41 protein-coding genes, 3 tRNA genes, 1 rRNA gene and 1 pseudogene are annotated in these 42,633 nt (G+C 68.4%); 23 read left to right on the top strand and 23 right to left on the bottom strand.

Annotated features, from left to right (window positions below; genetic code table 11):
- The first annotated feature begins 170 nt into the window (after positions 1–170).
- The 5 genes from VNO22_13185 (at position 171) to VNO22_13165 (ending at position 6,926) form a co-directional block, all read left to right on the top strand.
- Positions 171–1,355, top strand: coding sequence for a FecR family protein (locus VNO22_13185; GenBank protein ID HXG62325.1), 1,185 nt, complete (start codon positions 171–173; stop codon positions 1,353–1,355).
- A gap of 65 nt (positions 1,356–1,420) precedes the next feature.
- Positions 1,421–2,401 carry a hypothetical protein gene (locus VNO22_13180; GenBank protein HXG62324.1) on the top strand — a complete coding sequence of 327 codons (981 nt, stop codon included), beginning with the start codon at positions 1,421–1,423 and terminating at the stop codon, positions 2,399–2,401.
- A gap of 64 nt (positions 2,402–2,465) precedes the next feature.
- Complete coding sequence (locus VNO22_13175) at positions 2,466–3,689, top strand: carboxypeptidase regulatory-like domain-containing protein (protein HXG62323.1); 1,224 nt, start codon at positions 2,466–2,468, stop codon at positions 3,687–3,689.
- Positions 3,690–3,735: 46 nt separating this feature from the next.
- On the top strand, positions 3,736–4,980 hold the full coding sequence (locus tag VNO22_13170; GenBank protein HXG62322.1) for a carboxypeptidase-like regulatory domain-containing protein: 1,245 nt from the start codon (positions 3,736–3,738) through the stop codon (positions 4,978–4,980).
- Positions 4,981–5,403: 423 nt separating this feature from the next.
- A 16S ribosomal RNA gene (locus VNO22_13165) occupies positions 5,404–6,926 on the top strand.
- 214 nt (positions 6,927–7,140) lie between these two features.
- Here the strand turns inward: VNO22_13165 and VNO22_13160 are convergent.
- Complete coding sequence (locus tag VNO22_13160) at positions 7,141–8,394, bottom strand: M20/M25/M40 family metallo-hydrolase (protein ID HXG62321.1); 1,254 nt, start codon at positions 8,392–8,394, stop codon at positions 7,141–7,143.
- Positions 8,395–8,494: 100 nt separating this feature from the next.
- Between VNO22_13160 and VNO22_13155 the strand changes: the two genes are divergently transcribed.
- The 6 genes from VNO22_13155 to VNO22_13130 all read left to right on the top strand — a co-directional run bounded on the left by VNO22_13155 (position 8,495) and on the right by VNO22_13130 (position 12,032).
- Complete coding sequence (locus VNO22_13155) at positions 8,495–8,896, top strand: hypothetical protein (GenBank protein HXG62320.1); 402 nt, start codon at positions 8,495–8,497, stop codon at positions 8,894–8,896.
- A 171-nt stretch (positions 8,897–9,067) separates the two neighbouring features.
- Positions 9,068–9,142: transfer RNA gene (locus VNO22_13150), tRNA-Ala, on the top strand.
- A gap of 42 nt (positions 9,143–9,184) precedes the next feature.
- Positions 9,185–9,261 (top strand) — tRNA-Ile (locus VNO22_13145).
- Between the two features lie 22 nt (positions 9,262–9,283).
- Positions 9,284–9,880, top strand: a complete 597-nt coding sequence (locus VNO22_13140; GenBank protein HXG62319.1) for an ATP-dependent Clp protease proteolytic subunit — start codon at positions 9,284–9,286, stop codon at positions 9,878–9,880.
- A gap of 23 nt (positions 9,881–9,903) precedes the next feature.
- Positions 9,904–10,803: an ATP-binding cassette domain-containing protein gene (locus tag VNO22_13135; protein HXG62318.1), complete on the top strand. Its 900-nt coding sequence runs from the start codon at positions 9,904–9,906 to the stop codon at positions 10,801–10,803.
- Complete coding sequence (locus VNO22_13130; GenBank protein ID HXG62317.1) at positions 10,800–12,032, top strand: ABC transporter permease; 1,233 nt, start codon at positions 10,800–10,802, stop codon at positions 12,030–12,032. The genes VNO22_13135 and VNO22_13130 overlap by 4 nt, the downstream gene beginning before the upstream one ends.
- 7 nt (positions 12,033–12,039) lie before the next feature.
- On the opposite strand, the gene VNO22_13125 is transcribed toward VNO22_13130, so the two are convergent.
- A complete protein-coding gene (locus tag VNO22_13125; protein HXG62316.1) occupies positions 12,040–12,321 on the bottom strand; it encodes a hypothetical protein in 282 nt (93 codons plus the stop codon).
- Positions 12,322–12,401: 80 nt separating this feature from the next.
- Complete coding sequence (locus VNO22_13120; protein ID HXG62315.1) at positions 12,402–12,668, bottom strand: hypothetical protein; 267 nt, start codon at positions 12,666–12,668, stop codon at positions 12,402–12,404.
- A 247-nt stretch (positions 12,669–12,915) separates the two neighbouring features.
- Here VNO22_13120 and carB point away from each other — a divergent pair, with 247 nt between their 5' ends.
- From carB to VNO22_13105, 3 genes are read left to right on the top strand one after another with little or no spacing between them, the layout of a single operon-like run.
- Positions 12,916–16,152 (top strand): carbamoyl-phosphate synthase large subunit, encoded by a 3,237-nt coding sequence (carB, locus tag VNO22_13115; GenBank protein ID HXG62314.1) that lies wholly within the window; start codon positions 12,916–12,918, stop codon positions 16,150–16,152.
- A gap of 52 nt (positions 16,153–16,204) precedes the next feature.
- Positions 16,205–17,200: a GDP-mannose 4,6-dehydratase gene (locus tag VNO22_13110; protein HXG62313.1), complete on the top strand. Its 996-nt coding sequence runs from the start codon at positions 16,205–16,207 to the stop codon at positions 17,198–17,200.
- A gap of 49 nt (positions 17,201–17,249) precedes the next feature.
- Positions 17,250–17,714 (top strand): dTDP-4-dehydrorhamnose 3,5-epimerase family protein, encoded by a 465-nt coding sequence (locus VNO22_13105; protein HXG62312.1) that lies wholly within the window; start codon positions 17,250–17,252, stop codon positions 17,712–17,714.
- A 10-nt stretch (positions 17,715–17,724) separates the two neighbouring features.
- Here VNO22_13105 and VNO22_13100 read toward each other — a convergent pair whose 3' ends face one another.
- The 14 genes from VNO22_13100 to meaB all read right to left on the bottom strand — a co-directional run bounded on the left by VNO22_13100 (position 17,725) and on the right by meaB (position 30,908).
- A complete protein-coding gene (locus tag VNO22_13100) occupies positions 17,725–19,848 on the bottom strand; it encodes a HEAT repeat domain-containing protein (protein HXG62311.1) in 2,124 nt (707 codons plus the stop codon).
- Positions 19,849–19,958: 110 nt separating this feature from the next.
- Positions 19,959–20,034: transfer RNA gene (locus tag VNO22_13095), tRNA-Ala, on the bottom strand.
- A gap of 28 nt (positions 20,035–20,062) precedes the next feature.
- Positions 20,063–20,845, bottom strand: coding sequence for a hypothetical protein (locus VNO22_13090; GenBank protein HXG62310.1), 783 nt, complete (start codon positions 20,843–20,845; stop codon positions 20,063–20,065).
- The gene (locus VNO22_13085) at positions 20,820–21,689 is read right to left on the bottom strand and encodes a hypothetical protein (protein ID HXG62309.1); all 870 of its coding nucleotides are present in this window, start codon (positions 21,687–21,689) and stop codon (positions 20,820–20,822) included. Before VNO22_13085 ends, VNO22_13090 begins: the two co-directional genes overlap by 26 nt.
- 48 nt (positions 21,690–21,737) lie before the next feature.
- Positions 21,738–22,364 carry a hypothetical protein gene (locus VNO22_13080; protein HXG62308.1) on the bottom strand — a complete coding sequence of 209 codons (627 nt, stop codon included), beginning with the start codon at positions 22,362–22,364 and terminating at the stop codon, positions 21,738–21,740.
- Between the two features lie 89 nt (positions 22,365–22,453).
- Complete coding sequence (locus tag VNO22_13075; protein HXG62307.1) at positions 22,454–22,756, bottom strand: hypothetical protein; 303 nt, start codon at positions 22,754–22,756, stop codon at positions 22,454–22,456.
- A 58-nt stretch (positions 22,757–22,814) separates the two neighbouring features.
- Complete coding sequence (locus tag VNO22_13070; GenBank protein ID HXG62306.1) at positions 22,815–23,672, bottom strand: hydroxymethylglutaryl-CoA lyase; 858 nt, start codon at positions 23,670–23,672, stop codon at positions 22,815–22,817.
- Positions 23,669–24,049, bottom strand: a complete 381-nt coding sequence (locus VNO22_13065) for a biotin/lipoyl-containing protein (protein HXG62305.1) — start codon at positions 24,047–24,049, stop codon at positions 23,669–23,671. Before VNO22_13065 ends, VNO22_13070 begins: the two co-directional genes overlap by 4 nt.
- Positions 24,046–25,491 (bottom strand): biotin carboxylase N-terminal domain-containing protein, encoded by a 1,446-nt coding sequence (locus tag VNO22_13060; protein HXG62304.1) that lies wholly within the window; start codon positions 25,489–25,491, stop codon positions 24,046–24,048. The genes VNO22_13065 and VNO22_13060 overlap by 4 nt, the downstream gene beginning before the upstream one ends.
- Positions 25,488–26,255, bottom strand: a complete 768-nt coding sequence (locus VNO22_13055; protein ID HXG62303.1) for an enoyl-CoA hydratase-related protein — start codon at positions 26,253–26,255, stop codon at positions 25,488–25,490. The genes VNO22_13060 and VNO22_13055 overlap by 4 nt, the downstream gene beginning before the upstream one ends.
- Before the next feature lie 2 nt (positions 26,256–26,257).
- Positions 26,258–27,865: a carboxyl transferase domain-containing protein gene (locus tag VNO22_13050; protein HXG62302.1), complete on the bottom strand. Its 1,608-nt coding sequence runs from the start codon at positions 27,863–27,865 to the stop codon at positions 26,258–26,260.
- A gap of 62 nt (positions 27,866–27,927) precedes the next feature.
- On the bottom strand, positions 27,928–28,359 hold the full coding sequence (locus VNO22_13045; protein HXG62301.1) for a cobalamin B12-binding domain-containing protein: 432 nt from the start codon (positions 28,357–28,359) through the stop codon (positions 27,928–27,930).
- 9 nt (positions 28,360–28,368) lie between these two features.
- Positions 28,369–29,979 (bottom strand): methylmalonyl-CoA mutase family protein, encoded by a 1,611-nt coding sequence (locus tag VNO22_13040; protein ID HXG62300.1) that lies wholly within the window; start codon positions 29,977–29,979, stop codon positions 28,369–28,371.
- Positions 29,976–30,908: a methylmalonyl Co-A mutase-associated GTPase MeaB gene (gene meaB, locus VNO22_13035; protein ID HXG62299.1), complete on the bottom strand. Its 933-nt coding sequence runs from the start codon at positions 30,906–30,908 to the stop codon at positions 29,976–29,978. The genes VNO22_13040 and meaB overlap by 4 nt, the downstream gene beginning before the upstream one ends.
- A 143-nt stretch (positions 30,909–31,051) precedes the next feature.
- Here meaB and nadD point away from each other — a divergent pair, with 143 nt between their 5' ends.
- The 4 genes from nadD to VNO22_13015 are packed head-to-tail and all read left to right on the top strand — an operon-like array spanning position 31,052 to position 34,852.
- Positions 31,052–31,630: a nicotinate-nucleotide adenylyltransferase gene (gene nadD, locus VNO22_13030; protein HXG62298.1), complete on the top strand. Its 579-nt coding sequence runs from the start codon at positions 31,052–31,054 to the stop codon at positions 31,628–31,630.
- Positions 31,627–32,409, top strand: coding sequence for an ABC transporter permease (locus tag VNO22_13025; GenBank protein HXG62297.1), 783 nt, complete (start codon positions 31,627–31,629; stop codon positions 32,407–32,409). The genes nadD and VNO22_13025 overlap by 4 nt, the downstream gene beginning before the upstream one ends.
- Before the next feature lie 56 nt (positions 32,410–32,465).
- Positions 32,466–33,230: an ABC transporter ATP-binding protein gene (locus VNO22_13020; protein ID HXG62296.1), complete on the top strand. Its 765-nt coding sequence runs from the start codon at positions 32,466–32,468 to the stop codon at positions 33,228–33,230.
- Positions 33,227–34,852, top strand: coding sequence for an MlaD family protein (locus tag VNO22_13015; GenBank protein HXG62295.1), 1,626 nt, complete (start codon positions 33,227–33,229; stop codon positions 34,850–34,852). Before VNO22_13020 ends, VNO22_13015 begins: the two co-directional genes overlap by 4 nt.
- 15 nt (positions 34,853–34,867) lie before the next feature.
- On the opposite strand, the gene ruvB is transcribed toward VNO22_13015, so the two are convergent.
- The 4 genes and pseudogenes from ruvB to VNO22_12995 form a co-directional block, all read right to left on the bottom strand.
- On the bottom strand, positions 34,868–35,869 hold the full coding sequence (gene ruvB / locus VNO22_13010) for a Holliday junction branch migration DNA helicase RuvB (protein ID HXG62294.1): 1,002 nt from the start codon (positions 35,867–35,869) through the stop codon (positions 34,868–34,870).
- A 142-nt stretch (positions 35,870–36,011) separates the two neighbouring features.
- Positions 36,012–36,350, bottom strand: a pseudogene (gene rplS / locus VNO22_13005) (50S ribosomal protein L19).
- A gap of 14 nt (positions 36,351–36,364) precedes the next feature.
- Entirely contained in the window at positions 36,365–37,072 is a 708-nt protein-coding gene (gene trmD / locus VNO22_13000; protein HXG62293.1) for a tRNA (guanosine(37)-N1)-methyltransferase TrmD, read from the bottom strand.
- Between the two features lie 90 nt (positions 37,073–37,162).
- Positions 37,163–37,285 (bottom strand): hypothetical protein, encoded by a 123-nt coding sequence (locus VNO22_12995; protein ID HXG62292.1) that lies wholly within the window; start codon positions 37,283–37,285, stop codon positions 37,163–37,165.
- 270 nt (positions 37,286–37,555) lie between these two features.
- Between VNO22_12995 and VNO22_12990 the strand changes: the two genes are divergently transcribed.
- Both VNO22_12990 and VNO22_12985 read left to right on the top strand, forming a co-directional pair.
- Complete coding sequence (locus tag VNO22_12990) at positions 37,556–37,930, top strand: Hsp20/alpha crystallin family protein (protein HXG62291.1); 375 nt, start codon at positions 37,556–37,558, stop codon at positions 37,928–37,930.
- Between the two features lie 148 nt (positions 37,931–38,078).
- Positions 38,079–38,660 carry a riboflavin synthase gene (locus VNO22_12985; protein HXG62290.1) on the top strand — a complete coding sequence of 194 codons (582 nt, stop codon included), beginning with the start codon at positions 38,079–38,081 and terminating at the stop codon, positions 38,658–38,660.
- Between the two features lie 3 nt (positions 38,661–38,663).
- Here the strand turns inward: VNO22_12985 and VNO22_12980 are convergent, their stop codons facing one another.
- Both VNO22_12980 and VNO22_12975 read right to left on the bottom strand, forming a co-directional pair.
- Complete coding sequence (locus tag VNO22_12980) at positions 38,664–40,424, bottom strand: hypothetical protein (protein ID HXG62289.1); 1,761 nt, start codon at positions 40,422–40,424, stop codon at positions 38,664–38,666.
- Positions 40,421–40,930: a MogA/MoaB family molybdenum cofactor biosynthesis protein gene (locus VNO22_12975; protein HXG62288.1), complete on the bottom strand. Its 510-nt coding sequence runs from the start codon at positions 40,928–40,930 to the stop codon at positions 40,421–40,423. The genes VNO22_12980 and VNO22_12975 overlap by 4 nt, the downstream gene beginning before the upstream one ends.
- A gap of 121 nt (positions 40,931–41,051) precedes the next feature.
- Between VNO22_12975 and VNO22_12970 the strand changes: the two genes are divergently transcribed.
- From VNO22_12970 to VNO22_12960, 3 genes are all read left to right on the top strand, one after another.
- Complete coding sequence (locus VNO22_12970) at positions 41,052–41,588, top strand: sigma-70 family RNA polymerase sigma factor (protein ID HXG62287.1); 537 nt, start codon at positions 41,052–41,054, stop codon at positions 41,586–41,588.
- A gap of 75 nt (positions 41,589–41,663) precedes the next feature.
- Positions 41,664–42,083 (top strand): hypothetical protein, encoded by a 420-nt coding sequence (locus VNO22_12965; protein HXG62286.1) that lies wholly within the window; start codon positions 41,664–41,666, stop codon positions 42,081–42,083.
- 17 nt (positions 42,084–42,100) lie between these two features.
- Positions 42,101–42,631 (top strand): hypothetical protein, encoded by a 531-nt coding sequence (locus VNO22_12960; GenBank protein HXG62285.1) that lies wholly within the window; start codon positions 42,101–42,103, stop codon positions 42,629–42,631.
- The last annotated feature ends 2 nt before the right edge of the window (positions 42,632–42,633 follow it).

Genomic DNA, 42,633 nt, shown 5'->3' with positions numbered 1-42,633 from the left:
CCGTGCCGCCGCCCGCGACGCCCGCTCCGGCGGAGCCCCCCACCGTTCGAGAGCGACCGGCGACGCCTGCCGTTCCCGTCCGGCCGCCGGAGCCGCCCGCCGCCCCGGCGCCCGCGCCTTCCGCACCTTCCCGCGCCCCCGAGCGTCCCGCCGCTCCCTCCGAGAGACCTTTGACCCGCCCCGCCGTGGCCGCCCTCGCCCGGGTGGAGGGGGACGTCTTCTTCCTGGGTCCCGAAGGGCGCCGGCGGGCGTCCCAGGGCCAGGAAATTGTCGCAGGGACCGGCCTGGTCACGGCGGGGAACGGAAGCCAAGCCGTGGTCGAATACCCGGACGGCACCCGCCTCGCCCTGGGCGTGGAAACGCGGCTGGCGTTCCCCGCGAACGCCGCCCGCAAGATTGAAGTTCATGAGGGAACGCTGGCCGCCTACGTGACCCGGCAACCCGAGGGCGCCGAGGCGATCTTCGTGACGCCGCACGCGGAGGCCCGCGTGCTCGGAACGCGCCTGACGTTGCGGGTGACGCCGGCTTCGACCCGCCTGGATGTCAAGGAAGGCCGGGTCCGTCTATCCCGGCGCGAAGACGGAGCTTCAGTGGACGTGGGCGCCGGTCAGTACGCGATGGCCGGACGGGGCGCTCCTTTGGCGGTACGCACCCTGCCCGCGCCGCGGCCGGCTCTCAAGGAAGGGTTCGAGCGCCGCAACCTGGGCAACCTGTGGGCGGCCGGCTCCGAACCTTCCGCCGCCGGACTGAAGTTCTCCAACGACGGCGGAGTTCTCGCGCTGCGCGTGCCCCGCCGTCCCCCGGCCCCGATCAGCTCGCTTCCGCCGGCGGGACCGGAGTCCGGCCGCAAGCCCTCCGAGAATCCCCTCCGCCGGGTGGACGCCTCGGGCGCCTGGGCGCGGGCGGCCTGGATGGAGTCGCGCCCGTCCTTCGCTCTGAGCAATGAAGCGCCGCTGCGGATCCGTCTGCGGCTCTGGCGGTCGGGGGACGATCCGGGGCTGAGCGCCTGGATCGCGCTTAACCGCGGGGTGCTCGGTCGGGCCGTTCTCCTCGAGCGCCGCGGAAACCTGCTTCGCCTCTGGAAGGAAGGGCGGGCCGAGCCGATCTGGTCGGAGGAGGTCCCCGCGCGGCAGGAATGGGAAACATTCGAAATCTGGATCAGTCGCGAACGCCTGGTGATCCGCCGAAACGACCGGGCCGCCTATGCGGGAGATTTCCCGTCTCCCGTCCGGACGGTCCAGGTGGCCCTCGGGGGAGCCGCCCGCGCCGAGATCCCCCAGGATGAGGAGATCCGGTTCGACGACGTCGAAGCGGCCTGGGTGACCCCGGCCGACCTCGAGGAAGCGGCGAAATGACGGAAAAAGCTTTGGCGAAGCGTCCAGTTAGGCGTAGAGTACGGGAGCGCCGGAAGGAGCATGGGATGATGAGAAAGGCACTGCTGGGGCGACAGGCGGCCTGGGCCGTAGCGCTCGTCTTGCTGGGGATCGTCGGCTGCGGCAAGGACGAAAACGAAAGCGGCGCCACGAGCGGCGGCGGCGTGGGCGCCAACACCCCTCTCCTGTGGAACGACGTCTCCTCCACGGGCGGCGGTCCCGCCGGGGACACGCCGCTTCTCTGGAACGACCCCAACACGGCGACCTTCGTCATGGGGATCCTGGACCCGACGGATATCCGGACCTACACCTATCCGGACATCTACATCCTGGGCAACCGGCATCCCCTGATGACCGACGTCAACGCGCGCGAGTTCCCCGTCATCATCACGCTGGAAAACCAGGTCCGCGACTTTATTTTCGAGTGGCGCATCAGCGAGTACGAGCGACTCATCGGAATCCGCCGGACCCAGCCGGGATTCCCCCGGCAGGCTTTCGTGTCCGAATACGGCGACCTGCGCCGCAACGCCCGCGCCCATTGCAAACACTACGCCGTTCACTTCAACGCTCCGGGCCACAACGTGCCCGATCTGCCGCTCCAGAACGCCGAAGGAGACCGAATGCTGCTTCCGGGTGCGCCCTGCCCGCCCCCTCCCTGCACGCACACGGAAATCACGGCCGTCCCGCCCACTTCGCTGCCCAATCCTCCCGTGCCCAATAACACCGACAACGTGGCGGGCGCAAACATGGTGGATCCGGGCGGACGGCTCATTAAATCCTTTATCGACGTCAACTACCGGGCCGGCCAGCTTGTGGGTTCGGGAACCAACCTCGGCATCAGCAGCAACATCGTCCAGTATTGGACCAGCACGTTCCCGGAGTTCCTTCTTCAAACCTACTGGACGCATTTCGGGATCGGATACTGGGCCGGCGAGGGTTCGCCGGACATCCACTACTGGAACCTCGTGGCCGCCGAGAATCCCCGGGTGCTCCTGACGGGCCCCGAGGTGACGATCATTCTGTTCTAGGTTCCACGCTTTCGCCCCGGCGGCGCGGACCGCCGCCGGGGCGGCGGCACGACGCGGAAGTTCTGTGAAACGCCTCCTTTGGACGATCCCTTTTCTGGCGGCCCTCCTGCTGGGCCTGGCTGTTCTCCTCTCCGGGCGCCGCAACGCCCCCGATTCCCGACCCGCAGCTCCTGAACCCCCCAGGACCGCGCCCCGAACGGCGCCGCCGCCCGAAGCGACGCCCCCCCCGGCCAACGACGCCGCGAGGGTCCAGCAGGGACCCACGGGGCTCACCGTTTTCGTCCGCGCCCAGGGCGTAGGTCTCGAAGGAGTCACCGTGGAAGTGCTGAGGTTGGCGGTGTATGAGCACCGCCGCTTCAAGACGCCGCGCGGCGGCCGGCAGTCCCTGCTCGGCATGCCCCCGGGCGACTATCGCATCCACGTGGACCACTCCCCTTACCTCCGCGCCGCCGTCCCCGCGCGGGTGGAACCCGGCAAAGTCTCGGAAGTCGTGGTGGACCTGCGGGAATCCGGCCAGATTTTCGGCCATGTCGCGGATCTCGCGGGAACGATGCTCCCGGGAACGCAGGTGACCCTCCTCGACCCGAAAAGCGGCGGCCCCGGCGGCGAAACGGCCGGGACTCAAACGGATGCTTCCGGCCGCTACCGGCTCGTCCGCGTCGAACCGGGACGATACGTCGTTCATTTCCGCCACCCTCACTATCGGAGCTTCCGAGCCGAGGTGACGCTCCAGGCCGAGGGAGAGAAGCGCGAAGTGAACGCCGTCCTGGAGCCCGGACGGAGGATTTCGGGGCGGGTGCTCGACGAGTCCGGCGCCCCCGTGCCCGGCGCCGTCGTCACGGCGTCCAATGGAGAACGCGGAGCCGCCACCACGGACGATGAAGGTCGTTTCATGATCGGAGGCCTCACCGACCAGCCGATCTACTGCCTGGCGTCCGCGCCCGGGTACGCGACGGCGCTCCGCCGCGACGTCGCCCCGGGAACCACCGATCTCGAAATCCGGCTTTTCCGGGCGGGAAAGATCTCCGGGCGCCTCGAGGGGGCGCCGCTTCCGCGCCAGTTCACCCTGCGGCTCCTTCATCTCGACGAGGAGACGCGCGGTTATTATCCCAAGCGGACGGTGATGTTCGGCGACGACGGGGAATTCTCGCTCGAGAACCTGCCCCCCGGAACATACAAGCTCGAGGTGGAGGCTTCGGGCTACCGCGCGCTCGACGTTCCGGAACTGACGCTGGGCGCCGGACAAAAGCTCGAGGACGTGCGGATCCGCCTGGCCCGGGGCCGCTGAGGCCGTTTCTTCCGTCCCTTCCTCCCGGTAGAATCGAAGCGACATCATGAAGCGCTGGCCGCTGATCTTCGGGTTCGCGGGCCTGGTGTTGGGCGCCGGATTCTGGGCGCTGCGTCGAGGGGCGCCAGCGGATCGGCCGTGGCCTGCCGGAAGCGGGCCCGCCGCCGAGCCGCGCGCGGAGCTGCCGGCGCCCGCCGCGGGCGTCGAGAAGCCCCCCGCCGTCTCCTGGGACCTCGCGCCGTCAGCCTCGAGCGCGGCGGCGGGAACCCTCCGCATCGCCGTTCACGCGCGCGGAGCGCCTGTGGCGGGAGCGCGGATTTTCGTGACTCCCGCGGGAACGGCGGAGGGGCGCGGCTACGAGGCGCACGCCGACGGCACGCGCACCGTGACGGGTCTTCCGCCGGGGGAGTACGAGATCACGGCGCGTCACCCCCGTTACCTTCCCGGCGGGGCCCGTGTCCGCGTGGAGGCCGGTCGCGCGACGGAGGCGATCCTGGAGCTCCGCGAGGGGGGGCGGCTGTATGGGGTCGTGACGGACACGGCGGGGAACCCGTTGGCGGGAGCCACGGTGCAGCTTTTGGACGGGACGACGCAGCTTCCGGTGGTGCCCGAGCTTCGGGCGTGGACGGATCGGGCGGGGCGATACATGCTGGAAGCGGTGCCGGCGGGCGAGTTCGGCGCGCGGTTCCGGCACGAGCGGTTCCGGCCGCAGGACCGGATGGGGCTGGTCTGGGCGGGTCCGGGAGACGCCAAAGAAGTCAATGTGGCGCTGGAGGAGGGAACGTTTCTGGCGGGGCGGGTGGTGGATGAGGCGGGCGCGCCGGTGGCGGGGGCGCTGGTGATGGCGGCCAACGAGGGGGGCGGCATGGCGCGCACGGACGCCGAAGGGCGGTTCGCGCTTTACGGTCTGGGAAACGCGCCGATCAGCGGCTCGGCGGCCGCGCCGGGGTACGGGACGGTTTACTGGCGGGGCGTCGCGCCGAACACGGCGAACCTGGAAGTGCGTCTGCCCCGGGCGGGAAGCCTGACCGGGCGCGTGGAAGCGGAGCCGGCGCCCGCGTGGTTCGCGGTGTGTCTTTCGAAGTACGACGCGGAGCTGGGGCGCGAGGTGCGGGTGCAGACGAAGTCCTTCGCGGGGAGGAAAGAGTTCACGCTTCAGGACGTGGCGCCGGGGGCGTACGCGGTGGAAGTGCAGGCGGAAGGGTACGAAGCGCTGGACCGTCCTCAGGTGGTGGTGGAGCGGGGCCAGGCGGCGGGGGTCGGACCGATCCGGCTGCGAAAAAAGCCGTGAAACGGGCTCGGAAAATTTCTCGAAAAGCGCTTGACACGCCGGAGCGCGTCTCTATAATGACGAGCGTCGTAAGCAGCTCTCTCGAGTGCCGTACTCATTCCTTGAGGGGTGGGGGCGACAACCCGCACGCGCAAGGATGAGATGCTGTCGCTCCCCTGAAGGGAAGCGGCGGCGGCCGGGAGAGCGGATCTTTGAAAATCGGGTCAGAGCCAACTGACCCATCTCGATCTTGTCCGTATCAAGACGGCAAGAGGTGACCGTTCTCGGAAAGCGAAGGCAGGCTTGCCTGCGTGAGCTTTCGCGGAGGCGGGAGGAGATGGGGACCCTTGGGAGAGACCGAAAGGTCGATCCTTCTGGGTTTTAACCAGGCTCCGAATAACCTGGAGCTTCTTCACCAAGATCAAATCCCTTCGATCAGAAATCTGATTGAAGAGTTTGATCCTGGCTCAGAACGAACGTTGGCGGCGTGCCTAATACATGCAAGTCGCGCGAGAAACCGGGGGCAACTCCGGGAGTACAGCGGCGGAAGGGTGAGTAATACATGGACAACGTACCCTCGGGTGGGGGATAACCCACCGAAAGGTGGGCTAATACCGCATGATGGCGGGGAGCGGCATCGCTTTCCGCTCAAAGCCGAGAGGCGCCCAAGGAGCGGTCCATGGCCTATCAGCTAGTTGGCGGGGTAACGGCCCACCAAGGCGATGACGGGTAGCCGGACTGAGAGGTTGAACGGCCACACGGGAACTGAGACACGGTCCCGACACCTACGGGTGGCAGCAGTAGGGAATCTTGCGCAATGGGCGAAAGCCTGACGCAGCGACGCCGCGTGGGGGATGAAGGCCTTCGGGTTGTAAACCCCTTTCAGGAGGGAGGAACCCTGACTTAACCTCCGGAAGAAGCGCCGGCTAACTCCGTGCCAGCAGCTGCGGTAATACGGAGAGCGCGAACGTTGTTCGGATTCACTGGGCGTAAAGGGCACGTAGGCGGCCCGGCAAATCAGTCGTGGAATCCCGTCGCTTACCGGCGGAACGGCGGCTGAAAATACCGGGCTTGAGGGCGTGAGAGGTGACTGGAACTCCTGGTGAAGCGGTGAAATGCGTAGATATCAGGAGGAACGCCGGAGGCGAAAGCGAGTCACTGGTGCGCTCCTGACGCTGAGGTGCGAAAGCTAGGGGAGCAAACAGGATTAGATACCCTGGTAGTCCTAGCCGTAAACGATGGACACTGAGTGGAGGAGGGCTTGCCTTTCTCTGCTGCAGCTAACGCGTTAAGTGTCCCGCCTGGGGAGTACGGCCGCAAGGTTAAAACTCAAAGGAATTGACGGGGGCTCGCACAAGCGGTGGAGCATGTGGTTCAATTCGATGCAACGCGAAGAACCTTACCCGGGCTTGAAGTGGGGGTGGTAGGAGCCGGAAACGGTGACGACCCCGAAAGGGGAGCCCTCATCAGGTGTTGCATGGCTGTCGTCAGCTCGTGTCGTGAGATGTTGGGTTAAGTCCCGTAACGAGCGAAACCCCTGCCACTAGTTGCGACTCCGAAAGGAGGCACTCTAGTGGGACTGCCCGCGTCGAGTGGGAGGAAGGTGGGGATGACGTCAAGTCATCATGGCCCTTATGTCCGGGGCAACACACGTGCTACAATGGCCGGTATAAAGGGTCGCCAACCCGCGAGGGGGAGCCAATCCCAAAAAGCCGGCCTCAGTTCGGATCGGAGGCTGCAATTCGCCTCCGTGAAGCCGGAATCGCTAGTAATCGCGGATCAGCCACGCCGCGGTGAATATGTTCCCGAGCCTTGTACACACCGCCCGTCAAGCCACCCAAGCACGGGGTACCTAAAGTCCGTTGTCCAACCCGCAAGGGAGGACGCGGCCCAGGGTAAAACGTGTGAGGAGGGCTAAGTCGTAACAAGGTAGCCGTAGGGGAATCTGCGGCTGGATCACCTCCTTTCTAAGGACCCATCCCGAAAGGGATGATTCGACGAAGGGAGATTCCACCCAGGCTCTACGACACGTTTCATGGACGCCCATCCTTCGGGATGAAGCGATCCGTGGAACTGCGAAGAGAAAAGGGTCCCGATATCTCCGCCGGTGGAAGCGCCGTGCGCCCAACCACGCGCGCCGAAACCCCTCTTGCCGTCTTTTTTTATTCCCCGCGCCCTTCCCTACCGCGCGGGCCAGACGACCTTGAGCGTCTGCCGTTCCCCGCCCCGCACCACCTCGAGTTCCAGCTCCCGATCCGCCGGCGCCGCCTGAATCCGCCGCCAGAGTTCCGCCACCGGACGCGACGCCGGAAGCGGCTGGCCCCGAAACCCCACCACCAAGTCCCCCGGCCGAAGCCCCGCCCGACCCAGCGCGCTGTCCTCCGCCACCTCCGTCACCCGGCACGCTCCGGCCTGGCCCACCCGCGCGTCCTCCGCCCGGATCCGAAGCGGCCGCCCCCGCAGCGGCGTGTCCACGTTGATCCGCAAAGCCTCCGGAAGATTCGCCACGTCGTAGGCGACCCGAAAGGCCGCCCGCGCGATCTTGGCGAGATTCCCGTAGGCGATCTTGTCCGCATGATCGCCCACGCGATGATAGTCGGCATGCCAGGACGTGAAAAACATCGACGCCGGAATGCCCGCCCACAGGAAGGACGCTCCGTCCGAACGGAACATCGCCTCGTGGTAGTGGTCGTACTTCGTGAACGCCAGATCCTCCGCCCGGCACGCCTCGGTCAGGATCCGCTCCAGCGCGTCCCCCTCGGCGTTCTTCACCCCCTCAAGGTCCATCGGCCGCCCGGGGTTGCGCCCCACCATGTCGAGATTCAGGTAGTACACCACCTTTTCCAGAGGACGCGTCGGCTGCCGCACCCAGTGGCGCGACCCTTCCAGCCCCGATTCCTCGGCGTTCCACCAGCAGAAAAGCACCGACCGCTTCGGCCGCGCGCGCAGACGCGAGAAAGCCTTGGCCGCCGCAAGAACCGCCGACGTGCCGCTCGCGTTGTCGTCGGCGCCGTTCCAGATGTCGTCCCCCTCGCGGGTCTCGCCCACCTGCCCGCCCACCCCTTGCCCCTTGCGTCCCACATGGTCGAGGTGCGCGCCGATCGCCACATACTCGCCCCGCCGCTCGGGATCCGAGCCTTCCAGAAGCGCGATCACGTTCTTCGCCCGGCGCCCGGCCGCCGTCACGAATTCCTGCGTGAACCGCCCGTCCTCCCCCGCCGGAACCAGGCCGTACGAAGTCACCTCTTTGACCAGATACTCCACCGCCTTTTCGTTGCCGGGAAAGCCGGCGGCCCTCCCCTCCAGGGCGTCGTCCGCCAGAAAGCTCACATGGGAGCGAAGCCCCTCTTCCGTGATCTCCCGAAGCGCCTCGACCCGCGGGTCGGCCTGGAGAAGAAGGACAAAAGCGGCGAGGAATGAAAGAACTTTGGCCATGAAGACCTCCGACGTTTTCGTCCTTTATACGAAAATGCCTCCCCACCGGAGGCGGAAAAACGCTCCGTGGAAACGTCCTTAAGATATAATGGGCCGGCCCATGAGAACCTGGATCCTCGCGACCGCCCTGGCCGCCGGAACCGCCTGCAGCGGCGCGCCCGAAGAGTCCGAACGCCCGCCCCTCGCTTCCGCCTCGGCCCCTCAGGAAACCGCCCTGGCCGCCGAGCTGCGCCAGAAAGGGATCGCCGACAAGTCCCGCCCTTCGGCCGCCGCCACCACCGTCCCCCAAGGGGATCGGCGCTTCGACGTCGTGGACCTTTATATCGACCAGACCGATCCCACCGGGGCCCGCCGCCTGGCGCCCTACCTCTTCAACGAAGACTGGATCCTCACCAAGTGCGAGTACCTCTCGCCGACCCTGCGGCACTACCGCTTCCAGAGAATCGTCGTCGGCAACGGCGCCCGCCTGCCCGAAGTGGACCCCTTCAAGTCCCGTCGATAGCGCCGCGGCCCTGCGGAAAGAAAGCGTTGACCCTGCGACCGGGGCCGATTATATATAAGCGCGTCGCCCCGGCGCTCGAAGGCGGTCCATCCCCCGAGAGGGCGGGCGGCAGCCGTCGCGGCCCCCCCCGCGAGCGGCGCCGGAGGCCACCTTCCGCCGCCGATTCCAAGGGGGCCCGTAGTTCAATGGGAGAACGCCTGGTTTGCAACCAGGAGGCTGCCGGTTCGACTCCGGTCGGGTCCACCATCTCAGCCCCGGGCGCCCCGGCGCTCGCTCTTTGAAACAATCGGGCGTGTAGCTCAGTTGGTTAGAGCATTCGCTTGATAAGCGAAAGGTCGGCAGTTCGAGTCTGCCCACGCCCACCATCTCGACTCGAAGGAGAATCTCATGGATCTGGATCCCAGGCTCGCCGAAGACGACGACGGCAAAGAGCCCTCCGAGGGAAGCCTCCTCAAGAGGATGCTCAAGACCCGTTCCATCCTCGTTTCCGAGGTGGTCACCGACAAGCTGGCGCGCCGCGTCCAGAGCCAGCTCATCCTGATGCAGCAGGAGGACGAAAAGTCGCCGATCACCGTCTACATCAACTCCCCCGGCGGAAGCGCCGACAGCGGCTTCGCCATCTACGACGCGCTCCGGTTCTTCAAACCTCCCGTGCGCACCGTGGTCAACGGCCTGTGCGCCAGCGCCGCCGTCCTGATCTACCTGGCCGCCCCGCGCGAGCGGCGGTTCGCCACGCCGAATTCGCGCTTCCTCCTTCACCAGCCGTCCACCTACGTCCAGGGCTCCGCCAGCGATATCGAAATCAGCGCCGAGGAGATCATCAAGCTCCGCGAGCGGTACAATCAAATCGTCGCCGCCGAGACGGGCAAGTCCCTCGAGCAGGTGACGCGCGACTCGGACCGCGACTTCTGGCTGTCCGCCGAGGAGGCCCGCTCCTACGGTCTGGTCGGCCGCCTGGTCAAGAGCTGGGGCGAGATGGGCTAGGTTCCGTCCGAGAACGGCCCGCCATGCCGGTTCTGGAGGTCCGCGAGGTCGTCAAGGCCTACGACGGCAAGGTGGCCGTCGACCGCGTCTCGCTCGAAGTGGAACGCGGGGAAATCTTCGGTCTCCTGGGACCCAACGGCGCCGGGAAGTCCAGCCTCCTCCGAATGATCATGGACATCCTCCGGCCCGATTCCGGCGAGATCCTCGTCCTGGGCCGGCGGCTCGATCCCTCCCTCAAGGACCGCGTGGGCTACCTCCCCGAGGAGCGCGGACTCTATCCCCGCCAGCGGGTCTCCGAAGTCCTCGAGTATCTCGGCCGCCTGAAGGGACTTCCCCGCGCCGCCGCCGCCCGCCGCGCCGAGGCGGCGCTGGACCGCGTGGGCCTGCTGGACGTCCGCCGGCGCCGCCTGCGGGAACTGTCCAAAGGCATGCAGCAGAAGCTTCAGATCGCCGCCGTCTTCATGCCCGAACCCGATCTGGCCGTCCTGGACGAGCCCTTCGAAGGACTCGATCCCGTCAATCGCGTCCTCGTCACCGATCTCCTGCGGGAACACGCCGGTCGCGGGACGGCCATCGTGCTGTCCTCCCATCGCATGGACCAGGTCGAGGCGATGTGCCGGCACGTCTTCCTCATCCATCGCGGACGGGGCGTCCTGTCGGGCGCGGTCGAGCAGATCCGGGACCGCTTCGCGGACACCGCTTTGCTCGTGGAAGCGGATCCGCCCCCGAACGGACATCCGCTCGTCGAGCGCGCGCGGCCGGAAGGCCGCGGCTTTCGGCTCTGGCTTCGGGAAGGCGCCTCCCCCGAGCGGTTCCTGGCGGATCTTTTGGCCTCCGGGGCGCGCGTCGGCCGTTTCGAACGGGCCCGGCCCTCGCTCGACGAAATCTTCGTGCGGGTCGTGGGAGGAGAGGGTTCGCCGTGAGGAAGGCCGGCATCGTCGCCGCGCGCGAGTTCTCGGTGACCGTGCGCCGGGTGTGGTTCGTCGTGGCCACGTTCGTCCTGCCGCTCGTCTTCGCCGCGATCCTGGCGGGCATGAGCCTCGTCGGCAAGCATGCGATCGAAGAATCCACGCGCGCGATCCGGAACCTGCCCCTCGGCGTGGTGGACGCGTGGGGAGGGCTGACCACGGACCCCCCGTTCAGCGCCCGCCGCTTCCCCACCGAACAGGCCGCGCGCGCCGCCCTGGCCGCGGGGGAAGTGGGCGCCTACGTCCTGATCCCGAAGGATTATCTGGAGACCGGCACGGTCACCGTGGCGACGACCCGGCGGCCGACGCTTCTGACGGCCGCACAACCACCGCTTCCTCCCCGCCTGAAGGACTGGCTCCTCGAAAACGTCCTGGCGGGAACCGATCCGGACCGCGTCCGCCGCGCCAAGGATCCTCTCGAGGTGCGGACGGTCTACCTGGAGCCGACGTCGGGCCATCCCTCGGCCGAAAACGAAGCGGAGGCGCTGAAGCGCTCCGGCGTGGCGTACGTTTTCTTCTTCCTCCTCTTCACGGCCATCTTCAACTCCAGCCAATACCTGCTCCTCGGGATGGCCGAGGAAAAGGAGAACCGGGTCCTCGAGATGGTGCTCTCGTCGGTGACGCCGGGCGAACTCATGCTGGGAAAGCTCATCGGCCTCGGGGCCGCGGGGCTTCTGCAGCTTGCCGTCTGGGCGGGCCTGATTCTTCTGGGAAGCGTCGTGGGAGCGGTGGCGCTGGCGGTTCAGGTGTCGCTCGCGCCCGGCGCCTTCGTGGCCTGTCTGATCTACTTCCTCCTCGGCTACGCCCTCTACGGATCGCTCATGCTCGGGTTCGGGGCCCTGGGCACGAACCTCCGCGAGAGCCAGCAGATGGGAGCGGTCTGGACCCTGATCGGAACGAGCCCCGCGTTCATCCTTCTGGCGCTCATCGAGGCGCCGCAAGGGACCGTGGCGCGGATCTTCTCGCTGATCCCCTTCACGGCTCCGACCACGATGATGTTCCGCGTGACGATCGACCCGTCCGGGACGCCCTGGACGGACGTGGCGCTCTCGGCGGCGATTCTTCTCCTGGCCACGGCGGGGGCGCTGGCGGTCTCCGCCCGGCTTTTCCGCGCGGGACTCCTCCTCTACGGCAAGAAGCCCCGCTGGCGAGAGATCTGGAGATGGGTGGTCGCCGCGCGCTGACCGCCCTTCACTTCCGGCGCGGCAGCACCACCGGTTCGCGCTCGTAAATCGTCCCCTCCCCCCTCCAGGCGTCCCGGGTCCAGAAGTAGAAGGCGTTGATCGCCAGGTCGAGCGTCCAGGTGGCGGCAAAGACGACCTGCAGGCACGCCCAGGAGAGCGTGTTTCCGAGGAACCATGGGTTGTCCACGTAGGTCTGGTTGGCCCAGTCGTCCATGTTGCGGGTCATCTTCTGGGGCCCCATGCACCCGGCCAGAAGAAGCCCCGCCAGGAGCGCCGCCGCCGGTCTCATTCCGAGCTCCTTCCGGAAAAAGAAACCCCCGGCGAGCCGGGCCCGCCGGGGGCTTCGGGCATTCGAACGGGCGCGATCGCCTACTTCGCCTTGGGCACCACCGCCTTGTGCGTGAAGGCCGTTCCCGTGCCGGAGCCGAACGGCCAGGCGTCCACGGCCCAGAAGTAGTACAGATCGATGAAGCTGTCCACGAAATTCGTGACCCAGAACGCGATGCCGATCAGAGCGGTCGAAATCACGTTGCCCACGAGCCACGGCTGGTTGTGATACTCCTGATTGAGCCAGTCGTCGAAGCTGCGCGTGACTTTACGCGGACCGAAGCAGCCCGACACGGACACGACCAGCAACAGCGCGATCAGGACGACCGCAACCTTCTTCATGCGTGAACCCTCCCTAGAATCCAGAAAATACCGACCCTGACGAATCATATCACGGGACGCCCGGCTGTCAACGATACGGCGCCGTAAAAAAGCCGCCCGCGGAAGGCGATCGCGTCGCGACGGATTCATCTTCCTTGACGGGCTCTGCGCGCGTCGATAGCATACGCGTCCGATCCGATGACTCCTTGCCGACCGATCCACGAGGGGACACTCCATGCCTAAAAGGACCGATCTCAAGAAGATCATGCTCATCGGTTCCGGGCCCATCATCATCGGCCAGGCCTGCGAATTCGACTACTCCGGCACGCAGGCCTGCAAAGCCCTGCGCGAAGAAGGCTATACCGTGATCCTGGTCAACTCCAACCCCGCCACGATCATGACCGATCCGGAGATGGCCGATCGGATCTACATTGAACCCATCACGCCGGAGTTCGTCGAGCGCATCCTCGAAAAGGAGCGCCCGGACGCCCTTCTGCCCACCCTCGGCGGCCAGACCGCCCTCAATACCGCCGTCGCCGTCGCCGACCGGGGAGTGCTCGCCCGCTTCGGCGTCGAAATGATCGGAGCCACCGTCGAGGCCATCAAGAAGGCCGAGGACCGCAAGCTCTTCAAGAAGGCGATGGAGAAAATCGGCCTGGATCTCCCCCGTTCGGGCTACGCCTACTCCCTCGAGGACGCCCGCCGGATCCTCGCCGAGATCGGCCTGCCCCTCGTCATCCGCCCCAGCTTCACCCTCGGCGGCACCGGCGGCGGCATCGCCTACAACGTCGAGGAATTCGAGAGGATCGTCCAGTTCGGCCTGGAGCAGTCCATGATCGGAGAGGTCCTCGTCGAGGAATCGATCTACGGCTGGAAGGAATACGAGCTCGAGGTGATGCGGGACCGCAAGGACAACTGCGTCATCGTCTGTTCGATCGAGAACTTCGACCCCATGGGCGTGCATACCGGGGACTCGATCACGGTGGCCCCCGCGCAGACCCTCACCGACCGCGAGTATCAGGCCATGCGCGACGCCGCCTTCAAGATCATCCGCGAAATCGGCGTCGAATGCGGCGGATCCAACATCCAGTTCGCCGTGGATCCCAAGACCGGCCGTAGGGTCGTCATCGAGATGAATCCCCGGGTTTCCCGCAGCTCCGCCCTGGCCTCCAAGGCGACCGGCTTCCCGATCGCCAAGATCTCCGCCAAGCTGGCGGTGGGCTACACCCTCGACGAGATTCCCAACGACATCACCCGCAAGACCCCGGCGTGCTTCGAACCCACGATCGACTACGTGGTCGTCAAGACCCCCCGCTGGGCCTTCGAAAAATTCCCCGAGGCGGACCCCACGCTCACGATCCAGATGAAGTCCGTGGGCGAGACGATGTCCATCGGCCGCACCTTCAAGGAGGCGCTCCAGAAGTCCATCCGCTCGCTCGAGCAGGGACGCGCCGGACTGGGCTGGGACCGCAAGGACCGGCCCATGGCTCCGGAGCAGATCCGCGAGAAGCTCATCGTCCCCAACACGGAGCGGCTGTTCGCCGTCCGGCACGCCCTGCGTTCCGGAATGTCCGCCGCCGAGGTCGCGGAACTTTCCAAGATCGACCCCTGGTTCATCTCCCAGATCGAGGAAATCGTCCGCTTCGAGGACGTGGTCCGCCGCGATCCCTCGCCCGCAAACCTCCGCGAGGCCAAACGCATGGGGTTCTCCGACGCCCAGCTCGCCATGATGCTCGGAACGTCCGCCCGGGAGATCCGGGAGCGCCGCAAGAAACTCGGCATCGTCCCGGCCTACAAGCTCGTGGACACCTGCGCCGCCGAATTCGAAGCGCAGACCCCTTACTACTACTCGACCTACGAGAACGAGAGCGAACACCGCCTGAGCCCCCGGCGCAAGGTCATGATCCTGGGCGGCGGGCCCAACCGCATCGGCCAGGGCATCGAGTTCGACTACTGCTGCGTCCACGCCTCCTTCGCCCTGCGCGAACTCGGATACGAAGTCATCATGGTCAATTCCAACCCCGAGACGGTCTCCACGGACTACGACATCAGCGACCAGCTCTTTTTCGAGCCCCTTACGGAGGAGGACGTCCTCAACATCTGGGATCTCATGAAACCCGAAGGGGTCATCGTCCAGCTCGGCGGCCAGACCCCGCTCAACCTCGCGCGCCCTCTCGCCCAGGCCGGCGTCCGCATCCTGGGGACCTCCATGGATTCCATCGACCGCGCCGAGGACCGCAAACGGTTCGCCGAGGTCGTCGACAAGCTGGGCCTCACGCAGCCTCCCTCCGGAACCGCCTTCACCTTCGACGAGGCCAAGCGGATCGCCGCCCAGCTCGGCTATCCCGTCCTCGTGCGCCCGAGCTACGTCCTGGGCGGACGCGCCATGGCGATCTGTTACGACGAGGAGATGCTCGAAAAATTCATCAAGGAAGCCACCGACGTCAACCCCGACCACCCCGTCCTGGTCGACAAGTTCATCGAGGACGCCATCGAGGTGGACGTCGACGCCGTGGCCGACGGCGAGGAGGTCTTCATCGGCGGCATCATGGAGCATATCGAAATGGCCGGGGTCCATTCCGGTGACAGCGCCATGTCCATCCCCTCCTTCTCGCTTTCGGACGCCCAGCTCGACACGATCCGGCGCAACACCGTGGCGCTCGCCCGGGAACTCGAGGTCCGCGGCCTCATGAACGTCCAGTTCGCCGTCAAGGGCTCCACCGTCTACGTCCTCGAGGTCAACCCCCGCGCCTCCCGCACCGTGCCCTTCGTCTCCAAGGCCATCGGCGTCCCCCTGGCCAAGGTCGCCGCCCGCATCATGGTCGGCCAGCGCCTCCGGGATTTCGGACTGCGCCGGGAAATCGAACCCAAGCACTTCTCCGTCAAGGAATCCGTCTTTCCCTTCCGGAAGTTCCCCGGAGTCGACATCATTCTGGGCCCGGAAATGAAATCCACCGGAGAGGTCATGGGCATCGACGTCGACTTCGGCCGGGCCTACGCCAAGGCCGAAATCGCCGCCGGACACCACCTGCCCACCCGCGGCAACATCTTCGTCTCCGTCAAGGATTCCGACAAGCGCGACGTCGTCTACATCGCCAAGCGGCTCGAGGACCTCGGATTCAACCTGATCGCCACGGGCGGAACCGCCAAGGTCCTCGAGCGAAACGGCATCCGCGTGCGCCCCATCCATAAGATCGCCGAAGGGCGTCCCAACGCCATCGACCTCATCATCAACAAGGAGATCGACCTCATCATCAACACGCCTTCCGGCAAGGGCGCCAAGACCGACGAAGGCCGCATCCGGGCGTTCGCCGTCTCCCACGGCATCCACGTGGTGACCTCCATCGCGGGCGCCCAGGCGGCCGTCCAGGGCATCGAGGCCGTCCTCCGGCGCAAACTGGAGGTCCGCGCCATCCAGGACTACCACCCGAACTACTCCGGCCTCGGCGCCCGCAAGCCGGTGCCGGTCTAGCCCTCCGGCCGGCCGGAAACGGGGTATAATCCCCCCGGGACCGCCCTCAACCATGCACTACTTCATCACGGGAGGCGCCGGATTCATCGGCTCCCACCTCGCCGAGGCCCTCCTCGAACAGGGCCACCACGTCCTGGTTCTCGACGATCTTTCCACCGGCTCCGTCGAAAACTTGGCCGGCTTCCGCTCCCATCCCCGCTTCCACCTGGCCGTCGACACGATCTTCAACGCGCCTCTCGTGGCCGAACTCATCGACCGGGCGGACGTCGTCGTCCACCTGGCCGCCTCGGTCGGCGTCTTCCAGATCGTCGAAAGCCCCGTCCGAACGGTCGAAACGAACATCCGCGGCACCGAAATCGTCCTGTCGAACGCCGCCAAAAAGCGGAAGCCCGTCCTTCTGGCCTCGACGAGCGAAGTCTACGGCAAGTCCTCCAAGGTCCCCTTCTCGGAAGACGACGACTGCGTCCTGGGCCCGAGCTCCAAAGGTCGATGGGCCTACGCCGCCTCCAAGCTCGTGGACGAATTCCTGGCGCTGTCCTATTTCAAGGAGCGCCGCCTCCCCACGATCGTCGTGCGCCTCTTCAACACCGTGGGACCCCGCCAGACCGGCCGCTACGGCATGGTCCTGCCCCGATTCGTCCAGCAGGCGCTCTCCGGAGGCCCCCTCACCGTCTTCGGAGACGGCCGCCAGAGCCGCTGCTTCTGCTGGGTCGGAGACGTGGTCCGCGCCGTCCTGGCCCTTCTGGCCGAACCCCGCGCGTACGGACAGGTCTTCAACGTGGGCAGCGACCGGGAAATCACGATCGAGGAGCTGGCCCGCCTCGTCCGCGACCGCGCCAACCCCGCCGCCGCGATCGAATACGTCCCCTACGACCGCGCCTATGAGGCCGGCTTCGAAGACATGCGCCGCCGCGTCCCCGACCTCTCCCGCATCCGAACGCTCGTCGGCTACCGTCCCACCCTGGGCATCGAGGAAATCGTCGAGCGCGTCGTGGCCCACGAGCGCACCCGCCGCGAAGCGATCGAACCGCGGGCGGTCCGGCCGTAACCGGCGCGAAGAGACTTGCTTCCCGCCGGGGAAGGCTTATCATCCCGTCATGCCGAAGACCATTCACGGCGTCGCCGTCCGCGAATTCGAGATGCTCCCCGACGAACGGGGATTCTGGGCCCCGATTCTCCGCTCCGGCGACGTCGCCCCGCGAAGGATCGAACATCTCTCGGTCGTGACCGTCTACCCCGGCGCGGTCCGGGCGTGGCGGCGGCACCCCACGCGGTGGGAATATTTCGCCGGCGTCCGCGGCCTGGCCAAGCTCGTCCTCTACGACGACCGCGAAGGATCCCCGACCCGCGGCGCGATCAACGAGCTCTTCCTGGGCCCCCGCCAGCCGCGGGTCGTCGCGGTGCCTCCCGACGTGCTCCACGGTCTCAAAGGCGCCGGAGACGAGGAATGCCTCCTTCTCCACGCGGCGTCCGAGGCGTTCGACCCGTCGGCCCCCGGCGGCTCAACGCTCTCCTGGAACGATCCCTCCGTCCCCTACGACTGGTCCCGCAAGGACGGGTGAGCCGTCCGCGTCAGTTGCGGTCCTCGACGCGGAAGAGCGCCTCGTCGGCCAGAAGCGCGCGGTAACGCTCCTCGTCCCGGATGGGATCGAGATCCCGGTCCATCCGGATCCATTGGCGATCCTTGAACCCCGCGCGGACGGCTTTTTCGAGCCACTCGACCGCCTCCCTCTTGCGCCCCGCCTGCGCCTCCAGACAGGCCAGGTTGTAGGCCGCCGTGGGAAGAACCCCCGCGTCCGCGATCCCATGCTCGTCCACCGCCTTCACGATCGCCCGGTACGCCTCGCGCGCCTCGTCCTTCCGCCCGACGCGGTTGAGCACCAGCCCTACCGAGAAAAGAAGCGTGCACCCCTGCTCCTTGGCGTCGCCGCGGAGGGCTTCCTGCGCTTCCCGGCGCGTCCGCTCCACGAATTCCTCCAGCGGCTCCTTCTCCCCCAGCCGATGAAGCGCCACCAGCAGCTCCTCCCGGAATCCTCCCTCCGTCCCGGCCGGTCCCGCCTCCCGCAGCGCCTCCTTGAGGACTCCGACCGACTCGCGATCTCCCAGCGCTCCCAGGGCCAGGATCGCCAGCTCGCGCATCCGAAGCTCGTACGCGTAATTCCGCGGGCGCCGGTCCGCCAGGCGCCAGGCGAAGCCCGTCTCCCGCGCCATCCGCCGGAGCACCGGCAGCGCCTTCTCCCGCCCCAGCGCCTCGAGGTCGCGGAACTGTCCTTCGAACGTCCCGCTCTGCCCGAAGTCCGTCACCCACCGGTCCAGCGCCCCCTCGACCTCCTCCTGGACGCGGAGCGCCTCCATTTCCCCGGCGATCTCCTTGTCCACTTCGCCCGCCGCGGCCGCCCGCCGCACCGCTTCCAGCGCCTTCGGCCCGATCCGCACGAGCGCGTCCCGCGCCGCTCCTTTGATCTCCGCATCGTGCCGCTGCACGAGAAATCCCACCAGGGGCGCAATCGCCTCCTCCGACCCCGCCTCGCCGAGCGCCAGAATCGCCCGCCGCCGGATCTCCTTGTCCTCGTCCGAAAGCGCCGCGAGCAGATCCTTCTCCGCGCGCCGGCCCAACCGCCGCAGATACTCGAAGGCCGCCCGATGCACCTCCCGGTCCGGATCCTCGCGATACAGCCGGCGCACCGCCTCCAGCGGCTTCTCGCTCCGGATCTCGCCCAGCGCCTCGAGCGCCAGGAGGCGCACCCGCCGGTCCTCCGCGGAGAGCGCCTCGACAAGCGGCTCCTCCGCCTTCAGGCCCATGCCTTTCAGAAAATCCGCCGCCGCCGCGCGGACGGCCTCCGAACCGTCCTTCCGCAGGACCTCCCCCACCGGCCCGATCGCCGCCTCGTGGCGAAGCGCCTTGAGCCCCTCGATCGCCCGCGCCCGGGCGTGCTCCTGGGGACTGCGGAGCGCCTCGACGAAGAAAGGCGCCGCCCGCGGGCCCGCCTGCCGCAGGAAATCGAACGCCGCGTTGAGAACCGGCACCTCCGTCTCCCGCGCGAAGAGCTTCCCCGCCGCCTCGAGAGCCTCGGGGCTCGAGGACGATCGCAGCCCCTCGAGCGCCTCGCGCCGGAGGGCCGCGTCGGGCGAACCCAGATACTTCAGAAGAAAAGGCTCGGCCGGCGGACCCAGCGACTGCAGACACCGCAAGGCCAGGGCTTTGACCTCCGGGTCCTCCTCGCGGTCGTGAAGGTCGGCCACGTCCCTGGCCGCCCGCGCGCTCTTGAACTCGGTGAGCGACTGAAGGGCCCCCGCGCGATGCTCGGGGCGCGGACTGCGCAGGGCGGCGATCAGCGCCTCCTCGGCCCGGGGCCCCAGCGCCCGCAGGAGTCGAAAGGCCGCGTCCCGGACGCCCGCGTCCTCGTCGGACTCGAACATCGCCCGCGCCGCGTCCAGCGCCCGCGCGGACTTAAGAAGCGTGAGAAGCTCCAGCGCGACGCCGCGAACGCGATGGTCGGGACTCCGGAGCGCCTCGAGCAACGCTCCTTCCGCCCGGGCGCCGAACTTCTCCAGCGCCTCCCGCGCCGCCTGGCGCTCCTCGAGAAAATCCGCCCCGAGCTGCTCGATCCGGCGCCGAAGCTCCTTCTCGTCCGCCGCGCCGTCCTGGTCCGCCGCGGCGCCCGCCAGCGCCCAAAACAGGATCGCGCCGAGCATCCGAAAGCCTCCGAAGAACGCCGAATTCAGGCTAACCGGGAGGGACGGACGGCGTCAAGAACGGACCGGCGGAATCGGGCGGGAGGAGAATGGCGCCGCGCGTCCCGGCCTGGTGGAGCTGAAGGGATTCGAACCCTCGACCTCCTGAATGCCATTCAGGCGCTCTCCCATCTGAGCTACAGCCCCGTCAGGCCAGGACGTGCGCCCCGACATTCTAGGCCCCCCCTCCGGGGGAGTCAAGCGCGGCTCCCCGCGCCTTGCGCCGCCGAAGCCACCGCGGCACCCCGAAGGCGAGCGCCCCCGCCCCCACGATCGCCAGAAACACCACCGTCCAGTTCGTCCCCCGAACCGCCTCCCGCGCCGCCTCCGCCGCCGGCTCCACCACGAGATTCCTGACGCCGTCGAGGTACGGCTTCGGATCCGCCAGGAACGCCGCCAGCAGCGCCCCCGTGAAGACCGTCCCCTTGTTCCTCCAGAGAAACTGACACGCCCGGTCCCCGAAACGCTCGACCACGCCGAAGATCTCCTCCGCCCGGCCCGACGCCTGGATCGGACCCGCAAGCCGCCCCAGAAGAATCGCTCCTTCCGTCGACACGTTGGCCCGAAGGGCCTGTTCGCCGAAATGCTCCAGCAGATCCTTCCCCACGCCGGGATGGCGGATCATGAATTCCGCCGCCCGATCCCCCCACCGCCCCACCGCCCGGATCGCCGTCTCGCCCTCGGCCGCCAGGAGCCGCATCCCCTCGTCCCCCCAGCGGGCCACCAGACGCGCCGCCGTCGCCCCGTGCGCCTCCAGCACGGGCACCGCCGCCGGACCCGCCCGCCGCAGCGCCGCCGCCGCCTCGTCCCCGTGCGCCTCCACGAGACGCACGATCCGGGACTCCACCCGCTCCACGGCCTCCCGGCCGAACGCCTCGGCCAGCTCCTGCACGAGCCGGCGCGCCGCCTGCGACGCAGGCGCCCAAGCCAGGCTAATCGCGATCAGCCATGCGCCCATCGGCGATCCTCCCGTAAAGCTCCCTCACGGCGCACTCCTGAAGACGAACGAAACACGCCACCGCCTCCCCCACCGCGCGCGTCACCTCCTCGGCCAGCCGGTTGCGCAGCTCCGCCACGTGCGCCCGAAGCTCGGCCCGCGCCGCGTCCTCCCAGATGCCCCCGATCCACGCGTCCACGGCCAGTCCCGCCCCCACGCTCACCACAAGCCCCACCCCGAGCGTCCACACGCCGCTCGCCGACCCCGCCGCCGCCGCGCCCCCCAGAATTCCCGCCGCCCCCAGGGCCGCCGTGGCCCCCGCCGCGGCCGCTTCGCTTCCCACCCACGACACGACGTTGAACCCGGCGTCCCCCAGGATCGAAGGCAGCAGGCGCGCCGCGAGGCGCGCGTAATCGTCCCGGAACCGCTCGAAACGCAGCTCCGGCCGCGCCGCCCGCACGTCCTCGTAAAGCGCCACGAGAAGCCGGTTCTCCGCCGCCTCGAAGGCCCGCCTCGCGTCGCCCCGCACGCCCTCGATCAGCCGGTCGAATTCCTCCGGACCGAAGAGATGCCGCTCGAAAACGTTCCGGACGTGCCGCTCGTAGGACGCGCGGCTGCGCGTCAGCGCCTTCCATTTGCCCGCCAGGCCGAAAAGCTCGTCCAGAAAGCGCTCCTCCCGTTCGGGCGAAAAGGGCGTCTCGATCCGGCGGCAGACGGATTCGAAAAGCGGCGTGAAGTCCTGCGTGCGGACGAGGAAAAGCGCCCGTTCCAGCGGAGAAGGCGGCGGATCCCACAGGCGCGCGGGCGCCAGGAAGGCCGCCGCGAACGCGATCCCCCGGGCCAGCTCCAGGCCGACCCGTGTCATTCTACGGGAATTATATCGGCTGTCCGCGGGCGATCCCAGGGCCCCGAATCACTTCGCCGGCCCCTTGCGGAACTCCTTGAGCTCTGCGCCGATCGTGACCTCCTCGCCGCGGGCCCGGATCGTCATCCGGCTCCGAACCAGCCCCACGCCTTTCGCGTACCACTCGTGCCCTTCCGCGGCGTGGCGCTCCCCCGATTCGATCGCCACCCGCACCCGCACCGCCTTGTACGTCCCGGCGGGAACCTGCACGTCCTCCTCCCCTTCCACCGAGAACCGATACCGGGGCGCAAGCTCCGAGCCCCGCGTGGAGCCCCCCCAGGCGTCGCCGGACCGAAGCTCGCGCTTGAGCTTGAAGAAGGGTTCTTCGACCGGATACGTGCTCAACCCCCGGACCACCTTGTGGATCCGCACCCCCTCCGGAGTCACCTCCAGCCACTCCTTGCGCAGAACCCGCGTGCGCTTCTCCGCCTCCAGATGGGTGCGGTATTCGAGGACCAGGCACCGGACCGCGCCGACCTCCTCGGCCCCCGTCACCTCGTGGATCATCTCCGTCTCTTCGTCGTAGTCGTTCCGGTAGACCCACCGGTTCCCTTCGGCCAGCGGAAAATACGCGTCCCCCGCCTCCGGGGCGGCCTGCGCCAGAAGACCCGCCAGAATCGCTCCCGCCAGATCCACGCTCCACCTCCTTCAAAGGACGACGCGGGTGATCCCCTCAGCCTCCCTATTCAACGACCGGCGGGCGCGGATCGTTCCGCCGCGCCCCTTTACCCGATCCCGAAATTCCGCGGATCGAAGGCGCCGGCCCGGGCTCCATCCATCTGATCGATCCGGTCCATCAGGTCCTCGAGCTCCGCCTTCGTGCAGATCTTCTTGGCCAGAAGCATCTCGACGAGCGTCCGGCAGACGAGAGAGACGTACCCGATCTCGAACTCCAGCTGGGTCATCGGATCGGACGCCTTCGGACCCTTGAAGTCCTCGTAGGCCTTGCGGTCGTCCATCTCCTGGTCGATCCTGCTGAACCGGCCGGAATCGAGAAGATTGTGGAGAAAGTAGCGCCCCAGTCCCATCGTGTCCTCCCTGCGATCGTAGGTCCCGCACTATATCCGATGTGTCCCCGACGCTCCATCACTCCGCGAGCGCCCGGCCGACCGCCGGCGCGATGACGGCCCGCGCCCGCGCCAGCGCCTCCAGGTCCACCCCCACCTCGTCCCCCGCGGCCCGCAGGGCGCGCACCACCGCCTCGGTCGCCACGTTGCCCGAGGCCCCCGGGGCGTACGGGCAACCGCCCAGCCCCCCCGTGCTCGCGTCGAACGTCCGCACGCCCCGCCGCCGCGCCTCAAGCACGTTGGCCACCGCCCGCCCGTAGGTGTCGTGGAAATGCACGGCCAGCATCTCCACCGGCACCCGCCCGGCCAAAAGCCCCAGAAGCTCCGCCACCTCCGGGGGCGAAGCTTTGCCGATGGTGTCGCCGATCGAAAGCTCCGCCACCCCGAGATCCTTCAGGCGAAGCGCCACCTCGAGCGTCTTCTCCGGCTTCACCTTCCCTTCGTAGGGACACCAGAAGGCCGTCGAAATGTAGCCGCGCACGGGAACCCCGTCCCGCCGCGCCTCCGCCAGGACCGGCCGGAAGCGCTCCAGAGACTCTTCGATCGAGGCGTTGACGTTCCTTCGGTTGAACGTCTCGCTCGCCGCCGTGAAGACCGCCACCTTGTCCGCCCGGCAGGCCCGCGCGCGCTCGTAGCCCTGGAGGTTCGGAACGAGCGCCGAGTAGACCACGCCCGGGCGACGCGCGATCCGCCGGAAGACGTCCTCCGAATCCGCCAGCTGCGGCACCCACTTCGGAGAGACGAACGCCCCCGCTTCGATCTCGGGAAGGCCCGCCTGCGAAAGCGCGTTCACGAACGCCACCTTGACGTCCGTGGGAATCGCGGCGGCTTCGTTCTGCAGCCCGTCGCGCGGCCCGACCTCCACGATGCGGATCACGACGTTCCTTCCGGCGCGGCCCCCAAGGTCACCAGGGTCGCCCCTAGATCCACCAGCTCCCCTTCCCTGCAACGGACGGACTCCACGGTCCCATCCCTCGGCGCGACCAGGCGGTACTCCATCTTCATGGCCTCCAGAACGACGAGCACCTCGCCCGCGGCGACCTTCCGCCCCGGCGCGGCCGCCACCCGAATCACCTTGCCCGTCATGGGGGCGCGCACCTCGTTGCCCCGCGCCCCGGCGCTTCCGACGGCCTCGCGCCCCTCCGGCCCGAAATAGCGCGCCCCGCCGGGCCAGCCGACCCACACGCCCGGACCCGACCGCGCCACCGCCAGACGGACCCGGCGCCCCTCATGCTCGAAAACGATCCAGTTCACGATCCCACCCGGAAAGGCCCCATCGTCGCCCACGGCGAGTGCAGGTCGCTCGGCCCTCCGCCGGCTTCCCCCGACGGCGCCGCCAGTACCCGCCGCGCCGCCTCCGCCGCCTCTGGCGGCACCGGCGGCTCGGGCCATGCGGCCGCCTCGAGCGTCGTGGTAAAGGTCTCCCCGCGGACGAACACGTCGCTTTCGAGCACCGAGAGGAGAAACGACAGGTTCGTGACCACCCCCAGAAGCACGGTCTCCCGCAGCGCCTCGATGAGCCGCCGCCGCGCCGTCTCCCGATCCTTTCCCCACGCGACGAGCTTGGCCAGAAGGGGATCGTATCGCGTCCCCACGCGGCTCCCTTCCCGGATGCCCGCGTCCACCCGCAGGCCGGGGCGATGCGGAAAATGAAGCCCGAGGATCTTTCCGGTCTGCGGCAGAAAGCCGCGGTACGGATCTTCCGCGTTCAGGCGCGCCTCGATGGCGTGCCCGCGCGGAGCGGCGGGGGACGGCAGCCGCGCTCCCTGAGCCAGCTCGATCTGCGCCCGGACCAGGTCGATTCCGGTCACGAGCTCGGTCACCGGATGCTCGACCTGCAGGCGGGTATTCACCTCCAGAAACCACGCCCGGCCGTCGGATCCCACCAGGAACTCCACCGTTCCGGCGCTCCGGTATCCCACGGCGCGGGCGAGCTTCACGGCCGCCTCGAACATCTCCTGCCGCGCCCGCTCGGAAAGCGCCGCGCAGGGAGCTTCTTCGATCACCTTCTGATAGCGCCGCTGGAGGCTGCATTCGCGCTCCCCCACGGCCACCGCCTCGCGCCCGTCGGCCAGGATCTGGACTTCCACGTGCCGCGCGGGACTCAGGTATTTTTCCAGAAGCAGCCGGTCGTCTCCGAAGGCCGCGGCCGCCTCGCGCCGGGCGGACTCGAAGGCCTCGGGCATCTCGTCCGCGCGCTCCACGCGCCGCATGCCGCGCCCGCCCCCTCCGCCGGCCGCCTTGAGGAGCACCGGATACCCCACCCGCGCGGCCGCCTGCTCGGCCGCCGCCGGCGCGTCCACCTCCCGCGCGCCGGGAAGCACCGGAATCCCGAGCCCCTCGGCCGTCCGGCGCGCCGCGCGCTTGTCCCCGAGCGCGGCCATCGCCTCCGGCGGCGGCCCGATGAACACGATCCCCGCGTCGCGGCAGGCGCGCGCGAAGGCGGCGCTCTGGGACAGAAACCCGTAGCCGGGATGCACGGCCTGCGCGCCCGAACGCCGCGCCGCCGCCACCATCGCCGCCGGATCCAGATACGCCTCCGGCCCCGGCACCATCACGATCTCGGACGCCAGATCCGCGTGCGGCTCGTCCTCCTCGCCGGCCGCCACGACCGCCACGGAGGGCAATCCCATCTCCCGCAGCGCGCGCAGCACGCGGCAGGCGATCTCCCCCCGGTTGGCGACGAGAACCTTCATACCCAGCGGGGCTTGCGCTTCTCCAGGAACGCCGTCAGCCCCTCCTGCGCCTCCGCCCCCGCCCGCAGCCGGGCGATGAGCCGCACCGTATGCTCGATCGCCCGGTCGCGCGGGAGCGCGGGCGCCTCCCGGAGAAGGCGCTTGGCGGCGGCCACCGCCTCCGGACCCGCCTGAAGGATCTCGGCGACCAGCGCGTCCACGCGGGCGTCCAGCGCGGCCGGATCGGCCACCTCATGGACGAGCCCCATCTCACGGGCCTCGCGCGCCCCGAAACGCTCGCCGGTCAGGAAATACCGCCGCGCCGCGCTCAGTCCGATCTTGGGAAGAACGAACGTGGAGATGACCGCCGGGATGAGCCCCAACCGAACCTCCGTGAATCCGAAAACCGTCCCCTCGGCGGCCACCGCCACATCGCAGGCGGCGACGAGGCCGCTTCCGCCCCCCAGGGCGGCTCCGTGCACGCGGGCGACAACGGGACACGGGCACTCGTCCACCGCGCGCAGCATCGCGGCCAGGGTCGAGGCGTCGCGGACGTTCTCCTCCTCCGTGTACGACCGGCTCTTTTTCATCCACGCGGCGTCCGCCCCCGCGCAGAAGGCCGGCCCCTCCCCCGAAAGCACCACGGCGCGGATGGAGGAAGGAAGCTCCCCGAACGCTCGGGCCAGCTCCGCGATCATGACCTCGTCCAGGGCGTTGCGGGCGTCCGGGCGGCGCAGCGTCAGGCGCGCCACGGAATCCCGAATCTCGACGGCGACCGTCTTCATCGTCACATCCGGAACACGGGGGCCCGCCCCGGCTCCACCGGAGCGTTCAGACAGGCGGAAAGCGCCAGCGCCACCGCGCGGCGGGTCTCGGCGGGATCCAGAAGGCCGTCGTCCCACAGCCGCGCCGTCCCGTAGTACGGATCCCCTTCGCGCTCGTACTGGGCCAGCACCGGATCGGCGATCGCGCGGGCTTCGTCTTCGGAGAGCGTCTTTCCCTCCCGGGCGAACTGGTCGCGCTTGACCTGCACGAGCACGCGGGCAGCCTGCTCGGCGCCCATGACGGAGACGCGCGAGTTCGGCCAGGTGAAGAGAAACCGCGGGCCGTACGCCCGGCCGCACATGGCGTAATTGCCCGCCCCGTGCGAGGCGCCGATGATGACCGTGATCTTGGGAACGCCCGCCGTGGCGACGGCCTGCACCATCTTGGCGCCGTCCTTGGCGATTCCCCCCTGCTCGTAGCGCTTTCCGACCATGAATCCCGTGATGTTCTGGAAGAAGAGGAGAGGAATCCGCCGCTGGTCGCACAGCTCGATGAAGTGGGTCCCCTTGAGAGCGCTCTCGCTGAAGAGGACGCCGTTATTGGCCAGGATCCCCACGGGGTATCCCCACCAGCGGGCGAATCCGCAGACCAGCGTGGAGCCGTAGTTCTCCTTGAATTCGCGGAAGCGGCTGCCGTCCACCAGGCGCGCGAGCACCTCGCGCACGTCGAACGGGTGGCGCAGATCGGACGGCAGGATCCCGTAGATCTCCTCGGCCGGATAGAGGGGCTCTTCGGGAGGCGCCAGATCGAGCTCGACGCGCTTGACCGTGTTCAGTCCGGCCACGATCGCGCGGCACCGGCGCAGGGCGTCTTCCTCGTCCTCGGCCAGGTGGTCGCAGACGCCCGACACGCGGGCGTGCATCTCGCCGCCGCCGAGTTCCTCGGCCGTGACGTCCTCGCCGGTGGCGGCCTTCACGAGAGGCGGCCCGCCCAGGTAGATCGTGCCCGCGCCGCGGACGATGATGTTCTCGTCGGACATGGCGGGCACATAGGCCCCGCCCGCGGTGCACATCCCGAGCACCACGGAGATCTGGGGGACTCCGCGCGCCGAAAGGAGCGCCTGGTGGTAGAAGATGCGCCCGAAGTGGTCCCGGTCGGGAAAGACCTCCGCCTGGAGCGGAAGGAACACGCCTCCGGAGTCCACAAGGTAGATGCACGGCAGGCGGTTTTCGAGGGCGATTTCCTGGGCCCGCAGGTGCTTGCGGATCGTCTCGGGGAAATAGGTGCCGCCCTTGACGGTCGCGTCGTTGGCCACCATCATGCACTCGCGGCCCGCGACACGGCCGACGCCGGTGACGAGGCCCGCCGAAGGCACTTCGTTCCCGTGCCGGTCCCAGGCGGCCAGGGGGGAAAGTTCCAGAAACGGCGTCCCGGGGTCGAGCAGCCGTTCGATCCGCTCGCGGGGCAGGAGCTTTCCGCGCTTGCGGTGGACCGCCACGGCGGCCTCGGGTCCCCCGCGGCGGACCTGGGCCAGGCGCTCGCGCAGCCGCCGGGCGAGGGCGCGATGGTGGCGTTCGTTGGCCTGGAACTCGGGGGACGTGCGGTCCACGCGGGAGCGCAGGATGTCCACGGGAGTAGTCTACTCCTCGCCGCGCCGCGCGGCAACGAACCGCCGGTGCGGGCGACGCCGCCTTATCCCCTCCGAGCCGCCTGGGGGCGGCGCCGGCCGATCTCCTCCCGAAGATACTGAACGATCTCCCGCGTGTCCGTGCCGGGACCGAAAAGGCGCCCCACCCCCATCTTCTGAAGCTCTTCGGCGTCCTCCGGCGGAATGATCCCGCCCCCGCACAAAAGCACGTCGTGCAGCCCCTTGGCCCGCATGAGGGAAAGAATCTCCGGAAAGACCGTCATGTGCGCGCCCGAGAGGATCGAGACACACACCGCATCGGCGTCCTCCTGAAGCGCGGCGTTCACGATCGCCTCGGGAGTCTGGTGGAGGCCCGTGTAAATCACCTCGAAGCCCGCGTCCCGCAGCGCCGCGGCCACCACCTTGGCCCCCCGGTCGTGCCCGTCCAGGCCCGGTTTGGCGACGATGACCCGATACCTGCGCTCCCCGTCCGGCATCCGACCTCCCTACCAGTAGGTGGGCGGCTCGCGCCATTCTCCGAACTCGGCGCGAAGAACGTCCACCATCTCGCCCAGCGTCACCCCGGCCCGCGCGGCCTCCAGGAACCGCGGCATCAGGTTGTCCCCGCCCCGCGCGGCCGACCGGATCCCCTCGAGCGCCCGCGCGGCGGCCGCCGCGTTTCGCCGCGCCCGCACGGCGCGCACCCGCTCGATCTGATCGCGCTCGACGGCCGGATCGATCTTGAGAATCGGAATCGGACGCTCCTGGGGCTCCACGTAGTCGTTCACCCCCACCACGAGGTAGCGTTTTTCCTCCACGTCCTTCTGGAACTCGTAGGCCGCGCGGGCGATCTCCCGCTGCGGGTACCCCTGCTCGATCGCGGCGATCATCCCGCCCCGCTTTTCGATCTCCTCGAAGATCCGGCCGCACTCCTCCTCGAAGCGGTTCGTGAGGAATTCCACGAAGTACGATCCGGCCAGAGGATCGATGACGTCGGCCACTCCGGTTTCGTACGCCAGAATCTGCTGCGTCCGGAGCGCGATTTTGACCGCCTCCTCGGACGGGAGCGCCAGCGCCTCGTCCATCGAGTTCGTGTGGAGCGACTGCGTGCCGCCGAGGACGGCCGCCAGAGCCTCCAGCGCCGTGCGCACGATGTTGTTCTGCGGCTGCTGGGCGGTCAGCGAGCAGCCCGCCGTCTGCGTGTGGAACCTCAGCCGCCAGCTCTCCGGATTCCGCGCCCCGTAGCGCTCCCGCATCCGGCGCGCCCAGATCCGCCGCGCCGCGCGGAACTTGGCGATCTCCTCGAAGAAGTTCATGTGGGCGTTGAAGAAGAACGACAGCCGCGGCGCGAACCGGTCCACCGGAAGGCCCGCCCGCATCCCGAACTCCACGTACGTGAAGCCGTCCATGAGCGTGTAGGCCAGCTCCTGAAGCGCGGTGCTGCCGGCCTCCCGGATGTGGTAGCCCGAGATGGAAATCGTGTTCCACTTGGGCACGTGGTCGGCGCAGTACGCCATTACGTCCGTGACGATCCGCATCGACGGAAGCGGCGGGAAGATCCACTCCTTCTGGGCGATGTATTCCTTGAGGATGTCGTTCTGGATCGTGCCCCGCAGGCGCTCCGGAGCCACCCCCTGCCGCTCCGCGGCGGCGATGTAAAAAGCGAGAAGGATCGCCGCCGTGCTGTTGATCGTCATGGAGGTCGAAACCTCCCCGAGCGGAATCCCCTCGAAGAGCGTCTCCATGTCCTCCAGCGTGCAGACGGCCACGCCCTCGCGCCCCACTTCCCCCCGGGCGCGCGGGTGGTCCGAATCGTAGCCCATGAGCGTCGGCATGTCGAAGGCCACCGAAAGGCCCGTCTGGCCGTGCTCCAGAAGGTACCGGAACCGCCGGTTCGTGTCCCGGGCCGTGCCGTAGCCCGAGAACTGCCGCATCGTCCAGAGCTTGCCCCGGTACATGTCCCGGTACGGGCCGCGGGTGAACGGGTACTCCCCGGGCCGCCCGAGATCGCGCTCCGGATCGAAGTCCCCCAGATCCTGCGGCGTGTAGACCACCTTGTCGGCGGGCACGATCGTGCCCGGGAACCGCGATCGGGCCGGCCGCTCGGAGGGCGTCATCGCAGAGCCTCCTGGAGAAGCTCCTGGGCGGCCTGGTAGGGCGAGCGCCGGCGCGCCAGGACCTCGCGGGCGCCCTCCTCCAGCCGCCGGGCCCCGCCGCCGTCCCAGAGGCTCCGCTGCACGAGGAACTCCGCGATCTGCCGGATGCGCGTCTCCATGTTCCGGCGGCGCCGCTCCTCGAAGCCGCCGTCCGCGCGCCGCGCCGCGACGAACGCGTCGATCGCGGCCACGAGCTCCCCGATGCCCCGGCCGCGCGCGGCCTCGGCCAGAAGGATCGGCACCTCCCGGCGGGGCCGCAGCCCCAGCTCGAACGCCGACCGAAGATCCTGCTGCAGCCGCTCCGCCCCCGGACGGTCCGCCTTGTTGACGACGAGAAGATCCGCAATCTCCAGAAGGCCGGATTTCAGGGCCTGGATGCCGTCGCCCGACTCCGGCGACAGAAGCACCACCACGACGTCCGCCGCGCGGGAGACCTCGATCTCCGACTGGCCCACGCCCACCGTCTCGATGAGAACGATCGTGCAGCCGGCGGCGTCGAGGATGTCGGCGGCGTCCTGGGTGGCCCGGGCGAGCCCTCCTCCGGCCCCGCGGGTGGCCATCGAGCGGACGAAGACGTCCCCGCCGGCGGACGCCTTGGCCATGCGGACCCGGTCCCCGAGGAGGGCGCCGCCCGTGAAGGGGCTCGTGGGGTCCACGGCGAGGATGCCGACCTTCTCGCCCCGGGCGCGGTAGGCGGCGGAAAGCTCGTCCAGCGTGGTGGATTTCCCGACGCCCGGAGGTCCGGTCACCCCGACGCGCAGCGCCCGGCCCACCCGGGGGGCGATCGCGTCCAGCAGAGCGCGCCCCTCGGGGGCGCCGTTTTCGACGAGGGAAATGGCCTTGCTCACCGCCAGGGAATCGCCCCGGAGCACCTCGTCCGCCAGCGGCATGCGACCGCACTATAGCACAGGCCGCAAAGCCTTTGCAAGGCCGCCTCCGGAAGGATATAAGGGCCTCCGGACCTTCAAGGAACCGAACCGCGGGCGAATCCCCATCCGGAGGACGCGGTTCGGCTTCCTGAACGAGGAGGACCATGCCGCGCCGACCTCGGCTGGGGATCTTGGGAGGGAGTTTCAATCCGATCCACCACGGGCATCTCATCGTGGCCACACGGGTGGCGGAAGCCCTGGACCTCGAGCGGGTGCTGCTCATCCCGGCCGCCGTCGCGCCGCTCAAGGATCCCGGCGCGCTGGCCCCCGCGCGGGATCGCTGGGAGATGCTGCGGCGGGCGATCCGGGGCAACCCGCTCTTCGAAGCGTGCGACCTGGAACTCCGACGGGGCGGACTGTCGTACACGGTGGATACCCTGCGTGAGCTTCACCGGCGCCGGCCGGCCGACTACCGGCTGATCCTCGGGGCCGACGCGGCCCGTCTCCTGCCGCGCTGGAAGGAGGCCGCGGAAGTGGTCCGGCTGGCCCGGCCCGCGGTGGCCGCGCGTCCGGGGCACGGAACGGTCCCGGGATTGCCGAAAAAGGATATAGTAGAAGTGCCGCTCCTGGAGATCTCGGGGACCGAGATCCGGGACCGGGTCCGGCGGGGCCTGTCCATCCGTTACCTCGTGCCGGACGCCGTGGAGCGGTACATCCGCCGCAGGGGACTGTATCGCCGATGACGGCCGCGATCGCCAAGGCCCAGCACTGGTTCGAGGAGACCTGCGCCGGGGCGGGCTACACGCTGGATCTCCTCTTCCGCGCGACGCTCCGGCTCACCCAGGTGGGCCGCAAGCGCCGGGAGATCCTCCAGCAGCTCGCCCGCTGTGCGTTCGGAAGCCTCCCGGTCGTCTTCATCGTGGCGCTCTTTACCGGAATGACGCTGGCCCTCCAGACGGGCAACCAGCTGCAGCGGTTCGGGCAGGAAAGCACCCTGGGCTACATCGTCGCCGCCGCCATGTGCCGCGAGATGGGCCCCGTGTTCACCGCGATCGCCCTGGCGGGCCTGGTGGGCTCCACGTTCGCCGCCGAAATCGGCACGATGAAGGTGTCCGAGGAGGTCGACGCGCTCGAGGTCATGTCGATCGACCCCGTCTACTACCTCGTCATGCCGAGGCTTCTGGCCCTGGCTCTGGCCGCGGTGGTTCTGACGATCTACGCCGACGCGATCGGCATCCTCGGCGGAGCGCTCATGGCCAAGGCCACCTTCCAGGTGGATCTTTCGATCTTCTTCAAGAACGCGCGCGACGTTCTGGAGCTCAAGGACGTCTACGGCGGTCTGCTCAAGGCGCTCGTCTTCGGGACGACGATCGCGATCGTGGCCGCCGGCCAGGGCCTGCGCGCCGAGCACGGGGCCGAGGGGGTGGGCCGGGCGACCCTGCGCGCGGTGGTCATCGGCTTCATCTGCGTGCTGGCCTTCAATTATTTCCTCACGTGGATCCTGTATAAACTAGAGTGGTGAATCTCGACGAAGCGTCCCGGGTCCCCCACCCCGCGCCGGTGAGCGCCCGCGCGCTTCTGGCCGCGCCCGCGATCGAGTTCCAGGACGTGGTCAAGACGCTCGGCGGCCGCCGGGTGCTCGACGGCCTGACGTTCGCGGTCGAACGGGGTGAAACGTTCTGCATCATCGGCGGCTCGGGGACCGGCAAGAGCGTCACCCTGAAACACATCGTGGGGCTTCTGCGGCCGGACCGGGGCTCCGTGCGGATCGACGGCGTGGACATCGCCCGCTCCCCCAACGGCGCCCTTGAGGAAGCGCGCAGGAAGATCGGGTACTGTTTCCAGGGGGCGGCGCTTCTGAACTCGATGAGCGTCTTCGAGAACGTGGCGCTGCCCCTGCGCGAGCACGAGCGCCTGCCCGAGGCGGAGGTCCGTCGGCGCGTGATGGAAAAGCTCGCCCTGGTGGGCCTGGCGGACCACGCCGACAAAATGCCCGCGGAGCTTTCCGGGGGCATGAAGAAACGCGCGGGCCTCGCCCGGGCGCTCATCCGCAATCCGGAGATCGTCCTCTACGACGAGCCCACGGCGGGCCTGGACCCCGTGAATTCCGCCGTCATCAACGATCTCATCCTGGATCTCCAGAAGAAGCTCGGCGTCACGTCCGTCCTCGTGACCCATGACATGCCGAGCGCCTTCCGCGTCTCCAACCGGATCGCGTTCCTCCTCAACGGGCGGGTCGCCAAATGCGGCCCCCCCGAGGAGTTCCGATCCAGCGACGATCCCGTGGTCCGCCAATTCGTGGACGGTCTCTCCAAGGGACCCCTGACCGAGGGCCGCCCGTGAACCGAAACGTCTGGCTCGGCTTCCTGTTCCTGGCGGCGCTCATCCTCCTGGCCTTCGCGACGCTCGTCGTGGGAGAGCTGCCCTTCGGCCGCCGCTACGCGCTCCGGGTACACTTCGAGCGCGTCCAGGGGCTCCGCAAGGGGGACGACGTCCGGGTGGAAGGCCTCCGCATGGGGCGCGTGGAGGATCTCGAGCTGCATCCGGACCGCGGCGTCGTCGCCACGATGACCCTGGACCGCCCTCTGACGCTCTATTCCGACGCCCGGATCGCGGTGGAGTCCTCCTCGGTCCTGGGCGGAAGCTACGTTTCGATCCTGCGCGGCTCCCGGGAACCCCGCGTGCCGGTGGACGAGCGGACGGTCCTCACGGGAGAGGCCCGCCTGGGCCTCGAGGAGATCGGCTCGCTCGTCGATGAGAACCGCGAGAACGTCCGCGAGCTCATCCGGAATCTCCGCGAAATCACCCAGACGATCAAGGAAGGCCCCGGCACGGTCCACAAGCTCCTGGCCACCGACGAGCTTCATCGCAAGGCGGTGGGCGCGCTCGAGTCGATCGAAAAGGCCGTGGACAAGCTCCAGGAGCGGCTGAGCTCGGAATTCATCGACGCCGCGCTCGACAACGTGGCGCAGGCGACGGCCAACCTGCGGGAGGCGACCGAAGCCCTCCGCAAGGGGGAAGGCCCCCTCGGGGCGCTCCTCCACGACCGGGCGATGACGGAGCGTCTCCAGAAGACCCTGGAGCATGTGGAAAAGGCCGGCCGGAACATCGAGGCGATCACCGCGCGCATCCAGTCCGGCGAGGGCCCCCTCGGGACGCTCGTGCACGACAAGGAGATGGGCGAGCGGCTCAAGCGCACGGTCGAGAACGTCGAAAAGTCGAGCGAATCGCTCCGGACGATCACGGAGCGCCTGGAGAACGGCGAAGGCACCGTGGGCAAGCTCCTGCAGGACGACGAGCTCTACGAGCAGGCCAGGCAGGCGCTGCGGGACGTGGACCGCGTGCTCGGCCGCGCCGCCCGGTCGGTCGTCGAGGTCGCCGCGGACTCGAAGTTCTACGACGAAAGCCACATGCAGATCTCGCGGCTCGGCATCCGCATCACGCCCAGCGAGGACAAATATTTCTTCGTCGGGGCGGCGTTTCTCTCGCTCGACCCCGAAGGAGACGTCGTCTACGAGGCCCTCCTCGAGGACGGCGACGCGGACACGATCATCCGGCCCGACGTCCAGGCCGCGTACCGGATCCCCTGGTTCCTCGACCGCCGGCTGGCGGTGCGCGGGGGTCTCCTCGAGGGCAAACCCGGGGGCGGCGTGGAATTCACGTGGGACGACTGGCTCCTCTTCCGCCACCCCGTCGAGTTCGTCTTCGAAGGGCGGGACGCCTACAACGACGTGGATCAGGAGGACATCGACGAGCGGATCGACGGTCCGGTGCTTCGGTTTTTCGTGAAGACCCCTCTGTGGACCCGCAAGGAGAGCTGGGTGGAGCTTCTCCTGAGCACGGTGCGCCTCTACGGCGGCGTCAACCGCATCGGTGAAGATCCCGAGTTCCTGGTGGGGCTCGGGCTGGAGTGGCCGGACGAGGACCTGCGCACGCTGGTGAGCCTCATTGGGCTGGCGCGATAGCCGCCGCGGCGCGGGTCAGAAGAGCCTTTTCTGCGGTTCGGGGGCCCCCTCCAGGTTGAGATGACGGTGCGCCTTTTCCGTGGCTTTGCGGCCGCGCGCCGTGCGGACCAGAAAATTCTGCTGGATGAGGTAGGGCTCGTAGACCTCCTCGATCGTATCCTCCTGCTCCCCCACCGCCACCGCCAGCGTCTTGAGCCCCACGGGACCGGGATGGCTCACGAGGGTCCGAAGGATCCGCCGGTCCATCTCCTCCAGCCCGACCTCGTCCACCCCCAGCATCGCCAGCGCCTCCTCGGCCACCGGCCGGGTGATGCGATTGCCGGACTTCACCTGAGCCAGGTCCCGCACCCGCCGCAGGTATCGGTTGGCGATCCGGGGCGTGCCGCGCGATCGCTCCGCGATGAGCCGGGCGCTTTCGTCGTCGATCTGGGTCCCGAGAAGGCGCGCCGAACGCTTGAGGATCTCGATCAGATCCTCGACGGGGTACCACTCCAGCTTCTCCAGGATCCCGAACCGGGCCCGGAACGGTTCGCTGAGGAGGCCCTCGCGCGTGGTCGCTCCCACGAGGGTGAACTTCTTGAGCGGAAGCGTGATCGTCTTGCCCGCCAGGCCCGTCTCCATGGCGATCGAGACCGTGAAGTCTTCCATCGCCGAATAGAGAAATTCTTCGACGTCCGGAAGCATCCGGTGGCACTCGTCGATAAAAAGAACGTCCCCCTGCTGGAGCTTGGTGAGCGTGCCGACGAGGTCCCCGGGGCGCTTGAGGACGGGGCCCGACGTCGTGTGCAGCTGAGCCTTCATCTCGAAGGCGATCAGGCGCGCCAGGGTGGTCTTCCCGAGGCCGGGCAGGCCGCTGAACAGGACGTGATCGAGGGCCTCTTTGCGCTTGCGGGCGGCCTTGATGGCGATCTGGAGGTTCTGAACGGTCTTGCGTTGCCCGATGAATTCGCCGAAAGAAGCGGGGCGGAGCGCGTCCTCGAATTTCGCGTCGCGCTCGTAGGGACCCGGGCCGGCCATGGGGCCTGATTCTAAAGGCCGCCCGTCCCGAAAGCAAAGGCCTTCACTTGGCGGGGGCCGGCTTCTCCTTGGGCGTCTCGGAGGCGGCCGGGGCGGCGCCCTCCGGAGCCGCGGGCGCGGGAGCCTCTTCCTTCGCGCCGCCCAGCTTCTCCTCCACGCGCGTGGCGCGGCCGACGCGCTCGCGCAGGAAGTGGAGTTTCGCCCGGCGCACCTTGCCCTTCTTGCGGACGACCACGTCCACGACGCGCGGCGACTGAAGCGGGAAAATGCGCTCGACGCCTTCGCCCTGGACGATGCGGCGCACCGTGAAGGTCTCGGAAAGGCCCTGGTGGCGCTTGGCGATCACCGTGCCGCTGAAAATCTGAATGCGCTCCCGGTCTCCCTCGATGATCTTGACGTGCACGTCCACCGTGTCGCCCACGTCGAACTTGGGCGTCTTCTTGCGCAGCCAGTCCTTTTCGATGCCGTCGAGCGCTCGCATGGCAGCCACCATCGTCATACGGTTCCTTGAGTCCCTTCCGCCCCCGGATCCAGGAGGTCCGGCCTCCGGGCCTTCGTGCGTTCCTCCGACGCCCGCCGCCGCCACCGGGCGATCTCCGCGTGATCGCCCGAAAGGAGCACCCCGGGCACCTTCATCCCGCGGACGTCCGGCGGCCGCGTGTACTGCGGGTACTCCAGCATCCCCTCCGAGAACGACTCTTCGGCGAGCGAACCGGGCGCTCCCAGCACTCCCGGAATCAGCCGGACCACCGAGTCCAGCACGACCATCGCCGGAATTTCGCCGCCCGTCAGGACGTAATCGCCGATCGAAAGCTCCAGCGGGGCCAACCCCTGGCTGACCCGCTCGTCGAAGCCTTCATAGTGACCGCACAGAAGAATCAACCCCTTCTTCCGGGACAGCTCCCGCGCCAGGGTTTGCGTATACCGGACGCCCCCCGGCGTCAGAAGGACCAGGAGCGACTCCTCGCGGCCGTTCCTCCGCAGATGTTCGACCGCCTCGAAAACGGGTTCGGCCATGATCACCATGCCGGGGCCGCCCCCGTACGGCGGTGCATCCACCTTCTTGTGACGCTCCCGGGAGAAGTCGCGCAGGTTGATCAGGTTGACCCGAACCTTGCCCTCCTCCTGCGCGCGCCTCAGGATGCTCTCGCCCAGGACCCCCTCGAACATCCGGGGGAAAAGCGTCACCACGTCAATGATCATGCCCACCTCGGTACGGCTGCGGTGTGCACCCTGCGAAGGGAGCAACTATTATCTCTATCGACCCCGATCGGTCAAGGCTTTTTATGGCCTTCAACCGGCCACGCAGGAACCCATCGCCGCCGCCAAGGCCAGAAACCCCGCCGCCGCCAAACTGAACACCAACAACCACACCCCGCAGCCCAGAAGCGAAATGAAAGAATCACCTCGCTCCATGCCCGCCTCCTTTATCCTCCCGCTTCCCCTGCAATCCGCATACCTTCGCGTCCGACAAGCCTATGACCTTCGCCCCCAACGCCTTCTAAGAGAGAGCGACCGCAAAACGCTGCCACTTTGACACCCCCCGCGCGGCCGGGTCCTCTCTTCAACGCAACCGCTTCGAAAAAGAACGGTTGCGCCCGGCGGCGAGAAAATCGCTGGCACGCTGCTTGCACTTTCCCAAGCGGACGAGTTGACTCCGCGAGGGTCTGTGGAAGGAGAGCTGTTATGGCGCGAACGCTTTTGGACCGTCCCGCTTACACCGCCCACACCCCGGCATGGTCTCCGCCCGTGGACGTCGCCGAAACGGACGACGAAATCCTCGTGCGGATCGAGATCCCCGGCGTGGACCCGGAGAGCCTTCTGGTCACCGTTTCCCGCAACGGACTCGTGGTGGCCGGAGAGAAAAGGGAACCCGACTACGGCCGTCCGGGCGCGGTCGTGAAGCTGGAGCGACGCTTCGGCCCCTTCCGCCGGCTCATCCCCCTGCCGCCGTCGGCCGATCCGGATCGCGTCCACACCACCTGCGCCGACGGAGTTCTGACCGTACGCTTCGCCAAGATCCCCTCCTCGGTCCGGCGGCGCATTCCGATATCCGTTTGACCGGCCCAAGGGGCCTTCCTCCGGAACCTCCCTCTCCTTCCCGCGGGCGCCGACCTCCGGCCCCCCGCCGGAGCCCCCGGCGCCCGCGGATTGCGCGTCCGGTTTTCCGCGTGCACGCCGCCGGGGGTGTGTATAAAATGATGCCCCCATGTTCACAGGAATCGTGGAGCGGGTCGGCCGGGTGATCCGCCCCGGCCGTCGACTGGTGGTCCAGACGGGTTTCCCCGACCTCGTCCCGGGCGAAAGCGTGGCCGTCAACGGCGTCTGCCTGACCGTCGCCCGGCTCCAGGACGATCAGGCGGGATTCGATCTGGTTCCCGAAACCCTCGCCCGTACCAACCTGGGGCGGCTCCGCCGCGGATCCCCCGTCAACCTCGAACGCGCCCTCCGGCTCGGCGAACGTCTCGGCGGCCACATCGTCCAGGGCCACGTGGACGGCACCGGACGCGTCCTGGACGTCCGTCCGCTTCTCAAGATCGGAACGCCGCTGGCTTCGGAACTCGTGCCCAAAGGATCGATCGCGGTGGACGGCGTGAGCCTCACCGTCGTGGACGTGGAGCCCGACGCCTTCACCGTCGCGCTCATCCCGACCACCCGCCGCCGGACCACGCTGGGACGGCTCAAGAAGGGCGACCTCGTCAACCTCGAGCTCGACATTCTCGCGAAGTTGGCTCGGCGCCGTTCCCCCTCCCGCATCACCCGGGAATGGCTCAAGCGCGCCGGCTTCTGAAGCTCACCGGAACGCCGCCGCCGCCCGAAACGACATTCCGCGGGGCCCGGAACGGGACTCGAACGCGAACCACTTGAAGGCGTCGAGAAATCCCAGACGCGCCCGGAGCGCCTCCTCCTCCTCCCGATATTTCTGCCGCTGCCGCTCGTAGAAAAGCTGATCCACCTCCGGCGGCGGAAGCGCGCGCCCCTGCTCCCGCAGCTCCGTTTCGATCTCCTGCCGCAGCACCGGCCCCGGCAAGCGCGCGTCCACGAGAAACTGCGCCGCCGGCCCCAGGAGACCGTCCAGGGACTCCCGGATCGGCCCCGCCAGGAACACCCCGCCCGCCCCGTCCGGCTCGACCACGAACCCGTGCCGCCCCAGCTCCCGCCGCAGCGCCCGGAAATGCGCCTGCTCCGTCAGGCTCCCCGCTTCCCCCAAAGCGACGCGCACGACCGCCTCCGTGAAGGCCAAATTGTTCCCCAGGACGAACGCGTCCCGAACCGCCGCGTAGCACGGCTGAAGAATTTCGTCCGCCGGAAGCGCCCCCGGAGGAGCCCAGGAGTGAATCGCCACGTCCCCCACGACGTGCTCCTGCAGAGGCCGCTGCTCGATGAACTTCCCGCCGATCCGGCGAATGACTCCGTCGAGCGCCTCGACCGCCCGCCGCGGCTCCCGACTCGGACAAATCAGCGCCACCGCCGGGAACACCCGCGTATCGCCGACGCCCCCCGTCACCACCGTCATCCCCGGCTCCAGAAGCGGAAGCACGGTCGAGGCGAACTTCCCCACCTCGTCGAGCGTCTCGAACGCCTGCCGGAGATTCTTTGCCGAACCGCCGAGCCCCTTGAGGCCCGCGTGCAGATCCGACAGCCCCGCGCGGTGCGCCAGGACCCCCGAGCCTCCCGCCGGAGCCCACGCGGCCCGCGCGTGCGGCGCGGGTTCCCCACCCACCGGCCGCGCCCCCGCGAGCGTTCCCTCCACGACCAGCGCCTCCTCGCGCAGATCCGCGGAAACCGTCAGCGCCCGGGTCCCCTCCGCCCCCAGGACCCCTTCCACCCATCCGAACTCCCGCCGCAGGGATTCCAAAGCCGGCGAGCCGTCGAATTCCACCGTAAGTTCGAGAGGCGCCCCCGCCTCCCGCGGCGTTCCCGCCCGGGCGAGCGCCCGAACCAGAAATGCCTTGTCCGTACTGGCCAGCGCCAGCCGCCCCGCGAAGGCGACGTAGATCGCCCCCCGACCTTGCCGTACCTTCAGCAGCTTCCTCCCGCCTTCCTCCTCGGAGGGCAGAACCCAGGACGCAAACGGCGCCGCCAGGTAGAGCGTCCAGGGAAGCCGGACCACGCCGAGCCCCTCCGGAGCACGACCCGGCGTCCCCATCTTCAGCGCTCCGACGGCGTCCCGGCCTGCGATCCACAGGAGACGGCGCAGCCCCTCCGCCGTCCCCTGCCGGCGGTCCTCCAGATCATCGAGCGTCGGAAGCCCCGCTTGGCGAAGGGTTTCGTTGATCGCCCCCCGAATCGCCGGGTGGCGCAGGAGCCGCCGCCGGATCGCCCGCCAGGCGACCGTCCCCTCCATCCGTTCGAGCTGCGCCTCCAGGTCCCGGGCGCGAAAGACCACGTTCGCCTCGCGCGGCACGTAGAGCGCGGGGTCCCCCTCGGCGCCCCAGTACTGGACCGTCCGACCGACCCCGTAGAGAAGCGCCGCTCCCAGCGGAAGGGCCGCGACGGCGATCCCGATCTTCCAGCCCCAACGCCGCGCCCGGTACCATGCCCAAAGGCTCATGCGTACCGCCGCAGCTCCCAGAGGAGATGTTTGAGTTCGTTCATGAGGATCCCTTCCAGCCCCAGCCGAACCGCGCCCGTCGAGCCCGGAAGGGCCACCACGATGCGGCCGGCCGACGTAACCCCGAGAAGCGCCCGGGAAAGAATGGCCGCCGTCCCGATCTCCCGCGCCGACATCGACCGGAACAGCTCCCCGAACCCGGGAAGCTCCTTCTCGACCAGCGGGCGCAGCGCTTCCACCGTCACGTCCTTGCGGCTGGCCCCCGTCCCGCCGATCGTGACCACGAGATCCGCCTCGCGCAGCGCTTTCTCGGCCGCCTCGGAAATCTTCTTGCGCTCGTTGGGCACCTGCGCGTGCTCCACGACCGTGTGGCCGAACTTGCGGAAGATCTCGAAGGCCTCCTTTCCCGAGGTGTCCGTCTCCGGCGTCCGGGTGTCGCTCACCGTGAGGATGGCCACCCGAGCGCTCTCCTGGTCGGCCTGTTCCCGATGATCGCGTGCGCCCATGGATCCCTCCTCTTTTCAACGATTCCCCGCTCCCGGCGATGGGTCCGGCGACCGACCCGGATGATAGCGGCGCCTCGCGAGCGTTGACAATGGGAGAAAAGGCCCCTTAGACTCGGCGTCGGTGGCCGACCCGGAAACCGACCTCATGCTCCGCGTCAAGGCGGGCGACGCGGCCGCCCTGGAGGAACTGTATCGCCGCTACGAGCGGCCGCTTTTCAACTACCTCTTCCGGCTTTCCGGAAACCGCGCCCGCGCCGAGGATCTCCTCCAGGAAACCTTCCTGCGCGTCTGGCGCGCCGCCCGGCGCTATGTCCCTTCGGCCAAAGTCTCCACCTACCTCTTCCACATCGCTCACAATCTTTTCGCCAACGATGCGGCCAAGCGTCGTGAAAGCCCCCTCCCCGACGTGAACGGCGCCATCTCCGAAGCCCCCGAACCCGACCTCGACCGCCGCGACACGCACCTCGCCCTCCTCCAAGCGCTCAAGACCCTCCCGGAAGGCGAACGGGCCTGCCTGCTCCTGGCCGAATACCAAGGCCTCAAATACGACGAGATCGCCGAAATCCTCGGCATCCCCGAGGGAACCGTCAAATCCCGGATTTTCAACGCCTTGCGACGCCTGAGGAAAGCGCTGGAGCCCCCCGCGGGCGCTCCTTGAACCGGCTCCCCCGCCCCGGTAACATGATCTATGCCGGGTCGTCTAACCCTCGTAGGTTTTGCGGGGAGGACTGCCATGCGGAAGGCTCTGATCCTGACCCTGTGCGGCTCCCTTCTCCTGGGAGGGTGCGTGGCGTACGAACACCGCTCCTACGATCCCGGCGTCACCCCCGTCAGCCACAACGAAGTGGTTGCCATGACCCGGGCGGGATACTCCGAAGCCGCGATCCTCGAGCGGATTCGAAAGGACGGCGTGGAACGCCGCCCGACGGCCGACGACATCGTCGCCCTCAAGGAACAGGGGGTTTCCAGCGCCGTCCTCAACGCGCTTCTGGAGGCGCCCGTCACGGTTCCCCGCCCCGCCCGGGAGACCCGGACCGTCGTATATGATTATGAGCCCGCGATCCTGGTCGGCGCGGCGGCCGTGTTCGGGTACGTTCTGGGCCGCCATTCGCGGACCCGGGTCCATGTCCATACGGCTTATTGCGTGCATTAAGTCGGGAGGAGGGAACGATGAGAATTCCGAAGAAAGCCCTGCTGAGCCTGGCGTTCCTGGCCGGGCTTCCCTTGGCCGCGGCGGCCGACGTCGGCAAGGATGAAATCAAGAAGCTCGTCGCCGCCGGCGTCTCCGACGACGTGATCCTGTCCTACATCCGCGCTCACGGTCCGGTGGCCAGAATGTCCGCCGACGACCTCGTGGAGCTCAAGCAGGCCGGCGCCAGCGAGCGGGTTCTCGGCGCGCTCGTGAATCCCCAGGCCGCCCCGGCCCCCGCGCCCGCCCCGGAACGGACGGTGGAACGCGTCGTCGAGCGCCCCGTGTACGTGCCGCAGACCACCTACGTCTACGTCCCGAGCTACAGCACCGTCTGGTGCGGGACGCACTACCGGTACGACACGTGCGTGACGTATATCACGCCCTACTCTTCCACGACGTACTGCTACCCGACCTATCGGTATTACTGGTCCTATCCGTCGGTGGGTTTCTCGTACTACCGGTTCGGACGGCATACCGGATGGGGGGTGCGTTACGGCTGGTGCTGGTAGAC

The sequence above is a fragment of the Planctomycetota bacterium genome, from assembly GCA_035574235.1.
GTDB lineage: Bacteria > Planctomycetota > MHYJ01 > MHYJ01 > JACPRB01 > DATLZA01.
This window is presented reverse-complemented; position numbering and strand designations above follow the sequence as displayed.

Coding starts and splice junctions, on each gene's coding strand:
- VNO22_13180 (HXG62324.1), top strand. CDS start 1,421: ATGATGAGAAAGGCACTGCTGGGGCGACAGGCGGCCTGGGCCGTAGCG.
- VNO22_13170 (HXG62322.1), top strand. CDS start 3,736: ATGAAGCGCTGGCCGCTGATCTTCGGGTTCGCGGGCCTGGTGTTGGGC.
- VNO22_13160 (HXG62321.1), bottom strand. CDS start 8,394: ATGGCCAAAGTTCTTTCATTCCTCGCCGCTTTTGTCCTTCTTCTCCAG.
- VNO22_13155 (HXG62320.1), top strand. CDS start 8,495: ATGAGAACCTGGATCCTCGCGACCGCCCTGGCCGCCGGAACCGCCTGC.
- VNO22_13140 (HXG62319.1), top strand. CDS start 9,284: ATGGATCTGGATCCCAGGCTCGCCGAAGACGACGACGGCAAAGAGCCC.
- VNO22_13135 (HXG62318.1), top strand. CDS start 9,904: ATGCCGGTTCTGGAGGTCCGCGAGGTCGTCAAGGCCTACGACGGCAAG.
- VNO22_13125 (HXG62316.1), bottom strand. CDS start 12,321: ATGAGACCGGCGGCGGCGCTCCTGGCGGGGCTTCTTCTGGCCGGGTGC.
- carB (HXG62314.1), top strand. CDS start 12,916: ATGCCTAAAAGGACCGATCTCAAGAAGATCATGCTCATCGGTTCCGGG.
- VNO22_13110 (HXG62313.1), top strand. CDS start 16,205: ATGCACTACTTCATCACGGGAGGCGCCGGATTCATCGGCTCCCACCTC.
- VNO22_13105 (HXG62312.1), top strand. CDS start 17,250: ATGCCGAAGACCATTCACGGCGTCGCCGTCCGCGAATTCGAGATGCTC.
- VNO22_13100 (HXG62311.1), bottom strand. CDS start 19,848: ATGCTCGGCGCGATCCTGTTTTGGGCGCTGGCGGGCGCCGCGGCGGAC.
- VNO22_13090 (HXG62310.1), bottom strand. CDS start 20,845: ATGGGCGCATGGCTGATCGCGATTAGCCTGGCTTGGGCGCCTGCGTCG.
- VNO22_13085 (HXG62309.1), bottom strand. CDS start 21,689: ATGACACGGGTCGGCCTGGAGCTGGCCCGGGGGATCGCGTTCGCGGCG.
- VNO22_13075 (HXG62307.1), bottom strand. CDS start 22,756: ATGGGACTGGGGCGCTACTTTCTCCACAATCTTCTCGATTCCGGCCGG.
- VNO22_13060 (HXG62304.1), bottom strand. CDS start 25,491: ATGAAGGTTCTCGTCGCCAACCGGGGGGAGATCGCCTGCCGCGTGCTG.
- VNO22_13055 (HXG62303.1), bottom strand. CDS start 26,255: ATGAAGACGGTCGCCGTCGAGATTCGGGATTCCGTGGCGCGCCTGACG.
- VNO22_13045 (HXG62301.1), bottom strand. CDS start 28,359: ATGCCGGACGGGGAGCGCAGGTATCGGGTCATCGTCGCCAAACCGGGC.
- VNO22_13040 (HXG62300.1), bottom strand. CDS start 29,979: ATGACGCCCTCCGAGCGGCCGGCCCGATCGCGGTTCCCGGGCACGATC.
- meaB (HXG62299.1), bottom strand. CDS start 30,908: ATGCCGCTGGCGGACGAGGTGCTCCGGGGCGATTCCCTGGCGGTGAGC.
- nadD (HXG62298.1), top strand. CDS start 31,052: ATGCCGCGCCGACCTCGGCTGGGGATCTTGGGAGGGAGTTTCAATCCG.
- VNO22_13025 (HXG62297.1), top strand. CDS start 31,627: ATGACGGCCGCGATCGCCAAGGCCCAGCACTGGTTCGAGGAGACCTGC.
- ruvB (HXG62294.1), bottom strand. CDS start 35,869: ATGGCCGGCCCGGGTCCCTACGAGCGCGACGCGAAATTCGAGGACGCG.
- trmD (HXG62293.1), bottom strand. CDS start 37,072: ATGATCATTGACGTGGTGACGCTTTTCCCCCGGATGTTCGAGGGGGTC.
- VNO22_12995 (HXG62292.1), bottom strand. CDS start 37,285: ATGGAGCGAGGTGATTCTTTCATTTCGCTTCTGGGCTGCGGGGTGTGG.
- VNO22_12990 (HXG62291.1), top strand. CDS start 37,556: ATGGCGCGAACGCTTTTGGACCGTCCCGCTTACACCGCCCACACCCCG.
- VNO22_12985 (HXG62290.1), top strand. CDS start 38,079: ATGTTCACAGGAATCGTGGAGCGGGTCGGCCGGGTGATCCGCCCCGGC.
- VNO22_12980 (HXG62289.1), bottom strand. CDS start 40,424: ATGAGCCTTTGGGCATGGTACCGGGCGCGGCGTTGGGGCTGGAAGATC.
- VNO22_12975 (HXG62288.1), bottom strand. CDS start 40,930: ATGGGCGCACGCGATCATCGGGAACAGGCCGACCAGGAGAGCGCTCGG.
- VNO22_12965 (HXG62286.1), top strand. CDS start 41,664: ATGCGGAAGGCTCTGATCCTGACCCTGTGCGGCTCCCTTCTCCTGGGA.
- VNO22_12960 (HXG62285.1), top strand. CDS start 42,101: ATGAGAATTCCGAAGAAAGCCCTGCTGAGCCTGGCGTTCCTGGCCGGG.